The sequence below is a fragment of the Citrobacter sp. Cf087 genome, assembly GCF_030334285.1.
Lineage (GTDB): Bacteria > Pseudomonadota > Gammaproteobacteria > Enterobacterales > Enterobacteriaceae > Citrobacter > Citrobacter freundii.
Genome location: NZ_JAOWED010000027.1, coordinates 57672 through 115342, shown reverse-complemented (window position 1 = coordinate 115342; position 57671 = coordinate 57672). Strand labels below are relative to the sequence as shown.

At 49.9% G+C, this 57671-nt stretch carries 46 protein-coding genes (2 of these 46 cut by a window edge); 30 read left to right on the top strand and 16 right to left on the bottom strand.

All coding sequences use genetic code 11. The annotated features are described in order from the left end of the window. Positions 1 to 57, top strand: partial view of a LysR substrate-binding domain-containing protein gene (locus OGV57_RS08235; protein ID WP_003037204.1) — the final stretch only. It extends 834 nt beyond the left edge of the window; 57 of the gene's 891 nt are visible here — the last part of the coding sequence; its start codon lies off the left edge, out of view; it ends in the stop codon at positions 55 to 57. 70 nt (positions 58 to 127) lie between these two features. Here OGV57_RS08235 and OGV57_RS08230 read toward each other — a convergent pair whose 3' ends face one another. From OGV57_RS08230 to OGV57_RS08220, 3 genes are read right to left on the bottom strand one after another with little or no spacing between them, the layout of a single operon-like run. Beyond that, the gene (locus tag OGV57_RS08230; RefSeq protein WP_003826025.1) at positions 128 to 1642 is read right to left on the bottom strand and encodes a tripartite tricarboxylate transporter permease; all 1515 of its coding nucleotides are present in this window, start codon (positions 1640 to 1642) and stop codon (positions 128 to 130) included. A 10-nt stretch (positions 1643 to 1652) separates the two neighbouring features. Then, the gene (locus OGV57_RS08225) at positions 1653 to 2087 is read right to left on the bottom strand and encodes a tripartite tricarboxylate transporter TctB family protein (RefSeq protein WP_008321484.1); all 435 of its coding nucleotides are present in this window, start codon (positions 2085 to 2087) and stop codon (positions 1653 to 1655) included. A 14-nt stretch (positions 2088 to 2101) separates the two neighbouring features. Next, positions 2102 to 3079, bottom strand: coding sequence for a Bug family tripartite tricarboxylate transporter substrate binding protein (locus OGV57_RS08220; protein ID WP_003839716.1), 978 nt, complete (start codon positions 3077 to 3079; stop codon positions 2102 to 2104). A 153-nt stretch (positions 3080 to 3232) separates the two neighbouring features. On the opposite strand from OGV57_RS08220, the gene tctD reads away from it, so the two are divergent. Both tctD and OGV57_RS08210 read left to right on the top strand, forming a co-directional pair. Then, entirely contained in the window at positions 3233 to 3907 is a 675-nt protein-coding gene (tctD, locus tag OGV57_RS08215) for a transcriptional regulator TctD (RefSeq protein WP_054528715.1), read from the top strand. Beyond that, on the top strand, positions 3894 to 5345 hold the full coding sequence (locus tag OGV57_RS08210; protein ID WP_003839719.1) for a sensor histidine kinase: 1452 nt from the start codon (positions 3894 to 3896) through the stop codon (positions 5343 to 5345). Before tctD ends, OGV57_RS08210 begins: the two co-directional genes overlap by 14 nt. On the opposite strand, the gene OGV57_RS08205 is transcribed toward OGV57_RS08210, so the two are convergent. The 4 genes from OGV57_RS08205 to OGV57_RS08190 are packed head-to-tail and all read right to left on the bottom strand — an operon-like array spanning position 5338 to position 10307. Then, positions 5338 to 6420: a fimbrial protein gene (locus tag OGV57_RS08205; RefSeq protein ID WP_048232650.1), complete on the bottom strand. Its 1083-nt coding sequence runs from the start codon at positions 6418 to 6420 to the stop codon at positions 5338 to 5340. The two genes, OGV57_RS08210 and OGV57_RS08205, sit on opposite strands and share 8 nt — an antisense overlap. Before the next feature lie 10 nt (positions 6421 to 6430). After that, the gene (locus OGV57_RS08200) at positions 6431 to 8989 is read right to left on the bottom strand and encodes a fimbria/pilus outer membrane usher protein (protein ID WP_054528714.1); all 2559 of its coding nucleotides are present in this window, start codon (positions 8987 to 8989) and stop codon (positions 6431 to 6433) included. A 13-nt stretch (positions 8990 to 9002) separates the two neighbouring features. Beyond that, a complete protein-coding gene (locus OGV57_RS08195; RefSeq protein ID WP_054528713.1) occupies positions 9003 to 9674 on the bottom strand; it encodes a fimbrial biogenesis chaperone in 672 nt (223 codons plus the stop codon). 54 nt (positions 9675 to 9728) lie between these two features. After that, positions 9729 to 10307, bottom strand: coding sequence for a fimbrial protein (locus OGV57_RS08190; RefSeq protein WP_003037185.1), 579 nt, complete (start codon positions 10305 to 10307; stop codon positions 9729 to 9731). Positions 10308 to 11347: 1040 nt separating this feature from the next. On the opposite strand from OGV57_RS08190, the gene OGV57_RS08185 reads away from it, so the two are divergent. Genes OGV57_RS08185 through OGV57_RS08135 form a run of 11 tightly spaced genes read left to right on the top strand, consistent with a single transcriptional unit; the run spans position 11348 to position 24471 of the window. After that, positions 11348 to 12763 (top strand): undecaprenyl-phosphate glucose phosphotransferase, encoded by a 1416-nt coding sequence (locus OGV57_RS08185; protein WP_003839727.1) that lies wholly within the window; start codon positions 11348 to 11350, stop codon positions 12761 to 12763. Then, a complete protein-coding gene (locus tag OGV57_RS08180; RefSeq protein WP_003839728.1) occupies positions 12753 to 14039 on the top strand; it encodes an outer membrane beta-barrel protein in 1287 nt (428 codons plus the stop codon). The genes OGV57_RS08185 and OGV57_RS08180 overlap by 11 nt, the downstream gene beginning before the upstream one ends. Before the next feature lies 1 nt (position 14040). Beyond that, positions 14041 to 14598 carry a polysaccharide biosynthesis/export family protein gene (locus OGV57_RS08175; RefSeq protein WP_003037180.1) on the top strand — a complete coding sequence of 186 codons (558 nt, stop codon included), beginning with the start codon at positions 14041 to 14043 and terminating at the stop codon, positions 14596 to 14598. Positions 14599 to 14600: 2 nt separating this feature from the next. Further along, positions 14601 to 16730 (top strand): GumC family protein, encoded by a 2130-nt coding sequence (locus OGV57_RS08170; RefSeq protein WP_054528712.1) that lies wholly within the window; start codon positions 14601 to 14603, stop codon positions 16728 to 16730. Next, complete coding sequence (locus OGV57_RS08165; RefSeq protein ID WP_032938083.1) at positions 16727 to 17938, top strand: lipopolysaccharide biosynthesis protein; 1212 nt, start codon at positions 16727 to 16729, stop codon at positions 17936 to 17938. Before OGV57_RS08170 ends, OGV57_RS08165 begins: the two co-directional genes overlap by 4 nt. Further along, a complete protein-coding gene (locus OGV57_RS08160) occupies positions 17935 to 19305 on the top strand; it encodes a hypothetical protein (RefSeq protein ID WP_016150849.1) in 1371 nt (456 codons plus the stop codon). The genes OGV57_RS08165 and OGV57_RS08160 overlap by 4 nt, the downstream gene beginning before the upstream one ends. Before the next feature lie 4 nt (positions 19306 to 19309). Beyond that, positions 19310 to 20299, top strand: a complete 990-nt coding sequence (locus OGV57_RS08155) for a glycosyltransferase family 2 protein (RefSeq protein WP_054528711.1) — start codon at positions 19310 to 19312, stop codon at positions 20297 to 20299. A 14-nt stretch (positions 20300 to 20313) separates the two neighbouring features. After that, positions 20314 to 21525 carry a glycosyltransferase family 4 protein gene (locus OGV57_RS08150; protein ID WP_054528710.1) on the top strand — a complete coding sequence of 404 codons (1212 nt, stop codon included), beginning with the start codon at positions 20314 to 20316 and terminating at the stop codon, positions 21523 to 21525. 1 nt (position 21526) lies between these two features. Beyond that, a complete protein-coding gene (locus OGV57_RS08145) occupies positions 21527 to 22639 on the top strand; it encodes a glycosyltransferase family 4 protein (RefSeq protein ID WP_054528709.1) in 1113 nt (370 codons plus the stop codon). Between the two features lie 2 nt (positions 22640 to 22641). Then, positions 22642 to 23049, top strand: coding sequence for a hypothetical protein (locus tag OGV57_RS08140; protein WP_046670407.1), 408 nt, complete (start codon positions 22642 to 22644; stop codon positions 23047 to 23049). Between the two features lie 30 nt (positions 23050 to 23079). Further along, complete coding sequence (locus OGV57_RS08135; protein WP_046670408.1) at positions 23080 to 24471, top strand: DUF4832 domain-containing protein; 1392 nt, start codon at positions 23080 to 23082, stop codon at positions 24469 to 24471. Positions 24472 to 24517: 46 nt separating this feature from the next. Here the strand turns inward: OGV57_RS08135 and galE are convergent, their stop codons facing one another. The 3 genes from galE to OGV57_RS08120 all read right to left on the bottom strand — a co-directional run bounded on the left by galE (position 24518) and on the right by OGV57_RS08120 (position 27391). Continuing rightward, positions 24518 to 25534: a UDP-glucose 4-epimerase GalE gene (gene galE / locus OGV57_RS08130; protein WP_054528708.1), complete on the bottom strand. Its 1017-nt coding sequence runs from the start codon at positions 25532 to 25534 to the stop codon at positions 24518 to 24520. A gap of 67 nt (positions 25535 to 25601) precedes the next feature. Further along, positions 25602 to 26540 carry a glucosamine inositolphosphorylceramide transferase family protein gene (locus tag OGV57_RS08125; protein WP_044713272.1) on the bottom strand — a complete coding sequence of 313 codons (939 nt, stop codon included), beginning with the start codon at positions 26538 to 26540 and terminating at the stop codon, positions 25602 to 25604. Positions 26541 to 26755: 215 nt separating this feature from the next. Then, positions 26756 to 27391 (bottom strand): carbonic anhydrase, encoded by a 636-nt coding sequence (locus OGV57_RS08120; protein WP_003037157.1) that lies wholly within the window; start codon positions 27389 to 27391, stop codon positions 26756 to 26758. Between the two features lie 258 nt (positions 27392 to 27649). On the opposite strand from OGV57_RS08120, the gene OGV57_RS08115 reads away from it, so the two are divergent. Then, positions 27650 to 28141 (top strand): anti-virulence regulator CigR family protein, encoded by a 492-nt coding sequence (locus OGV57_RS08115; protein WP_003037154.1) that lies wholly within the window; start codon positions 27650 to 27652, stop codon positions 28139 to 28141. A gap of 78 nt (positions 28142 to 28219) precedes the next feature. Here OGV57_RS08115 and OGV57_RS08110 read toward each other — a convergent pair whose 3' ends face one another. After that, the gene (locus OGV57_RS08110; RefSeq protein WP_046670411.1) at positions 28220 to 29968 is read right to left on the bottom strand and encodes a sigma-54 interaction domain-containing protein; all 1749 of its coding nucleotides are present in this window, start codon (positions 29966 to 29968) and stop codon (positions 28220 to 28222) included. 381 nt (positions 29969 to 30349) lie between these two features. On the opposite strand from OGV57_RS08110, the gene dpaL reads away from it, so the two are divergent. The 6 genes from dpaL (at position 30350) to OGV57_RS08080 (ending at position 40138) form a co-directional block, all read left to right on the top strand. Further along, positions 30350 to 31564: a diaminopropionate ammonia-lyase gene (dpaL, locus tag OGV57_RS08105; RefSeq protein ID WP_044699678.1), complete on the top strand. Its 1215-nt coding sequence runs from the start codon at positions 30350 to 30352 to the stop codon at positions 31562 to 31564. A gap of 32 nt (positions 31565 to 31596) precedes the next feature. Continuing rightward, complete coding sequence (locus OGV57_RS08100) at positions 31597 to 32781, top strand: YgeY family selenium metabolism-linked hydrolase (RefSeq protein WP_003845983.1); 1185 nt, start codon at positions 31597 to 31599, stop codon at positions 32779 to 32781. Between the two features lie 67 nt (positions 32782 to 32848). Beyond that, the gene (locus OGV57_RS08095; protein WP_046670412.1) at positions 32849 to 34441 is read left to right on the top strand and encodes an N-acyl-D-amino-acid deacylase family protein; all 1593 of its coding nucleotides are present in this window, start codon (positions 32849 to 32851) and stop codon (positions 34439 to 34441) included. A gap of 78 nt (positions 34442 to 34519) precedes the next feature. Beyond that, positions 34520 to 35806, top strand: a complete 1287-nt coding sequence (locus OGV57_RS08090) for an MFS transporter (protein WP_003839760.1) — start codon at positions 34520 to 34522, stop codon at positions 35804 to 35806. Between the two features lie 470 nt (positions 35807 to 36276). After that, on the top strand, positions 36277 to 36891 hold the full coding sequence (gene evgA / locus OGV57_RS08085; RefSeq protein WP_003839762.1) for an acid-sensing system DNA-binding response regulator EvgA: 615 nt from the start codon (positions 36277 to 36279) through the stop codon (positions 36889 to 36891). A 4-nt stretch (positions 36892 to 36895) separates the two neighbouring features. After that, on the top strand, positions 36896 to 40138 hold the full coding sequence (locus OGV57_RS08080; RefSeq protein WP_054528707.1) for an ATP-binding protein: 3243 nt from the start codon (positions 36896 to 36898) through the stop codon (positions 40136 to 40138). A 74-nt stretch (positions 40139 to 40212) separates the two neighbouring features. On the opposite strand, the gene OGV57_RS08075 is transcribed toward OGV57_RS08080, so the two are convergent. Then, the gene (locus OGV57_RS08075; RefSeq protein WP_008321509.1) at positions 40213 to 40845 is read right to left on the bottom strand and encodes a YfdX family protein; all 633 of its coding nucleotides are present in this window, start codon (positions 40843 to 40845) and stop codon (positions 40213 to 40215) included. Between the two features lie 281 nt (positions 40846 to 41126). On the opposite strand from OGV57_RS08075, the gene OGV57_RS08070 reads away from it, so the two are divergent. Together OGV57_RS08070 and OGV57_RS08065 are read left to right on the top strand one after the other, a co-directional pair. Then, positions 41127 to 41723 carry a DUF308 domain-containing protein gene (locus tag OGV57_RS08070; RefSeq protein ID WP_032949861.1) on the top strand — a complete coding sequence of 199 codons (597 nt, stop codon included), beginning with the start codon at positions 41127 to 41129 and terminating at the stop codon, positions 41721 to 41723. After that, positions 41723 to 42070, top strand: a complete 348-nt coding sequence (locus OGV57_RS08065) for an HdeA/HdeB family chaperone (protein WP_008321512.1) — start codon at positions 41723 to 41725, stop codon at positions 42068 to 42070. Before OGV57_RS08070 ends, OGV57_RS08065 begins: the two co-directional genes overlap by 1 nt. A 208-nt stretch (positions 42071 to 42278) precedes the next feature. Here OGV57_RS08065 and OGV57_RS08060 read toward each other — a convergent pair whose 3' ends face one another. The 4 genes from OGV57_RS08060 to OGV57_RS08045 form a co-directional block, all read right to left on the bottom strand. Then, a complete protein-coding gene (locus OGV57_RS08060; RefSeq protein WP_054528706.1) occupies positions 42279 to 45395 on the bottom strand; it encodes an efflux RND transporter permease subunit in 3117 nt (1038 codons plus the stop codon). Positions 45396 to 45423: 28 nt separating this feature from the next. Next, positions 45424 to 46578 carry an efflux RND transporter periplasmic adaptor subunit gene (locus tag OGV57_RS08055; protein ID WP_054528705.1) on the bottom strand — a complete coding sequence of 385 codons (1155 nt, stop codon included), beginning with the start codon at positions 46576 to 46578 and terminating at the stop codon, positions 45424 to 45426. Between the two features lie 280 nt (positions 46579 to 46858). Further along, positions 46859 to 47425, bottom strand: a complete 567-nt coding sequence (locus OGV57_RS08050; protein ID WP_003839775.1) for a Slp family lipoprotein — start codon at positions 47423 to 47425, stop codon at positions 46859 to 46861. Between the two features lie 244 nt (positions 47426 to 47669). Then, positions 47670 to 48524: a MurR/RpiR family transcriptional regulator gene (locus tag OGV57_RS08045; protein WP_286530952.1), complete on the bottom strand. Its 855-nt coding sequence runs from the start codon at positions 48522 to 48524 to the stop codon at positions 47670 to 47672. A 293-nt stretch (positions 48525 to 48817) separates the two neighbouring features. Here OGV57_RS08045 and OGV57_RS08040 point away from each other — a divergent pair, with 293 nt between their 5' ends. From OGV57_RS08040 to OGV57_RS08010, 7 genes are all read left to right on the top strand, one after another. Next, positions 48818 to 50323, top strand: a complete 1506-nt coding sequence (locus OGV57_RS08040; RefSeq protein WP_046670418.1) for a CoA-acylating methylmalonate-semialdehyde dehydrogenase — start codon at positions 48818 to 48820, stop codon at positions 50321 to 50323. 11 nt (positions 50324 to 50334) lie between these two features. Beyond that, entirely contained in the window at positions 50335 to 52260 is a 1926-nt protein-coding gene (gene iolD / locus OGV57_RS08035) for a 3D-(3,5/4)-trihydroxycyclohexane-1,2-dione acylhydrolase (decyclizing) (protein ID WP_054528704.1), read from the top strand. A gap of 344 nt (positions 52261 to 52604) precedes the next feature. Next, positions 52605 to 53591 carry an inositol 2-dehydrogenase gene (iolG, locus tag OGV57_RS08030; RefSeq protein ID WP_003845960.1) on the top strand — a complete coding sequence of 329 codons (987 nt, stop codon included), beginning with the start codon at positions 52605 to 52607 and terminating at the stop codon, positions 53589 to 53591. Positions 53592 to 53629: 38 nt separating this feature from the next. After that, positions 53630 to 54559, top strand: a complete 930-nt coding sequence (locus tag OGV57_RS08025; protein ID WP_032949851.1) for a sugar ABC transporter substrate-binding protein — start codon at positions 53630 to 53632, stop codon at positions 54557 to 54559. A gap of 51 nt (positions 54560 to 54610) precedes the next feature. Continuing rightward, positions 54611 to 56158, top strand: a complete 1548-nt coding sequence (locus OGV57_RS08020; RefSeq protein ID WP_003839789.1) for a sugar ABC transporter ATP-binding protein — start codon at positions 54611 to 54613, stop codon at positions 56156 to 56158. Between the two features lie 11 nt (positions 56159 to 56169). Next, entirely contained in the window at positions 56170 to 57198 is a 1029-nt protein-coding gene (locus OGV57_RS08015) for an ABC transporter permease (protein WP_003839791.1), read from the top strand. Between the two features lie 8 nt (positions 57199 to 57206). Beyond that, positions 57207 to 57671, top strand: the 5' portion of a protein-coding gene (locus OGV57_RS08010; protein ID WP_008321518.1) for a Gfo/Idh/MocA family protein. 669 nt of this gene lie beyond the right edge of the window; only the first 465 of its 1134 coding nucleotides appear in the window; its start codon is at positions 57207 to 57209; its stop codon lies beyond the right edge, outside the window.

Genomic DNA, 57671 nt, shown 5'->3' with positions numbered 1-57671 from the left:
CCCAAGCTGACACGGTTTGTTGAGCACGTTCTTAGTGCAGTTCAGGAATTAAGATGAAAATGCCGGATGGCGCTGCGCTTATCCGGCCTACAGTGGCGATTAATCGTAGGCCGGACAAGGCGCGTTACTAACCGATATCCACCTGCGGTTTGCTGTTGCGTTTACGGATCATGCGCAGCACTGGTGGGACCACGATAACCAGTACCGCCATCACCAGCAGCACTTTCGCCACGCCGCTGGCCCACAGAATATCCATACTCCCGTTACTGATAGACAACGCCCGGCGCAGGTTCTGCTCCAGCATTTCCCCGAGAACGAAGCCCAGAATCAATGGCGACATTGGGAAGTGCATTTTACGCAAAATGTAGCCCAGCACGCCGAGGGCGACCATCAACACCAAATCGAAGGTAGTGCTGTGGACAGCGTACACACCTACCGCGGAGACTGCCGCAATAGCGGGTACCAAAAACCACAGCGGAATGGTCAGCATGCGGGTAAACAGACCGATCAGTGGAATGTTCATCACCAGCAGCATTACGTTAGCGATCAGCAGCGCCGCAATCAGCCCCCAGACGATATCCGGCTGTTCAGTGAACATCGCCGGCCCTGGGGTGATGTTGTACAGCGTCAGCGCGCCCATCATCACCGCCGTGGTACCGGAGCCCGGCACGCCGAGCGTCAGCATCGGGATGAAAGAGCCGCAGGCCGAGGCGTTGTTGGCGGCTTCTGGTGCTGCTACGCCACGAATATCCCCCTTGCCAAAGCTGTCGCTGTTGCCGCTGAGCTTTTTCTCGGTCATGTAGGTGATGGCACTGGCAATGGTGGCGCCAGCGCCAGGCAGAACGCCGACGAAAAAGCCAATCACTGATGAACGCAGGGTGGCCCCTACGCACTGAGCGCCTTCTTTGGCGTTGAACAACATGCGGCCCGTTTTACGCACCAGCGTCTGGCCACTGCTGGTATGTTCCAGCATTAACAGTATTTCAGAGACAGAGAACAGCCCAATCACCACTACGATAAACTGCACACCGTCGGAGAGATGGACACTGTCAAAAGTAAAGCGATAAACCCCGGTGTTGGCGTCTACGCCGACGGTCGCAAGTCCGAGACCGATAAGCGCTGCCAGAAATGATTTCAGCGGATTTTGCGCCATCATGCTGCCGAGACAGGCAATGGCGAAAACCATTAAGGCAAAGTATTCTGCCGGACCGAAGGCCAGCGACCATTGGGCTAACGCCGGGGCAAACAGAATGATGCCGCCGATGGCGATAAGCGAACCAAAGAAAGAGCTGACCGCCGAGATAGAGAGCGCCACGCCGCCGCGTCCTTGCTGCGCCATCGGGTAACCATCCAGCGCGGTCATAATCGCCGCCGCATCGCCGGGAACATTCAGCAGGATGGAGGAGATGCGCCCGCCATATTCACAGCCAATGTAGACCGTAGCCAGCAGGATCAGCGCGGATTCTGCGGGCAGATGCAAAGCAAAGGCCAGCGGCAGCAGGATCGCCACGCCGTTGATTGGCCCAAGGCCAGGCAGCAAACCCACAATGGTGCCCACAAAACAGCCTATCAAGGCGATGACCAGGTTTTCCGGCGTCATTGCCACCGCGAAACCCTGAGAAAGATAAATCCAGGTATCCATCGTTTCTCCGTTAACCCAGCCAGGCGCCGAGTGGTAAGGTGACGTCAAGCAGTCGGTCAAAGGCATACCACAGCAGAATGCCGAGCACCGCGCCGGAAATACCCGCAGCCGGGATGGTTGCGCCGAACAGCATGCCAATCACCACGGTGAGAATGGCGGTGGCGATGGGAAAACCGAGCCACTCAAAACCCCAGGCGTACATCAACAGAACAATTACCATCGTCAGCAGCTTTTGCAGCACGTGGCGACGGGGCCAACTGATGGTATCCGGATGGCGCAACAGCAGCGCCACGGCGCATACCAACATCAGACTGATAATGCCCAGCGGGAAGGGACGCGGCCCTACGGGTTCATAGCTGTATTCGCTGCTGATTTGCCAGGCCACGAACAGCCCGGCTATGCAGAGCAACAGCCAGATACCTGCAAAAATACGATCGCTCATCATCTTTGCCTCTGCGTTTACTTCGCCAGACCGAAGGCTTTCGCCTGCTCACGATAATCCGTAACCTGTTTTTTCACGTAGTCGTCGAGCTGTTTGCCGCTCATGTTGAACTCAAACAGACCGCGCAGATCGCGTTGTTTTTTAAACTCATCGGTCTGCTGGAGTTTGTTAAAGGCATCAACCCACCACTGATACTCGGCGTCGCTGACTTTTGGCCCAACGTAGAAGCCACGAATGATAGGCCACACGAGGTCATAACCCTGCTCTTTGGCGGTTGGCACGTTGGCTAACTGGCCCGGTAGGCGTTCATCAGAGAACACCGCGAGCACGCGGATTTTGTCGCCGCTGAGGTAGGGCACCATCTCACTGAGATCGCCGGAAACTACCTGCACGTGATTTCCCATCAATGCGGTAACCGGTTCGCCACCGCCTTCAAAAGCCACATAGCGCATCTTGTGCGGATCGACATTGGCTTTTTGCGCCAGTAGCGCCGATTTCATCCAGTCCTGGCTACCGATAGAAGCTCCTGCGCCAATGACCACGCTGTTAGGGTCTTTCTCCATTGCCGTAAGCAGATCTTTCAGCGTCTTCCATGGCGCATCCTGACGTACGGCAATCATGCCGTAGTCGGTGCCGACACTTGCCAGCCAGCGGACATCATCCACACCGTAGCGACCAAACTTGCCCTGTGACAGGTTCAGCAGGGAGCCGCCGGAGAAGGCCACCACGGTTCCCGCTTCAGCCGGGCGTTGAGCGACGATCGCGTTATAGGCCACGGCACCAACGCCGCCAGGCATGTAGGTCACGCGCATCGGTTTTTCGATAGCACCGGTTTCCATCATGCTCACCTGAATCAACTTACAGGTGAGATCGAAACCACCGCCGGGTTTAGCAGGGGCGATACATTCAGTGCGCGATGGCGCTTGTTCGGCCAGTACAGAGGTGCTCATCAGTAAAATGCTTGCAGTAAGGGTACGAAGTAACTGTTTTTTCATTGTTTATCCTCACGCCGGAAAACCGGATTTTCGGGTACGGAAGAAGATTTTTGTGATTATGTGAGCCGATGTGTAGCAGTTCGGTTGCGTGATTGTTAAAACATTAACCTTTCAATTCCCTTTCAATGCGGCAGAAACTTTACAGGATGTGATATGCGTCTCTTATTAGCGGAAGATAACCGTGAGTTAGCTCACTGGCTGGAGAAAGCGCTGGTGCAAAACGGTTTTGCCGTTGACTGCGCTTTTGATGGACTGGCGGCCGATCACCTTTTACATAGTGAAACATACGCGTTGGCGGTGCTGGATATCAATATGCCGGGGCTGGATGGCCTGGAAGTCGTTAAGCGGCTGCGCAAACGCGGGCAGACGCTTCCTGTCCTGCTGCTGACGGCGCGTAGCGCGGTGGCCGATAGGGTGAAAGGGTTGAACGTCGGAGCCGATGACTATCTGGCAAAACCGTTTGAGATCGAGGAGCTGGATGCCCGGCTGCGGGCCTTGCTACGGCGCAGCGCGGGGCAGGTACAAGGCATCCAGCAACTGGGGGAACTGGCGTTTCACGATGAAGGCTATTTTCTCTTGCAGGGGCAGCCGTTGGCGCTCACGCCGCGCGAACAGGCGCTGTTGACGGTGCTGATGTACCGTCGGTTGCGACCGGTTTCACGCCAGCAGTTGTTTGAGCAGGTCTTCAGCCTGAGTGATGAGGTCAGTCCTGAAAGCATTGAGCTGTATATCCATCGTTTGCGCAAAAAGCTACAGGGAAGTGATGTGCGCATCGCCACGTTGCGTGGTCTGGGCTATGTGCTGGAGCGTAGCGATGAAGTGGGTTAAACCCCAATCGTTATACCTGCAACTGCTGATGTTTTTGGGCCTGCCGCTAATGTTGCTGTGGGGCCTGTCAGCATTTAACAGCTATGTCAGTGCGCTACAGGCGGCGACCCAGGCGTATGACCGCACGCTGCTTTCATCCGCCAGGACCGTCTCCGAGCGGCTGGTGGTGCGCAATAAACAGTTAGAAGTGAATGTGCCATGGGTGGTGCTGGACAGCTTTGAATTGAATATGAACGACCGACTGTATTACAAAGTGGTTGATCCGGCGGGGAAGGTTATCTCTGGTTATGACGATTTACCGGCGATGCCGCCTGCTACCTCGCGCACGCGGCTTTATCCGGCGCTGGCATGGTTTTATCACACTGAATATCGCGGTGAGGCAATCCGTGTGGCGCGTCTGCTGCAGCCTGTCAACGAAGGTGGCATTGTTGGCATGGCGGAGATTTATGTTGCCGAAACGCTGCAATCGCGGCGTTATCTGGCGCGACAGCTGTTGTTTTCCTCGTGGGTCTCGCAAGGGCTGTTGGTACTACTGACTCTGGTGCTGGTTGGCTGGCTGCTGCGCCGGGTGCTGCGCCCGATGCGCCAGCTGTCATCGCTGATGGTGCGTCGTGAGCCGGGGCTACTGACGCCGCTGCCGGAGTTGCTGCCGTGGTCGGAAACCCGTCTACTGATTGTGGCGTTTAACCGCTATCTGGACCGACTTCGCGGCCTGATTTCTCGCCAGGAGCGCTTCAGCGCGGATGCTTCCCATCAGCTTAAAACGCCGTTGGCAGTGCTGAAAACTCAGGCGGCGGTGGCTCTCGCCAGTCAGCAGCCGCAGCAGTGGTACGAGAGTCTGCAAGCCATGAGTACCACGCTGGATAACACCATTCAACTGACTGAAAGGCTGTTGCAGTTGTCTGCGGTGAAGCGCAAAGAGCAAGGGGAAAGGCATTTCTCGCCGGTTAATCTGTATGAGGTGGTGCAAACCAGCTGTTTTACCCGACTGGCGCAAGCGCGTAGTAAAGGGATCGATCTGGGCTATGAAGGGGATCAGGACGCGGTGTGGGTTGAGGGCGACGAAGTCTTGCTCGGGGAACTGTGCGGGAATCTGCTGGATAACGCACTGAAATACACGCCGCCGTATGGTGTGGTGACTGCCCGACTGCGGCGAGAAGGAGAGGCCGTGGTGCTGGTAGTCGAAGATAGCGGGCCGGGCATTGATGAACAAATGGTGCATCAGGCGCTGCTCCCGTTTCATCGTCTGGATAACGTCGGCAATATTCCTGGGGCAGGAATCGGTCTGGCGCTGGTCAACGACATTGCTCGCCTGCATCGTACGCACCCACAGCTATCCCGGAGTGAAGCATTAGGCGGGTTAAGCGTACGGATGCGGTTTTTATGTCTGGAGCGAGAAGGGCAGGACGATCGGTGTCGTCCTGCGCCCGTTATTTAAAGGTCACTGTCGCATTGACCGGGATACTAAATGCGCCTGGTTGAGGAGGGTTCTTCAGCCAGAACAGGGTCGCCATGAACTCTTTGCGCCGACTGTCGCTCTGGTTGTTAAACGCGCCGCTGGTAAAATCGATGCGGTTGCCGCTGATAATATCCCCGGCGCCGGGCCGTGCAGCATCCTGAAGTGTAACGCCGATATCCGGCGTACCCTGACCGGTAAAAACCGTGCCGCTGTTGTGCGTGGTGCCGGTAAAGGTTATCGCGTAATTGATGCCGCGACATTCATGCTTCCCGGCAGCTTCTGCAGCGATAACGGCAAACTGTTTGCTGTGGCTGTTATCCTTGCCCGCTTTGGCTTCGGTAATGCTGATCCTGCCAAACTCGACGGTATCCGTTCCCTTATCAGAGGCGATCAAGACGATCGGTTCGCAGTTGATATAACTGATGTTATTCAGGCCGGTCAGCGCGGGGCCAAAGTTTTTTGCCGGATTGCTGGCGGAACAATGCGTACTGCAAGAGTTAATGCTGCCAATACCGTCGACGACGAAAACTTTGTTGATGGTGCGACCCGCCAGTGCGGGCAAAGGATCCGGGAGCTTTCCGGTGGCGACCAGACTGAGGTTAAAGGTGAAAGAGAAAGTTTGCGGAAGTGCCAGGCAGGCACTGGTATTTCTGTGGCTGTTACTATTGCAGTAGCCGTTTGAACCTGTTCGGGGCAGCGTTGCCTGATATTGCGTGGTGACGGCCTGCGCGCTCTGATCGTAAGAACGACCATCGATGCTCACCACCAGTTTCATATTGGTTCCCTGCAAAAAATGCGCAAACTCATGGTCGGGATCGATGTAGATTCTGGCCGCTTCGCCCTGGGGCATATGGTCCGTGTCGCTGCAGGTGACGCTAACGGTTTGTGAATTGGACACCCAGACGGTGTCTCCGGCGGCGGTGCTGCGGCTAATTTTAATCGGATCAACGTGTACAGAGACGCTGTTTGCTGTACAGGTAACCGCATAGCTTGTACTACTGAAGATCGGCAAACAAAACAGCACCACGAGTTTAACTATTTTTAACGGATTCATTGATTGCACCTTACGAACCGACGCACTGGGCAGTAATTTGTGTATATCCGATTTTCTTCACCGGCTGGTGATGGTTATCCGGCATTTGAATAAAGCAGTGTTCATTGGTATGTGAGCCCCAGCGCACTTCCAGGCGCGAATTATCTTCCACGCCGCTGGCATACAGAGCGCCATGCAAACCGACCAGGCCGTGATTGCGGCCTTTGGCATCCCGAACGATCGCACCAACCGGCGGGGCTATGTTGCCAGGTATGACGGCATTCACCAGATAGTTGCGCCCGCTGAAGGTTTCAAACACGACTTTGCCGATGGCTTTCTCTGTCGGGACAATTTTTTTCTGTGCCTGGGGAATATCCAGACCGGCGCCAATATCGGCGGTATTCAGACTCACCACGTTGTAATGCCAGGCATCTGCCGCAGTCAGGACCGCATAGCCGTTACCGTCTATCGCCACGCCGTTTTGTTGCTGGATATGGACGCCGTCGGCATTTTGAGCCTCGACCAACACCATGGTGTCACCCGGAGAGTGCATAAGCGTAACGCCGCCTGCGTGCAGCATCGCCCCGCCGCTGATGCCCATATTCATATTCTGGTAGTTGCGCCCGGCGCTATAGCCTCCCTGAACGTTCATCTTGTCGCCTTGCCAGGCGGCGTTAACGCCGGCAGCGGAATCTTGTCGATCGGTGGTACTGCCTTGAACGCCCCAGCTCAGACGATCGTCAAATGCGGTGTTGCTGTAGCTGGTGGAGTAGCTGTCGCCATTCTGCTGGCTATGCATCACGTTGGCAGAGACAAAGCCGTGGCTGTCCATGAAATCAAATGGGATGGATAACGTCAGGTTGATACTGCGGTCCTGGTAGTCGTACTGGTTGCGGGTGTCCTGCACGTATACGCTCCAGTTGATTTTCCCCAGCGTATCGTTGTAACCCAGCTGTATCGTGCGGTCGTGACTCCCGTTGTGCCAGTAGTTTTGCTGGCTGGCGCTGACGTAAAGCGAGGCGTTATCCCACAAACGCTGATTAACAGAAACCTCAAAACGTTGGCGGCGATTATTGTAGTTACTGGTGTAGTAATGCTTTTTGTTGTGCTGCTCGCCAGGGTAACGCAACTGCTGATTGGGGTCGTCATAGGCGATGTCGTAATAACCCGAGGACCAGCTGTTATGCTCGTTAATGGTGTCGCTAAAGCTGTAATAGCCGGATGTATTGTAGCGGTAGCCAACCAGACGAAAATCCGTGCCGTACTGGTTCAGCGATTTAGAATACAGGAAACGGTAACTTTGCCCCGTGGACGCTTCTCCGCTGGCAAGCTGTGCTCGGGCGGTGGTGATATCAAAGGAGATCGCGCCGAACTGATGCAGATCCTGAGCGACCCCAGTGGCAATCGCGTTGTAACTTTCCGCCGTCAGTAAACCGCCGTACAGCGTGGTTCCAGAGCTGAGGCCATAGCTCAACGTTCCCTGGACAAAACGGGGCCGCCAGCCGCCACTGTAACCGTCACGGTATTCCCCGGCCGTAAACTGAAAACGGCTGTTACCTGCGCGCAGCATGTTCGGTACCGCCGAATAAGGCACGCTGAAATTGCGACGGCTGCCATCGGCTTCAATAACGCTAACATCCAGATCGCCGCTCTGGTTGCTGGGATTAATATCGTCGATGTCAAACGCGCCCGGCGCGACGTTTTTACTGTAGATCAGGTAGCCATTTTGCCGGATTTCGATTGTGGCATTGCTGTTGGCGACGCCGCGAACGACCGGGGCAAAATCGCGTTGGCTATCAGGCAACATATTTTCATCGCTGGTGAGCTGCGCCCCGGTAAACTGGATGCTGTCGAACACATTGTCATCCGTGTAGGTTTGCCCGATGCGCAAGCGGCTACGTAGCGCAACAATATTGCGCTCCACCCACGTAGAAACCGCCTGCCACTGGCGGCCTGAACCGCTGGCGTAGCTGAACGTGGACTGGTTACGGAAATGCCATCCCGCCAGGTTGATGCCGTTGGCAAAACTGGCAAAAACGGAGTCATGATCCTGACCCTGTTCGGCCAGGCGGGTGGTATTGACGTTGTAGCCGACAAAAGCGGCATTAACCCCATCGTCATAGGCAGACTCCGGGACTGCATCGTGTGTGGTCGAGAGCAGAAAAGCTTCCGGCACTGAAATATCAATACGCTGGTAGTTTGCATCTGCCGTCAGGCGGCTGTTTGCTATCAGCGCTGTGAGCTCAATGCAGGTATCGCTGCGGTCATCCGGGATTTTAATCCCGTATCTGCGCAGATCGTCAGCGCTTAGGCAGGGTTGTGGCTTGCCTTCTGGCTGACGTCTTTTGAAGGCAACATTGCGCGTCTCAACGAAGCTATGATCAATATAAATATCGTATTCAAACGTCCCTTCGCTAAGCCCATCATTACGGGCGATTTGCACCACGGAGGTAATATTTTGCGCACCGTGCACAAAACGGGTATTAAATTGTGGCGCACTGTTGGCGTAAGCAGGCATACACAGGACCAACGTTGACAGCGTAAAGACCTTTTCCTTAAACCGTTGCGGTTGCTTATTTTTTATCATCATTGCAACCCCTGACTTAATAACACGATATCGGGACGTTATTGACCGCGTTAGTGCCGCCGTAATCATCTACCCAGTTAAAATCTATGTGGCTAACTTTTTGCTGCGACAGCGTAAACGTGCGTTCGCCATGAGGATTCACCATATCGGCTTCAACGTTTTGGCCGTTAATATGCAATTGCGTCAGAGAAATATGTAACGGTGTCGGATTAACGGCACGCAGAGTATTTCCGTGACATTGCCACTGTAATTTCTCGACCGCTTCAGGTAGCGTCATATTCAACCCCGTAGGGCGATAAAAGAGTTTGATGCGAATTCGTTGCGCCAGTTGTAAGGTATTTTCCTCGTTTTCAATGGTGGGGATTTCCTGCACGTTAATCCACAATACCGATTCAACATCATGGGGAAGCCCGTTGCCCTGGTAAATAGCCCGTAGCACGGCGGATTTATGGCCGTCGAGTTTCAGGATCGGCGGGGTAATTATCATTGGCAGATTGGCCGGCGTCTCATCTGGATTACCCTTATCCAGCCATGTCTGTACCATATATGGCTTGTCTGTATTATTGTTGACGTCAAACATCGCTGCTTTATCGTTCTCATTATAAATAACGCGTGTTTGACCCAAATTAATCGCGCTGTGTGCGGTGCTAACCACGCATAGCAACAGATAAAAGAAGACTTTATTCATCAGGTGCACTTTCCAGATTCAGGGAACAGTGCCATCCATAGCAATCAACGTCCGTTATTTATAAATGACGGTGTAATTCATATCCGCAGTAATTGTGCCTGCCGCAGGCAGCGTTGCGCCTATTTGCTGATATTTGGCGACCAAATCAATATGTGCATCGCCGTTTTGGTCCGGTGTCAATGACACTTCATTCTGACCCGCGGAGAAATCGAGGGCGCTACCGGCATGATCCACTTCGATGCCGACATCGGTGGCAGCAACTGTTGTACGAAACGCTTCCAGAAGTTTTGTGTTACTGCCAGGGGTTTTATCAGTAAATACCACCACATAGCCGCTTCCTCCTGTAGCCCCACTGCAGTTGGTGAATTGCAACGTAAACTGAGTATCGCCGGTGGTAGAGCCTGCGCCGCCAAATAACTGGTTGGTGACTTGCGGTAATACGACGTTTGTATTTGTTGGATTGGCGGTGTTCACTACGCAGGTGCTGGCAACAATTTCACCGGTAAAATGGACCGTCGCGGTGGCTTTAGAACCTGCTCCCGCGGTGGTGGCGTAATTAGTACTTCCTGCCGCGCCAACATTAGCCGCAAACAAAGCAACCAGCGCGGTGCAGGTGAGTGTAATTTTCTTCATCATAACTCCGTTAAATTTATTATTTACCCAGAAGAGTACTTGTCAGAGGCGCAGATTCAGCCGGAGTACATCAATGTCAAAAAATGATGCAGGACTTCATTTAAAAGAAACGATTAACGTTTGTAAATTGCTCAACAAGTCATCCGCTGCGGATATTATTTATTTGCGAAAAATAAGTAAACATAATTTTTTATGTGTGATGAAAGGGTGTTTCAGTAATCTTTTCAGGTTTTTTAACACGGTGTATACATGATTGTAAATAACGTATGGGATTATCGTTGTGGTACATTTAACAAAATATCAATGTTGTCATTTATTCTTTTTGGGTGTTTTGAATGAGCGGGTTGATCTGTGTTGAAATTACTGTTGTTAGATGTATAAGTTCGCAGAATGTTGATATTAGCGAGATGTGATATTCATTTTGGGGTTGAACAGTTACAGTGTGTTTTTTATACCTGTAAAGTCATGTTGGTCATCTTCAGTCATCGAAGTTGCTACAATTATTTAAACTAAATTTTTTGTGCTGAATTTGATTGTTCTTCATTTTTGTACATCAGAATGACGATAATTCTAAGATCCAATCAGTAAGCATCACGCTCACAATAAGCTTGCTAATCATTTTCTTGTTAATATATTCCCGTGTTATTTTTCTAAAGGATATTATATACGCTTATATATGCTACGGATTTCTCGTTGTGGGAAGGCGGCAAGTGAGAGGCTCCCGATGAGCCTACCCCAGTAAGTGACCCGGGTATTCATCATACAATTGCACTTGCTATTAGTTCATGAACTGTTATCTGTCAATGCGATTTTTGTTGCAGGTAATTATATTTTCTAATGTGGAAAATAAATCGAGCTTGATTTTAATAGTCAATAAAATCATATTGATGCTGATATCTTGTGAGGTGCTTGTCACAACTTATCATCTTTCTTTTTACATTTGCTGACAATCTACCCTTGTGTTTTTTAAGCTTGTGATATAATTAGCAACATGAAATGAGAAAAAAACAATTAAAGATCAATAAATAATGGGCTGAGATATGCTTAAAAAATCGCTAAAGATTAGCAGCCAAGGATATCCAGTCTTTTTAAAACTGGTCGATTTCATTGTTATCAATGTGGTGTTAATTTTTAGCGCCCATCTGCTGGGTTTGGTGCCCTTTAACACCATTGCGATTTTGAGTCTTCTCTTCTCGATCTTTTTCTTACTGTTTGCTGAATACATTAAAATGTACCAGCAAAAGATTAAGACGATCGGTTTGCGTAATCAAAAACGCTTGGTTTTTTGTACGCTGCTGGCGATTTTTTTTAACGAACTGGTCAGTATGACGGTGGCTGAGCCTGAATCACTCGGCTACTTAGACAGACTGCCTTCACCGTTTTATTCAGCCATTATTTACTGGTACTTCATTCCATTACCTTTTCTATACTATATCCGCTTTTTTCTTTTCAAATACACCGCCAGGAAAAATATTCGCGTTGCTGTGATTGGGCTTACTGAGAACGGTCTGGCGGCGGAAAACGCATTGACCACTGAATATGCCAATATCAAATTAGACCTGGCATTTTATGATGAGCGCAGTCCATCCCGTTGCGGCGATGTGGTGGAGAAAATAAAAAGTCCCTTTCGCGGCTCGGTGAGCAATTTAGTTGAGGAAGCCAGGCAGGGAAATATAGACGAAATCTACATCGCTTTACCGATGGTTGCTTTACACCGAATTCGTCATTTTTTAGCGATGATGTCTGACACCACCGTAGATACCTATATTGTCCCTGACTTTTATACCTATAGTAACAACATGTCCAAGTTACGCTCCATCCACAACCTGCAAACTATCGGTATCTTCAGTTCACCGTTTGAAGGGGCGGGGTCGTTTATTAAGCGGGCGGAAGATCTGGTTCTTGGCAGCATCATTATGGTGATGATTTCCTCGCTGATGCTGGCTATTGCCATTGGTATCAAACTCACGTCCCGCGGTCCGGTGTTTTTCAAACAGGACCGCTATGGTCTTAGCGGGCAAAAAATTAAGGTCTGGAAGTTTCGTTCTATGCGCGTCATGGAGAATTCCGATACGGTTATTCAGGCCACGAAAAACGATCCGCGGGTAACCAAATTCGGGAGCTTTTTACGCCGCACTTCGCTGGATGAACTTCCGCAATTTATTAACGTTTTGCAGGGAAGTATGTCGATTGTCGGTCCCAGACCTCATGCGGTAACGCATAATGAGCAGTACCGCAAACAGGTCGAAAATTACATGATCCGCCATAAAGTGAAGCCTGGGATCACTGGACTTGCACAGATCAACGGTTTCCGCGGGGAAATCGATGCGCTTTATAAGATGGAAAAACGGGTTCAGTACGATATTGAGTACATTCAAAACTGGTCGTTATGGCTGGATATAAAAATCATCATTAAAACTATTTTCAAAGGATTTGTCGGTAAGAATGCATACTAAATTGATAGTGATTACCGGAATCGTGATATCGCAGCCTGCATGGGCTGATTTAACCCCGAAATCACACATTGGCTTTGCGGGAATCGACTTCCAGGGCAAGGTCGCTGTGGATTATGGTTATAATGATAACGTTTCTTATCAGCCACATAGCAGCGATGCTATTGGTTCCTCGTTTCAGAGCGCAGCGCCTGTACTGAGTATGATCGGAGAGCGCGGTCAGGATAAGTATTTACTGATGTATTCCGGAGATTATCGTAACTACTCCAGTGATTCCGCTGATAACTATAACGATCATTTTTTCCGTTTTAACGGTGCCTGGCGGTACGGGCTCAAGCATGGTCTAACCCTCAATCTGGAGGATACGCTTGGGCATGAATCCCGTGGTCGCGGTATTACCGAGGGTTTTCTCCCTGGCCAATTCGAGCAGTATGGGATTACATCTCCACTGACGACGAATTTTATCAACAGTGAATTGCGTTACAGTTACGGCGCACCTGATGGGCGTGGGAAAGCGGAACTGGCGTTGTTGTATAAAAAACTCACTTTCGGCAACACGTCTGATGTACGGGACAGCAGTGAAGACTTCTACAATTATATTCAGGAACAGGAATGGCACGAAAATAGCTTGGTGGCAGAAATTTTTGACCAGTACACATCCAGAACGCGCTTTCGCTATAGTTTTATTACTAACCAGCGTCGCTATGATAACAACTCAGAAAAAGACACTAATGAGTACTATTTGCTGTATGGCCTGAAGTCGCAGTTGACGGGGAAAACCAATGTCGACATGAATATTTCATGGCTGTATAAAACATTTGAAAACAACGCAAACTCGCATGATTTTAATGGTCTAAACTGGGACATAAAAGCGGAGTGGAAGCCATTACAACAATCAGTTTTCACGGCCCACTCTGCGCAAAGCATTAAAGACCCATCGGAAGTTGGGGGATATATTTTAGTGACCCAGTATGGCCTTTCTTACCAGCATTTCTGGTTAGGCACTCGTTTTTCTACTTTATTGGACTACTCATTCACTTCGGAAGACTATAAAAAACAGAACAAGGATCGACATGATAAAGATGGTGTGTTTAGCGTAACCATGAGCTATGACTATACGCCGTCGGTTAATTTTGAGATTAAATATCAGATAGATACATTAAATTCGAATAGGGATACTGACTCGTTTTATATCGGTCCCAACGACAATCAGGAAGTTATTAGAACGTTGGGTTATGATAATTCTATGATTATGCTTAAAGCTAAGGTTCAGATCTAAAATGAAAATAATAGAACTGTGCGCGGTTTTGCTTTTCAGTATCCTGTTGGTCGGATGCACAACGTCCAGCCCGCGATTAATGGACGATCCTGCTACTGTTCAGCAGGATTACCGACTTGGGGCGGGGGATACGGTCAATATCGCTGTTCATGGTCAACCCGATATGACGATGCGGTTTATTTTGGATAAGAGTGGGGAAATTAATTTCCCGTTTGTTGGTGCTCTTAAATTACAAGATAAAACCGTTGATCAAGTGACAAAAGAATTAACTCAACGCCTGACCGGAGATTATTTTACCACTCCGATGGTGACGGTGAGCATTGCCGAGTTCCGCAAATACTATGTTTCAGGCGAGGTGAAAAGTCCAAATGGCTTCGCCTATGAGCCAGGGCTTACCGTCGAGAAATCTATTGCGCAGGCGGGTGGGTTTACAGACCGTGCGGACCGTCAAGATATCAACATTCGTCTGTCGGGTAGCAATCAGCTGCTTGAGAATGTCGATTTAACGCACTCTGTTCATCCAGGGGATGTCGTGATTATTGGCATGGGGTTCTTCTAACGATGAAACTATCTATAGTGGAAAACGGCAAAAAACGAGAAAGCAGTGTCGAATTCTCCCGCTTTGCCAAAGAGTTGAAAAAGAACGCCTGGAAAATCGCACTGGCCGGTATCGTTGCCGGGGTCGTCGCGTATCCATTAATCAGCATGATGTCCTCAAAGTATGTTTCAACGGCGACGGTGCTGATTAAGGCGCAAGCTGATAACGTTTCTCCGTTTCCACAGGTTGATGGTTTCGATTCAACGCGTAGTGGTTACTACGAAACACAATATGCGTTGATGCATTCACGTATTGTGCTGGAGAAAGCCATACGTGATATGAAGCTGGATGAAAACCCGGAGTTTACCGGGGAAAAAGCCGGTGCTCGGGGGGCTGATAGCAATGAAAGTCGGCAACTGAGAATGGAACAAGCGCTGAAAACGCTGGCGAAAAATCTGAATGTCATTGGTATTCGTACGACGAACCTGGCGTCTATTACCTATGAATCAACGTCCCCACAGGTTGCGGCTGACATTGCGAATGGCGTCGCGCAGGCTTTCATCAACTACACGGTGGAGCAGAAGCGTCTGAAGGTGGAGAAAGCTCGCGAACTGAATTTTGAAAAAATGGAAGAGATTCAGAAATCGATAGCTAAGCAAAAAGACGAGATGGACAACTATCTGAAAAATGCCGGGCTGCTGACCTTCCGTGGAATCGATGGTTTTGAAACCGAGCAGTTAAGTATCGTAACCAATCGCCTGGCCGATGCAACTCAGCGTCGGGTTGCCGCTGAATCCGTCTATAACGAGGTGAACGGGGGAGGTAAGTCCATTGAGAGCGTTATCTCGCTGCCTTCGGTCTCTAATCATGCTCAGATCCAGGATTTGCGCATTGCGTTGATTCAGGCGCAACGAACGTTGTCCGAACAGCGTAAAGTCTACGGGCCAAAAAATCCCGCCATTTTAAAAGCGGAGGCCGATGTTCAGTCGATCCAAAACCAGACTGGACGAGTGTTGGGTGAGCTGAAAGTCGGTTTACGCCAGCAATATCTGGCGGCGCTGGCGGACGAAAAAAACTATCAACAGCAGGTGACTGAGCAGAAAGAGATCTTCCAGAAAATGGCGTCAAAACGGGATGCCTGGAACAGTCAAAAGCTGTCGTTAGATAAAATGGAAGACCTGTATAAATCGCTTTATCAACGTACTCAAGAGCTGTCTCTGTCCGGCGTGAATGCTGATGCGGTGTTATACGACCCTGCGGTACCCGCCTTAAAACCGGCGAAACCGAATAAATCTTTGCTGTTGCTGATGGTGGTCATGCTGGTGGTGGTGTTCAGTATCATGTATTTCATTGTTAAAGCGGCAATGGATAACTCAATCGGTACCCTCAGTCGCATGAAAAAACGGCTCAATGTTGCTCCGCTGGGTGAAATCCGTCGTTTTAGCGGAACCTCAGGGCGCGCGCAGGTGCGGGACATGATCATGAAGAACCCGCTGAATGCCGATATTGTGCACGGTATCCGTACCCGGATTATGCTGGATAATCGACCTTTACAGACGCTTGCGGTGGCGTCGACGGAGCACGGCGATGGGCGTTCTTTGTTGGCGAATCTGTTAGCTAACTCTTTTAGTTTCGACCAGAAAACACTGCTTATTGATGCGGATTTCTTTAACACTGATGGGCTCTCTTCTGAACTGTCGTCGGCAACATCCGCAGGTTTGGCGGAACTGTTGCGCGGGGAGGTTCAGCTTGAAAAGGCGCGGATTACGCTCAGTGATCATCTCGATTTTATTCCGCACGGCAAGACAACCATCTCTTCTTTACTGATGCTGTCGTCGGGGCACGTTGAGCCCTTAATGCGTGAACTGAAATCGCACTATCAGCGCATTATTATTGATGTCGCTGCTGTGAATCAGAGTCAGGATGTTCAACTGATTAAACGCGCCGTTGATGGGGTGATTTTCATCGTGAAAGCGGGGACGGGGTCCGCCGGGCAAATCGCCAACGCGCTGGATAAGCTGGAAGAAAATAACGGCGTGGTAATTGGCGCGGTACTCAATGCGGTTGAAGAAAAAGATCTTGAGACGCAAGAAGGTCTGCGTTCACTGAACTTCAGTACCGATCAACTGATGACCACGCCAGGCCGCGTATGAGTCTACTGAAGAGCGCTTCCACAATAGCCGGTTCATCAGTCATCTCGCAGTTGATTGGTGCACTGTCTATTTGGTTGATTTCACACAAGTACGATATGGCTGAGGTGGGGCTTTATGCACTCAACTACAGCATCGCCGTGGTGGGCGCTCAGGTGTGTACCTTTGCATCACAGCTGTTAATTCCTAAACAGCAGGATGACGAACTGGTACAGAATGTTGTGTTTTGCCTGATCCAAAGCACGATCATTGCCTTACCTTACGCCGTGCTCACCGCGTGGCTGTTTCACCAGAACATCCTGTTTCTCTATTTGCTGACGTTGGCAACGGCGTGGGTTTTGATCTCGGAAAACCTGTCGCTACGCACGGCCAACTTTCGTTTTCTGATTTTCCAGCGTATTTCTGTTTCAGTGGTGGTATTACTTTCGGTTCTGATTACGCATTATGTACAGCTGTTTTATTGGTCGTGGGCCTGCGCGACGATGGCGCTGACCATAAGCTGTATTTTGCATTCGTTTGATATTCGTTCGGTGGCAGCCAGACATCTGCGACCCGCCAGTAATTGGCATTTTTTCAAACAGAATATTCATCACATTACCAAAGTGGGCAGTGCGGAAGTGCTGGCGATGGCCAGCAGCAATTTGCCGATTATGCTGATTAACTTTTGGTTCTCGGCGCTGACGGCGGGTTATTTTTCCGTGGTTAGCCGCTTTTGCCTGGCACCGGTGGTGATCATCGGCAACGCGGTACGCAATACTATTTTCTCCAAGTGGTCTATCGACTTCAGAAATAATACCTTTAACTATCAGGAATATACCAGGGTACGTATGCTATTGCTGGTACTAGGGGTTATCTGTACCCTTGGGGTTTTTATTTTCTATCCGATTGTGATGCGCCTCGGTTTTAGCGAAGACTGGATTAACTCCATTGAGACGTCGCGCTACATGTTGCCCTATTTATTCCCTGCGCTGGCGATAAGCCCTCTGACGGTGATAGAACTTATTTTTGGTTCCCATCGCTATTTTCTGCGTATCCAACTGGAACAGCTGGCGATTGTACTATTCGCTTTTGTCGTGACGCCCTATTTTTATAAAGATTATGCAACGTCGGTCATCTTGTTTTCTTCACTGACATTTATTCGCTACGCCTTCATTTATCTGAAAATGAATAAGCGAGCCAATCTCCTGAAAGACAAGCCGGTGATAATATGACACTGAATACCGGATACTATTTACAGGTTTATACTTTTGTCACGCTGATCCTGTGTGGCTTGGTGCAATACTTTACCGGTATGCAGTCAGTGCTGTGGATACCTTTTTTCCTCACCTTATTGATGGTGGGATTATTGGTGATGCAGACGCGTGATGGCTCGCTGCAACTGGATGCGCAGGAGACGATTGTTCTGGCGTTGTATTTCTCGTTCCTGGTACTGGCTGGGACATCGACGTTGATTCAGGGCGGGATCACCGTCGCGATTGTGGCATTTAAAAACGAAATTGCATTGTCGCTGGTGATGATCTGTTTGCTGCTAGGGTTTTGCCGGGAGTCGCAGATTTATCGTGTAACACGCTATCTGTACTGGATTTTTTACGCGCAGATCCCGGTAATGATTTATCAGGTTTTACTGGTCGTTCCTCAGCGCGTTGCGGTGCGCGGCGAAGATGAGAAATGGGACTCCGTGGTTGGCACGTTTGGCGGTGACCCCATGGGGGGCGGGAATACTGCCGCAATGGGGCTGTTTTGCCTGTTAATTATGTTGTTAAAAGTCTCCGAATATAAGCATGGGCTCACCACGTTCAAATCCATGGCGCTGCATATTGTTCTCGGTATCGGGTTATGCATAATTGGTGAAGTGAAGTTTGTCATCCTGCTATCGCCAATATTCCTGGCGTGGGTGTGGCTCTCACCGAGCTACGTCAAAGACGTTAGTAAGGTTAATCTGAAGACGTTATTGGTTATTGTGGCGGGAATGCTGTTGCTCATTAGCCTGTCGATTGTGATCCTCGCGTACTATTATTCTACGGCGTTCGGTGGCGATCCATCGAAAAGCTCGTTAAGTATTTTTATCGACTCCTTAAGCTATATCTTTGATCCAAACTACATTATGTCTACCGGTGAATTAGGGCGCTTTACGACGTTCCTGTTCTGGTTGAAAAATAACGATCTGTGGGGGCTTTCAGGAACGTTATTTGGCTACGGACTCAACGCCACTAACAGTGGTAGTACGGTGTCGCCGGGATTTTTGAATATTATCTACAACTTAATTCTCGACTCGACTTCCCTGAGTATGCTGCTGTGGGAAGTGGGGGCGATTGGTACATTACTCTTTGTTAGCTTATTCATTTATATCCTGAAAGTTTGTCAGCCAAAGCCATTACTGAGACTTGAACAACTGGACCAGCAGGATCTCCAGTTGCTGAGTTTTGCACCGGCGTTTAACGCTTTTGCTATCAGTTGCTTAATTAGCTTACCTTACAGCCAGATACTGATGATTACACCGATGTTACAATTCCTGTTCTATTTATCACTAGGGGCAAGTTTAGTGATTCGTCGAACCGTCCTTCGCTGCGTAGGGTAATTGTATGGACCAAAAACCGTTTATTTCAGTGAGCATTAAAACACTCAATGAATCTAAATGTATTGAGAAGACGATTGACAGCATCCGTAAGCAGCTTATTGACTATCCACATAAAATTATTGTGGCAGATAGTCTCTCAACGGATAACACCCAACAGCTTGCGATCGATAAAGGGGTGACCGTAGTGTCCTTAACTGACCCTGGCGATCGCTGTTGTGGCGTCGGGCACCAGTTAGGTTATCTGTATAGTGAAGGGGAATATCTGTTGTTGATGGACGGCGACATGGAGCTGGAAGAAGGATTTGTGGATCAGGCAGTCGCCTTTTTGCAGGCTGAACCAGAATATGCAGGCGTTGCGGGAACCGTTGAAATGGATGATGCCGTTAACTATGAATTTAAGTCTCGTAAGCAACGCATTAATAAAATCTATCCGCTCGGGGATAGCGACCATTTAGGCGGTGGTGGATTATATCGTCGCTCTGCGATTGAGAAAGTTGGTTATCTGACTAATCGTAATTTGCACGCGTATGAAGAGGCTGAGCTGGGTCTGCGTTTAATCGAAGCGGGCTATAAACTGCGGCGTCTGGATATTCCTTATTTTATTCATACTTCGCATACCATGCCGACCTTTCAGATGCTCAAGCACCGTTGGAAAAGCGGATACTATCAGGCCCCTGGCGAGCTTTTACGTTGTGCCTGGGGAAAACCTTATTTCGGCAAAGCGTTAAAAATGGTCAGGAACGAGGCGATTTTTTCTGTTTACTTGATTGGCTTGTTCATTGCGGCGGTGACCTTCAATCTTGAACTTTTCGACATTGCATTTCTGCCCTTACTTGCATTTATTGCCCTGAAAACCGTACAGAATCGATCGTTATTAAACGGCCTGCAAAGCGTAATGAACCTGGCCGTGCTTTCTGCCGGGCTGGTTAAAGGGTTGACTAAACCAGTACGCGATCCGTTGACTCCACCCAACAGTAAAATCATTCATGAATAACCGGGGCAGGCGCCATGAAAGTATTATTAGTTAACAAGTTTTTTTTCATTAAAGGCGGCGCGGAAACGGTTTATTTTCAAGAGCGCGATATGCTGAAACAGGCCGGAGTGCAGGTTATTGATTTCTCTATGCATCATGATAATAATCTCCCCTCGGACTATGCGGATTATTTCGTCAGCAATGTGGACTACCACAAAGAGAGCAATCTGCTGGGCGGTATCAAAACGGCGGTTAACTTTATTCATAATTCGCAGGCCTGCAAAAAAATGCTGGCGCTATTAGAAAAAGAGCGCCCGGATATTGTCCACTTTCACAACATCTACCATCAGTTAACACCGGCGTTGATTAAAGTTGCGCGTAATTTTGGCTGCAAAACGGTGCTGACTGCGCATGACTATAAGATTGTGTGCCCCTCGTATTCCATGCTGCGCGACGGCAAAGTGTGCGATTCCTGTATTACCGGGACGGTTTTCAATGCCTTCAGGTATCGTTGCCAGGAAGGTTCAGCCTCAAAAAGCTTACTGCTCTCCCTGGAGGCAACCTGGCAGTATATTGCACAAAACTATCAGGCGCTGGATGTGATTATTTCACCGAGTGTTTTTTTACGAGGTATCCTGCTGCGTACGCTGCCAAATTCGCGCATTGATGTCATCGTTAATGGCGTTGATGACAGTCGGCCCCTGGCCGAAGTAAGCGATGAGGGCTATATGCTGTACTTTGGCCGTCTGAGCCGTGAAAAGGGCGTGGCAACGTTGTTGGAAGCGCATAAAAAAATGCAGAACAGCGCGCCGCTGAAAGTTGTGGGGCACGGTCCGTTGCATGATGAATTAGCCGCCAAATACCCTGATGTTGAATTTTTAGGTTATGTGCAACAAGGAGAAGCCCTCGACAAGCTTATTAAGCATGCGCGAGCGGTGATCCTTCCTTCTGAATGCTATGAAAACTGTTCTATGGCGATATTGGAAGCGATGTCTTTAGGCAAGCCGGTTATTGGGTCGCGCATTGGCGGCATCCCGGAACAAATTCGTGACGGTATCGAAGGGATTTTATTCGAACCAGGCAATGCGCAGGAGTTGGCAAATGCGATGGACGTCCTGGCAGGCTCGCAAGAGAAGGCGCGGAATATGGGCTTACATGGCCGTGCGCGGTTGAGTGAAAAATATGCGCTGAGTAAACATATGGATACCTTACAGGCGCTGTATAAAGAACTGCTGAGCAGGCCATAGAATGAGTAAAAAAATAACGGTGTTTGGAACGCGTGGTATTCCCGATGTATTGGGCGGTGTGGAGACACACTGTCAGAATCTTTATCCTGCCATTAAGCAGCAGTTCGATGCGGATATTTGCGTGATTGCTCGCTCGCCATATGTAAATTACAAACGATCGGTCTATAAAAAAGTCGAAACCTACGCGCTGTGGGCACCCAAAAAGCGCTCGCTGGAAGCTATTGCCCATTCCGTTTTAGCGGCGTTTAGGACACGTATCGACCATTCGGATATTGTGCATGTCCATGCTATCGGCCCTGGCCTTGTGATCCCACTCTTACGCGTGATGGGTAAGAAGGTGGTTTTCACCCACCACGGACCTGATTACGATCGTCAGAAATGGGGTTTCGTTGCAAAAAAAATATTGCTGCTGGGCGAACGTTGGGCGGTGAGATATGCCAACGAGGTGATTGTGATTTCTGAAGTTATTAATCAACTGATCCAGAAAAAACATGGTCGCTATGATGCGCATTTAATTCACAATGGCGTAAACGAGCCGCGGTTGTTATCAGAGCTCACCATCGACAATACGCTCTCCCGCTTTGGGCTGCAGCCGAAAAATTATCTCGTTGTGGTTGGGCGGTTTGTGGAAGAAAAAGGGATGCATGATGCCATTGCCGCCTATCAACACAGTGGTTTGACCATGCCGTTAGTGTTAATTGGTGATGCGGATCATCCAACCGAATACAGCATTCGCCTCAAAAAGCTTGCCGCCGACACGCCTGGTGTCGTGATGACCGGTTTCTTACGTGGTGATGAGCTGCAGGCGGTGTTTTCGCAGGCCAGGCTATTTGTGATGCCTTCATACCATGAAGGATTGCCCATTGCGCTGCTGGAGGCAATGTCATTTTCTCTTCCGGCCGTCGTCAGTGATATTCCTGCTAACCTTGAAGTTCAACTGCCTGCCGAGACCTATTTTAAGGTGGGAGATGTAACCGGTCTGGCCGAAAAATTAGGCCAAGGGGTAACAGCAAATAGCGTGGACTATCGTGTATATTTGCAAAACTACAATTGGCATGAAATCGCCAAAAAGACGGTTAACGTCTATCACTCAATTGATAAAGATATAGGTTAATTTTGACCAGTCCTCAAAATCGTCCCCCCGTCATCGAACGATTTTATACTCATCTTGATGAGACGATTGCGCAGGGGTTGACCCCTGAACAAAAAGAAGGGGTGGAAAATGCGATCCTGGCCTCGACGCTGGCTTCGCGGCATCAGATCGATATTCGCAGAAGCTTTCCCTTTTTCAGTAAGCGTTATTATCTGGTTTTTTTGTTTGGCAGAGATTTACGCCGCCAGCACCGCCAGGAATCGACCCTGTCGAGAATGTTGCTCACTTTTTTGCTGCTGATTGCCGTGCTGTTCGTCACCAGCTGCGTATTGTTGACGCTGTATATGATCAAATCCGCGTTAGGTATTGATGTGTTCCAAAATTTTCACGTAGGTATCTGGGATTGGTGGTTAAGTCTGAAAAACCACTAGCGTTAACAAACCTGTGGAGGCATTACTGCGATGAAGTGTAAATGGGTTTCTGCGCTGTTGTTAATGTCCTTTCCGTTAACGGTCATCTCCGCATTAACGACCGTAACCCCCAAAGCATTAACTGGCCCGCTGACCAATCCGGGGATTGGCGTGGCAAGTTTTCATCAGGGATACGGTGAAACGCTGGGGCTGGCGGACTATCCCAATACCGGATTTGAATACGACCGTTTTTACTGGCGGGACCTGGAGCCAGTCGAAGGCCAGTACAATTTTGCGTTGGTGGATGATGCCTTCAAATACGCGGCGGCACATCGTCCAGCGATGAATGTCGGGCTACGATTTATGGTACTGGCAGAGCCGGAAAGCGGCTCGCAAATTCCTGACTGGCTGATTAAAAAAGGCGTGAAAGGTACCTGGACGCCGGATAAAAAGACATTTGCCCCGGATTTAGACGATCCTCTGTTTATTCAATACAGCCAGCGTCTGTTGAACGCATTTGGTAAGCGCTACGATGGTAATGAGAATCTCGCGTTTGTTGATATTGGCATGGTGGGATCATGGGGAGAATGGCATAACAGCAACTTCCCGAACCTGAAGCCATTACTGGAGCGATACACCACGGCGCAACTGGATCGCTACGTCGCGATGCACTTTTCTGCTTTTCCGGTGACGCCAAAAACCATGCTGATAAGCGGCGGACAAAGTCTGGCGAATGCGGTGGAGCGTGGGGCAGGATGGCGTGCGGACTGTTGGGGGGACCTGCGCGTATTTTCGGACTCCTGGAACCATATGACTGATGATTACCCGCAGCGATTGCTGGCTGCGCAGCAGAGTTATTCAGGGTTCAACGACGCCTGGAAACGTGCGCCGGTCAGTCTGGAAATCTGTTCATATATGGAAGACTGGAAGAATACTTTTCATTATACGCGTGCCGAAGTGCAGGGTATTTTTGACTGGGCGGTCAAACAGCACGCCAGTACCATTAACCTGAAATCGAGAGCGATACCCAGCGACTATCGACCGATTGTCGACGATGCGCTGACCAAATTAGGCTATCGATTTCGCCTGGCGTCCCTGAGCCATGAGTCCGTGTGGGACAGCGGACAAACGCTGACATTGGACAGTACCTGGTACAATGAGGGTATCGCTCCGATTTATATGCCTTATATGTTGGCATTCCGTGTTGTGGACAATGCTAATAAGGTGGTGGCTCAGGGGAATTCCGCGGAGGATATTCGCCGCTGGCTCCCCGGTAAGTATCAGGTCAGTTATGCGTTATCTATGCCAGGTCGACTGGCAAAAGGGCAGTACGCGATTGAGGTTGCGATGTTGGATAAGTCGGGTGCGGCGAGAATTAACTTTGCCAACGAAGGGAAGCAGAGCAGTGGCTGGTATCGCGTATCAACGATTACTGCACGCTAGCCCCTTACGGCAACGAGCCTGACCGTCAGGCTCGTTACAGGGCATATCAGATGTTATAACCATTCGGGTTATTTTTTTGCCAGTTCCAGGTGTCACGCATCATTTCATCAAGATTGTAGACCGCCTTCCAACCGAGCTCTTTGTATGCCAGTGACGGGTCAGACCAACATTCGGCAATGTCTCCGGGTCTTCTGGCGACAAACTGATAATGAATTTTGGTCTGCGCCGCTTTCTCAAACGCCTTAATCAAATTAATCACGGAATAACCGACCCCGGTACCGAGATTAATCACCTTGTAGGCAGCGCCTTTGTTCTGGCAATCAAGCGCGGCTAAATGACCAGTCGCCAGATCCATGACGTGAATATAATCACGCACGCCGGTTCCGTCAGGGGTTGGATAGTCATTACCATACACCGATACGGTTTTAAGCTTACCAATCGCGACCTGGGAGATGTATGGCACCAGGTTGTTTGGGATACCGTTAGGATCTTCACCAATGCGACCCGATGGATGGGCGCCGACCGGGTTGAAATAGCGCAGGCAGGTAATGCGGAAATCAGGTTGCGCACGTGAGAAATCGGCCAGAATCTGTTCGACCATTAATTTAGAGGTGCCGTAGGGATTGGTGGTACCGCCCGTACGTGATTGCTCGCTCAACGGCACGCTTTCCGGATTACCGTATACCGTAGCTGATGAGCTAAAAATGAATCGGTTAACGCCTGCGGCCAGCATCTCATCCAGTAAAACCAGCGTTCCGGTGACGTTGTTTTCATAGTAGGCAAGAGGTTCTTTTATCGACTCGGAAACCGATTTGAGCCCTGCAAAATGAATGACATCGGTGATGTGATGGTTGGTAAAAATGTTTTTTAAGGCCTGTCTGTCGAGAACATCGGCGATATAGACAATGGGTTCCTTTCCGGTAAGTTCCGCGACCCTGTCCAGCGATATCCGACTCGCATTTGCCAGATTATCGATGACAACGACATCATCGCCTCTTTCCAGTAGTGATAAAACAGTATGTGAACCAATATAACCTGCACCACCTGTGACAAGAATTGCCATACAGACTCCAGAAAAATGCTAGAAACCCGAACAATTTTCTACCAATGTCACCTGAGAATCCAGTGAATCAGTTGTGTTGCCGGGAAAGGTAGATGTTTCTGTATTTTACCATAAATTTATATGATAGTTTTTTTAAGATAGCCAACAGACTGAACTTATTGATTTTTGTATCATAAGCAATGTAATTATTTGAGAAATTCAGCGTATGAACACCGTCACTGTGGTTGATCGATGAATTGATTTGTTCGATCAGATTCTCATCAAAGTTAATATCGTTAAGTGTAACTAGTTCTTTGATATAGATAGATTTTCCATAAGTTTCGGGCGTGCATTCCTGGGTGAGGAAGTACATTTTATTATCGACAAGATAAGGGGTACCAGCTCCTCGATGATGATGATTACTCACCTTTAATGTAGGGGTGATCCGCTGCCACTGACCGTGAAGATGCTCTGCGGAATGAATAATTATTTTATTATCCATGGTGGTCGACAAAAGATAGCAAGTCTCATTTATTGAAAGAAAAATGTTATCTGTGACTTCGGTGTCAGAGAGTAGAACTTTAATTTTCTTCCAGCGCGCAGGAAACTCTACCGACTGGAACAGGAGCACTTCTTTTCTTTCTGATGATTCCGGGATCATGAAGAGTTGATTGTTGATATTAATCAGAAAAGGAAATGACAAATGACACCTCAGGTCGTCAAATCCTTCAAGTTTCACATCATCAATTTCAGTTAGTTCACGATCAAGAATGCGGCAGCGGAGCGTGCCTTTCGAGTTGCGGAAGCTAAAAGCTTCATAAAAAACATACAGTTTGTCGTCTTTTTCAATAAGAAAAGGATCGGCCTGAAACGTATATTTCTTTTTTAACTGCTGCGCAGCAGATTTATTCAATATTTCCAGCGTGTTATCAGGAAATAAGTGTGTACCATGATCCTTAATAATCATGATATCCCACGACTCATGATAGAATAACATGTTTATTATTCTTTTTATTTTCGCTTGCATTCGTACCTGCTCCTTTTTATCGCTTGCACCATGTATGAACAGCTACTTGCGGGGCAGCTCATGAGACTTGTCGCAATGTAGCAATGTTGTATGAATGTGCGAAAACCGCGTGGTAACACCTGCGGTTATTTTAATGTTAGTGACAAGGATGTTTTTTGTCCATAGCACCAAAGTAGGTAAAAATTATCCAGAGCATCCTTGCTCCAGTGGAAGAATTACTCGAAATGCACCTGCGGGTTTTCAGCAAGGGAAACGTAGGTTTTGCTGTTTTTATCCAGGGTACGGATTTCACCGCTTTCGATGTCATATACCCAGCCGTGCAGACGAAGAGCATTATTTCTCAGTCCAACCGCGACACAAGGATGCGTTTTAATGTTGTTGAGCTGCGCGATAACGTTCTCTTCCACCATGGCGTTAACTTTATCGATTGGGTTAGCCCAGGTTTTTTTCTCGACCACGGCTTTCGCGGCATCGGCATAGTGCAGCCAGTGAGCCACAGCAGGCATCGGATCCAGAGGCTGGCTATCGGCGATGGCTTTCATCGCGCCGCAGTTGGAGTGTCCGCAGATGACGATATCCGTCACTCCAAGTGCCACAACCGCGTATTCGATGGTTGCGGATACGCCACCCGGTTCCGGGCCGAAAGAGGGGACGATATTACCGGCGTTGCGGATAACGAAAAGCTGTCCGGGATCTTGCTGAGTAACGAGTTCTGGCACCAGGCGGCTATCGGAACAGGAGATGAAAAGCGCTTTAGGATTTTGGCTGGATGCCAGGCTGCGAAAGAGTTCCTTGCGTTGAGGGAAAATCTCTTTTTGGAAGTTGAGGAAGCCCTCAATGATATGTTGCATAGCAGTGTCTCTTTTCTCTGTTTAAGCAGGTTATGATGAAGATCACACTTTCCAGTTTAACACCAGCCGACAGAAGAGAAAGACTTTATAGCAGTTCTGCAACATCTTTGGCTAACTTTTCTCCACCGCGGCGAGGCGAATAGCGTGATGTGTGCTATGTGCTTTCCCTTTTTTGCCAATAAATCGGAGTTGTAGCGATAGCCAGCATTCACGCGATACCGTACATTTTTATATGTATCCACATTTTAAGGAATCATCATGTCCAGACTTCGTGCTTTAGCAACAGCTTTAGTCGCCGTTGCCGCGATGACGATGTGCGCCACCCCAGTATTGGCCAACCCCGGTAATGGCAACGGCAATGGTAATAGTGGCAACCATGGAAATAGTAGCAATCATGGTAATAGCGGGAATAAGGGCAATAGCCAGAAAGGCAATTCGCAGGCAGAACAACGTAAAAATTATGGTAAGCCGGACCATGTTGATAGTGACATCAGCTATAACGTGGCCAGACAGTATGCCGTCAGATATGGTTTGACGGGCTATAAGTCACTGCCTCCGGGTATCGCCAAAAATCTGGCGCGAGGAAAGCCGCTTCCTCCGGGGATCGCTAAGAAAAGTGTTCCATCCTCTATGCTGAACCAATTGCCGTATTATCCAGGTTATGAATGGCAGGTTGTGGGCGACAATCTGGTGTTGATTGCACTGAGTACGGCGATTGTCACCGCGGTAATTAATGGTGTGTTTGATTAAGTATTTTCGGGCTTAATTTGCTCTGTTCTACCGATGAGAAGCCCGCGTTGTGCGGGCTTCTCAGTTAATAAGGAAAACTTACAGTCCGTACAGTTTTATTTTTCTATAGAGCGTGGCAATGCTGATCCCCAGTTCTGTCGCGGCTTGCTTTTTTCCCTCAACGCTTGAGCCGAATCGCTGGATGACGTTTTCGATAGCCTCCCTTTCCGCCTGTTTTCCTTTGTTGGCAAGCTGTCGGGGTTGCGCGGTCATCGTCGTTTTTCTACCGTCAGCGGCGGTAAGCAGGTAAGGGGGAAGATGGCTGGCGTTGATCCCAGCGGCTTCTCCGCGCATCACAAAAATGTATTCGATCACGTTGCGTAATTCACGAATGTTGCCCGGCCAGTGCCAGGCATAAAGGCGATTAATAACGTCATCAGGCAGTTTTTGCGGTGGTCGCTGGTAACTGACCGAAAACTCATCGGCAAAATACTGTGCGAGGACCGCAATATCAGCCCGGCGTTCACGCAGGGAAGGAAGTACCAGAGGGACCACGTTCAGGCGATAGAAAAGATCTTCACGAAACTGATTATTTTCCACCATCGCGTTAATGTTTTTGTTAGTTGCGGCAATAATGCGCACATCAATATTGATGGTGTTATTAGAGCCAACGCGGGTGATAGCCTTTTCCTGCAATACCCTGAGCAGTTTGGCCTGCAGGTGCAGTGGCATATCGCCAATCTCATCCAGAAACAGGCTGCCGCCGTTGGCCAGTTCAAATTTCCCCATTCGCCCTTTAGGATCAGCCCCGCTGAATGCGCCGCGAACATAACCAAACAGTTCGCTTTCCAGCAGTTGTTCTGGGATAGCCGCGCAGTTGATTGTTACGAAAGGCGCGGCTTTACGGGGACTGCTCTGGTGAATGGCAAATGCCACGACCTCTTTCCCCGAGCCACTTTCCCCGGTGATGAGCACGCTGGCGTAACTGTTGGCGATTTTACCTATGGTACTTCTGAGCTGTTCCATTGAGGGAGAGTGACCAATTAGTCGTACCTGTATGTCGGACTCATAAGGGGATGGAGTAAGGTTACTCAGGTAGTCGTGTGCATCACGAAAGATAACCATGGTTAAGCGATCGTTATCCTGTGAGGAGAGCGAAATTTGTTTGCACAGTACATGATGTTTCTGACCTTCAAGCGTCAGCCACGCTTCTTCATCGCCATACAGGCTGTCCCCGGTTGTTTCAATGGTCAGAGGTAATCCCTGAACCTCACGGTTGAGGATGCGATCGGCTGAATGATTGGCATGCCAGATAAGACCCTTGCCATCAATCGCTACCACGCCGCGGTCCATGGCATCGATCAGACGCCGAAATGCGCCAAGCGTTTCCTGTGCGCGTAAACGTTCCAGGCATTCAAAGACCTTACTGGAGATCATTACGGCGATTTGCTCAATAAAGGTGACAAATTTATCAATCTGGCTCAGTAACGTGTCACGCTGTGCCTGGGTTGAGCAAATAATCCCGATCACGCCAATCACGCGATTATTGAGAAAAATAGGTGCGTTCAAATCCAGCATTTCAGAACAGTAGTGGTGTTTTTCACATAACTGACACAGCGGATGCTCGCCGGGGTTTTTGATCAGTACTGTTTCTCGCACCTGCAATACGTGATGATAAATGTAGCCATTTTTGGCCACGTTCTCATTGAGCATATGCCGGTATTTCCCGGTACCCGCGATGCGCATTAAAGATTCATCAATGATTTCAACGTCCGTGCCCGTTATGCCAGAAATAGCGTCGGCGTAATTGCATATATCATCCTGAATATTGCTGAGTACTGAAATCATGGTACTTCTCCGGCGGTGTGTCACATTTCTCAAGGAAAATGATAAATAGGCGAAACAATGCAAAAATGATTTGCGAAAAATCAATCTACCACGCTGTTTTTGAATGTTTTTCTTATTTTATCTTCCGCGATCACACTATTTATCAATGATGAGAATTTATCAAAACGAGGCGATAAACTGATGCATTGATATTTTTGGTTGTCAATTTTAAATTTCATTTAATTTATTGAAATTAAAGCCTTTATTAAAATATTTATAAGAATTTACTCAATTCATAAAAAGCTGGTAAGTATTTTGCTCTATTGCCAATACCGATAACGGAAATATCTCTGTATTGCACCGATTACAGGGAATGAAATACCAGGACAATGAGGTTTTATGATGCAGGAAAACTTATCATTTTTTATCAACCAGACTCCGTTTACCGAACATCCGAACGCGCCGCTGGCACCGTTTAGCCGCCAGGAACTGGTAAAAGCGTTGAATTTTCATCGGTCTATTCCGGGCTACGCGCCGACGCCGCTATATACGCTACCGGCGCTTGCACAAAAACTGGGCGTAAAAAATATCTACCTCAAAGATGAATCTCAGCGTTTTGGCCTGAAAGCCTTCAAAGCGCTGGGTGGCTCCTATGCGATGGCGTGCCATATCGCTGAATTAGTTGGTAAGGATATCAGTGAACTGCCGTTTGAGGTGATGACCAGCGAAGAGGTACGCCACGATCTGCAAACTGTCACGTTTGCTACCACCACTGATGGCAACCACGGTCGCGGCGTGGCATGGATGGCGCGCCAACTGAAGCAAAACGCCGTGGTTTATATGCCGAAGGGCTCTTCGCAGCAACGTCTGACTTCTATCCGTAACGAAGGTGCTACCGCTGAGATCGTCGATATGAACTATGACGATGCGGTTCGTATGACCGCGGAGCAGGCCGAAAAGTATGGCTGGATTGTCGTGCAGGATACCGCCTGGGAAGGATACGAAAAGATCCCGCAGTGGATTATGCAGGGCTACGGCACGCTGATGCTCGAGGCGATAGATCAGCTGCATCAGGTTGCGCCGACTCACATTTTTGTGCAGGCAGGCGTCGGCTCGTTTGCCGGCATGGTTCAGGGAATGGTGACGGCAGCCTGGGGTGAGAATCGCCCGAAAGTGATCGTCGCCGAAGCGTTAATTGCAGATTGCCTCTACCGCTCAGCCCGTTCGAAAGAGGGGGATGCCATTGCGGTGGGCGGTGATTTACAAACCGTGATGGCCGGTCTCGCCTGCGGTGAGGCGAACAGTATCGGCTGGAAACTGCTGCGCGACTATGCCAACGCATTTGCTTCCTGCCCTGATGAAGTTGCAGCGTTAGGCATGCGCATGTTGGGCAACCCGCTGGCAGGCGATCCACAGATTATTTCGGGTGAGTCAGGTGCGGTTACTACCGGTCTGCTGGCGCTGTTGATGACCTCACCTGAACTGGCGCAAACGCGTGAGCAACTGGGGCTGGATGCGCACTCTCGCGTGCTGTTAGTCAGCACCGAAGGGGATACCGACCCGCAACAATATCTGGATATTGTCTGGGGCGGACAGTACCCGGGCATCAACAAATAATTCCCTGATTAAGAGATATAACGGAGAAACCCATGTTATCTGCAAACCGCATTGAAGAAGTCATTAAAAACTGTCAGGCGCTGATCCAACAAAAAAGTTATTCCGGTCAGGAAGGTGAAGTGGTTAATGCCATAAAAACAATGATGCAGCATTACCAATTCGATGACATCCACGTTGATAAGTACGGCAACATTGTTGGCGGTATTGTCGGCAACCAGCCAGGGAAAACGTTGGTTCTCGATGGTCATATCGATACCGTGCCGGTGAACGAAGAGAAGTGGTCCCGCAACCCATACGGCGGCGATATTGAAGATGGCAAAATTTATGGTCGCGGCACAACTGACATGAAAGGTGCCGTGGCGGCGATGATCTCCGCCGTGGGCTTTTTCGGTCAGGACAATCAGCGAAATTTTGCCGGGAAAATCTACGTTGCGTGCATCGTGCATGAAGAGTGTTTTGAAGGTATTGCCGCTCGCCTGGTCAGCGAGCGCTATAAGCCAGACTACGTGATCATCGGTGAAGCTTCCGAGTTAAACCTGAAAATTGGTCAACGTGGCCGCGCTGAAATTGTGGTCGAAACATTTGGTAAACCCGCGCACTCCGCTAACCCGCAGGCGGGGATTAACGCGGTGTACAAAATGGCGCAATTGATCGACAAAATTCGCACGATCACGCCGCCAACGCATCCGGTTCTGGGGCCTGGCATTCTGGAACTGACCGACATTAAATCTTCGCCGTACCCGGGGGCCTCGGTGGTACCGGATTACTGTCGCGCAACCTACGATCGCCGTTTGCTGGTGGGTGAAACCAAAGAAAGCGTGATTGCTCCGCTAGAAAATGCGCTTGCGGAACTTATTGCTCAGGATCCGCAGTTTAAGGCCCGAGTGTCCTACGCGGTGGGTCAGGAGTCTTGCTATACCGGCGCCACGATTGAGGGAGAGCGTTTTTTCCCAGGCTGGGTGTTCGACGAGTCCGACGAATTCGTGCAGGCAGCGTTGGCGGGCGTTCGCGAGGCTGGCTTTAATCCAACCATTACGCAGTACTCATTTTGTACCAACGGCAGCCACTATGCGGGCGAAGCGGGAATCAAAACCATCGGCTTTGGTCCTTCACGAGAAAACCTGGCACACACCATTGATGAGTATATCGAGATCGAGCAATTAACCGGCTCGGCCAGCGGCTATTACAGCATTATCCAGACACTCTATCGCCAATAAAAATAAAGATAACCACCTCTTACCTTACAGGCGGTGTAGCTCAGCAGCACCGCCATGGAGAATAACGATGAAAACCATTTTCAAAAACGGAAATGTAATCGATGGGACGGGCAGTGAAGGCAGAATTGCCGATGTGATGGTTGATGAAGGACGTATTGTCGAAATCGGCCAAATTGAGGTTGGCGTCAATGAGCAGGTTATTGATGCAACCGGAAAAATAATTTGCCCTGGCTTTATTGATACCCATACGCACTCTGACCTGTCAGCCATTATTAACCCCGCGCTGTCGGCAAAAATTCGTCAGGGTATCACCACCGAACTGTTGGGCCAGGATGGCGTCGCCTTAGCGCCGCTACCAGAAGAATATATTCCAGCCTGGCGTAAAAATATCGCCGGACTGGACGGTGACACCGACAAAATTGACTGGAAATATAAAAATACAGACGGTTATCTCAATCTGCTGGCATCGCGTCATCCGGCGACAAACCTCGCGTATTTAGTTCCTCATGGCAACGTGCGCATGGAAGCGATGGGCCTGGATGGGCGTCCTTCGACCCGTGAAGACGTAGCGAAGATGTGTGAGGTCCTTGAGCGGGAGTTAAAAGCCGGGGCATTTGGACTTTCCACTGGTCTTATCTATATGCCTTGCGCCTTTGGTGATACTGCCGAAATGATTGAACTGTGTAAGGTCACGGCGAAATATGACGGGATTTTTGTGGTGCATCAGCGCAGTGAAGCTGACGATATTATCAACTCAACCCAGGAACTGATTGATATCGCCACAGCCACCGGCGTCTGGCTGCATATTTCGCATATGAAGGTTTGCGGCAAGAAAAACTGGGGGCTGATCGACCAAATGCTGGGCATGCTGGAACAGGCGCAGAAAGAGGGGATTCGTATCTCTTTCGACCAGTATCCGTATGTGGCGGGCAGCACGATGCTCGGCGTGATCCTGCCGCCCTGGGTTCACTCCGGCGGTACGGACAAATTACTTGAGCGTCTCGCCTCGCCCGAACTGCGCGCCAAAATGATTGACGATATTCAGCAGGGTATTCCTGGCTGGGATAACTTTATCGATTTTGCCGGTTTGGACCAGATTTTTGTCACCAGCGTGAAAACGGCAAAAAATCAGGATGCTGTCGGTTTGAACCTCGTCCAGTTGGGCGAGCTGCGTGGAAAAGATCCTTACAACGCCACCTTCGATCTGCTCTTTGAAGAGGAAAACGCCGTGGGGATGGTCGACTTCTACGGTACCGAAGAGCACGTGATTAAGTTTCTCTGTCGACCTGAACAAAACGTCTGTACCGATGGCTTGATGGGGGCTGGCAAACCGCACCCGCGCGTGTTTGGCGCATTCCCTCGCGTGCTCGGTAAATATGTCCGTGAAGAGGGATGTTTGAGCTGGGAAGCGGCAATCCGCAAGATGACGGGGAAACCTGCTGAAGTATTGGGTTTGCAGGATCGCGGACTGCTGAAGGTCGGTTATGCAGCGGATATCGTGATGTTCGATCCGAACACCATTGCGGATAAAGGCACTTTTGTTGAACCCAATCAGTACCCGGAAGGGATTGAAATTGTCATGGTTAATGGGCGCATTGCCTTAATCAATGGCACGGAAAGTTATGCCTGTAGCGGTACGGTTATTAGAAAACAATATTAATAAATAACGCTAAACACGCATGGATCTATCGCGACTATTTATGGCCGCGGTAGATCACTACACCCTAAGGACATCACAATGAACCTACAAACGTCTTTACCTTCAGGTAAACCCAAGACCTGGAAAGCAAGATATACCGTCCTGACACTGATCTGGCTGGCGTGGCTGCTCTCTTTTCTCGACAGAATGGTGATGAGCGTTTCACTCCCTTATATTGGCAAAGATTTAAATCTTGATACGACTCAACAAGGTTTAATTATTAGCGCCTTTTTTATTGGTTATGCCGCGTTTCAAATTCCCGGTGGATTACTGGCGGATAAGTTTGGCTCGCGAAAAATCATGGCCATTGGTATTGCATGGTGGTCTGTGTTCACCAGCTTAACCGGCGCTGTGCTGACGCTGCCGCTGATGTTAGCAGTACGTTTCTTCTTTGGTATCGGTGAGGGATGTTTCCCGTCGGCCTCATGGAAGATGATATCAACCTATTTCCCATCGAAAGAGCGTGGCCGCGCCACGGCGATTCAGTCAACGGTAAACACCTTAGGCCCAGCGCTGGCGGTAGTCGTGGCGGCAAGCATCATCGGGGCATTTGGCTGGCACATGGTTTTTATCGTGCTGGGTATTCCCGGTCTGTTTATCGCCGCAGGTATCTACTTATTTACGCGTGACAACCCGAAAGATCACCCTGCCATTACGCAACAAGACCTGGCGGAGCTGGCTGCTGACGACCAGGGGAGCCTGCAAAACACCAGTGCTATCGCGTTTAAAGACGTACTCAAAATGCCGGTGCTCTGGCAAATGGCCAGTATCTGGTTTTTGTTTGATATCACCTTCTGGGGTTTTTCAACCTGGCTGCCAAGCTACCTGATTACCGTACGAGAGTTTTCTCTGGCAAAGACCGGTGTCATGGCGGCCATTCCCTTCCTGTTCGGGGCTGGCGGAACATTATTAGGTGGTTATTGCTCAGACAAATTCAAACCCCAGCGTAAAACGCTGTATGTCGTAACCTCTGTTATTGCCGCGGGTTTCCTGTATCTGACCTTCAGCGTGAGCAGTGCAGATATGGCGGTGGTTTATCAGTGTATTTCAGCCTTGTTCATGTTTTTCGCTATGGCAACGTTCTGGGGTATTCTGATGGATACCATTCCCAGCAACATCATGGGGCGGGCATCCGGTATTGTTAACTTTGGCGGCCAGATGGCAGGGGTTGTATCAGCGCCCATCATCGGCTGGTTGATCCAAAGTAGCGGCGGAAGCTATAACAGCGCCTTTATCTTTATGATTGCCGCACTGTTGTGTTCTGCCGTCGTTACACTGACAGTCAAAAGCTCGCATGCAGTAGGGGCATTGCCCAGTAAAGCCTGATTAATCGCTGCCTCCCTGTGGCACTGCTGCTCCAGAGCTGCGGGGAGTTTCTCTCTAAATTCAGCAGGTTTGTACTCTTGTTCTCCATATTTGACCTGGTATGAAATTTATTTTTAGATAGCTATTCGCATATCCCCCCTCGTAGTTCTGATGAACAATATGCCGGTTATATGTCCTAAATTATTAAGAATAAATCATAATAAATGAGAGATTTGTCCTACGCGCGTAGGAATATTCCTTTTATGTTGTGTTAATGGTTTGATATTTAGATAGGCGCAAGGTTTAAAATTTGTAAATTACAGTGTTGCGTTTATACCTTGTTCTGCATTTTTTATAAAAAATGAATAAAATATACGCGTGATTATGTTAGGATTTACCTGATAAAGCCTTATTTTCAGAAATTATAATGTTGAAGGCTCGCCTGCTCTATAGCCATCGCCTCTCTTTATTTATCGGGATTCTTATACGCAATGAACGCGATAATCGTTGACGATCACCCATTGGCACGCATTGCCATCCGCAACTTACTCGATACTAATGGTATCGCTGTGACCACCGAACTCGACAGCGGAGATCAAGTGGTTCAAACCGTTGAAAAAACTAAGCCGGAGCTGTTGATTATCGATGTAGATATTCCCGGTATCAGTGGCATCGAAGTGCTGGAGCAACTGAGAAAGCGGCACTATGCTGGTGTAATCATTATCATTTCAGCCAAAAATGAATTTTTTTACGGCAAACGTAGCGCCGAATACGGTGCCAACGGATTTGTGAGTAAAAAAGAAGGTATGAATAATATTCTTGCCGCAATCGAAGCAGCAAAAAATGGCTATAGCTATTTTCCTTTTTCCCTTGAGCATTTTACTGGTTCATCCGTCAGCGAGCAGGATAAGCTTGATACGTTGTCGAATCAGGAAATGAGAGTATTGCGTTATATCCTTAATGGCATGGATTACAGCTCAATTGCCAGCAAAATGAATATCAGTAATAAAACGGTGAGTACCTATAAAAGCCGGTTGATGGAAAAATTAGATTGTTCATCATTAATGGAAATTTATGATTATGCGCAGAGAAATAAAATAGGATAGAGTAATGCTGGAACGCTTGTTTATTTTTTTGATGGTCATATTTACCATCGGGTTGTCTACGGGTGTAAGCTCAGCTCGGCAAGTTGAGCTAAAAAGTAACTATAATACTTCAGTACAAAATATCAGCTTGAACAGGGAAGAAACAAACTGGTTAGCGCATAAAAAAACCTTGGTTGTTGGTACCTGGTTACCTGAAGTTTCCCCCATTGTTTATCAAAATAGCGGCGAATATTATCGGGGAGTCAACGCAGATTACCTTGCGTTAATGCAAAAGAACCTCAATCTAAAAATTATTATAAAGCAGTATGATAATGAGCAAGAGGCGCTGGCCGCGCTCGCCAGTAACGATGTTGATACGCTGATAACCCAACTGTCCCGACGCCAGGATGTTGGCGGAAATTTGTTGCGTACTTCGGTATTGCTGACGACGTGGCCGACGCTTGTAACATCGCTAAAAAACACTATGCTGCCGCTGACCACGAACCATCAGGTTAGCGTCGCGTGTGTGCGGGATTGCCCTTTTCTCGATGTTATCCAGGGGGCCTTTCCTGAGGCTAAAGTCTCATTTTATGATGACGAGTATCAGGCCATGGCCTCGGTAGTGAATGGTGATAACCAATATTATATTGGTAACAATATCACCAGCAGCCATTGCATCTCTCGATACTTCTCACAATCACTGGTTATTACGCACTACTTTGATAAGCAAGAACAATATAATTATTTTGTCGTTAACGAAGATCAGCCGGTATTAAGAAATATTCTTGATGGTTTCATTACGTCAATCAGTAATGAAATTCATATGCAAGTCATGCAGAACTGGCTTAACCGCGGCAACCTTGCTTATCTGAATGCACCTATACCTTTCACCGCTCAGGAAAAAGCGTGGTTGAAGAAAAAGCATGTCATCCGCATTTTAATCAACCCAGATTACCCGCCCTATACGCTGGTCGATCGCAGCGGTGAATTACGCGGTATTCTTGGCGATTTACTGAATATTATTCATCTGCAAACGGGGCTCGATTTTGAACCCATTTTAGCTAACTCTAAAAGTGAGCAGACAAAGCAAATAAGCGGCGAACAGTGGGATATGTATCCCACTATCACGCTCACTCATCAAAACCCGTACAATTCGACCTTTAGCGATCCTCTGATGAATGTGGCATTTGTGATGATCACTTCCCGTGAGGAAACCGCCGACTCGCTACTGGAGAAGCCGATTCGTATTGCGCTACCTGCCGGGCATGTACTGGAAAGCGAGCTGAAGCAACGCTATCCGCAGGCCACCTGGGTTAATGCTGATACTGGCAGTGTTGCGATGGTCATGGTCAAGGAGGGCAGCGCTGATGCGGCAATTGCTACCGAATTGTCAGCAAGGTTTATGGTCGATCATTACTATCAGAAAAATATGCACTTTTTTAGGCTTCCAGATATGCCTGGTGCCTCTGTAAGTTTTGCGATTTCTTCTCACGAGCCTATGTTGAAGTCTGTTATGGATAAAGCGCTACAGGCCATACCGCCACGTGAGATTTTGCAGATGACGGAGAAGTGGTCGAAAATTTCCAATACGCAGGTTGATTTATGGAGTCGATATAGCAAACAGTTCTATCAACTGGGGGTATTCGCCCTGCTGCTGATAGCGATCAGCCTGATCTGGGGGATCTCACTCTCCCGTGAGGTAAAAAAAAGGAAACTATCTCAGCGGCTACTGGAAGAGCAGCTTCATCTCAAAGAGGCATTATCTCAAGAACTGGAAAACGAAAAGAATAAAGCGATTGAAGCAACCAAGGCCAAAAGTCGCTTTCTGGCGAGTATGAGCCATGAATTACGTACCCCGGTAAGTTCGATTGTTGGCTTTGTGGAATTACTGTCGAGTTCAGAACTCAGCCCGGCACAGCGAAAAGAGGCGATTGCCCTTACCGGGGCGACAGCCCAGTCATTGCTTGGGCTGATCGGTAAGATTCTGGATCTGGATAAGATTGAGTCTGGTAAATACCAGGTTGTTCCTCAATGGACGGATCTCTCGCAGCTCATTGAATTGCAGTGCCACTCTTTCGATGCTTTAGCCAGACAGAAAGGAATTACGCTGGCTTGCGTTAGCCAGTTGCCGGCAAACGAACGGGTATTTGTCGATCAGCAGGCTTTGCGGCAAATTCTCACCAACCTGGTAGGTAATGCGTTGAAGTTTACCGAGCAGGGCAGTATTCATGTGACGGCCCGTTTGACGCCTGACGGGGAGAATCACGGTACCCTGACCATTGCCATTAGCGACACCGGTTGCGGGATTAGTGAAGAGGAGCAGGCGGGGCTGTTTCATCGTTACGCTCAGGGGCGTTGCGGGCGTCAACAAACCGGTTCCGGTCTGGGGTTATTTATCTGTAAAGAACTGGTGACGCTGATGGGTGGGACGCTGGAGTTGATGAGCGTCCCGTTGCAAGGAACCACGTTTACCATAACGCTGCCGGTTGAAACGGCTCGACAGTCGATTGTACCGGATGGCGATGCGCCTGGTACTCTGTTACCGCTTCCGTGTCTGTCTATTTTGATTGCAGACGATAACCCAACCAATCGCCTGCTGCTCAAGCGACAGTTGAATGCCATTGGCTACAACGTGGATGAAGCGTGTGATGGGGAGGAGGCAGAAGCCAAACTGGCGAAAAAATCGTACGATCTGCTGATAACCGATGTAAATATGCCGAAAAAAGACGGGTTTGATCTCGCGGCTTCGCTACGTCGTCAACAGCCGAATTTACAAATATGGGGACTGACGGCCAGCGCACTTCCACAGTCACGCGATCGATGCCTGCAAAATGGTATGAATTTGTGCCTGTTCAAGCCTGTGTCGATTCAGACACTGACACATGAGTTGAGTAAAATCGAAACCGGTTATTCGTCTCCTTGTTCAATCCGGCATTTGAAATTCAATGTGTTGACGGAGAATACCGGCGGCGATCGCGCACTTATGAACGAGATTCTCGAGACATTTCGCGAGGCAACGCTGAATGATATACAAGCGGCTGAGAAAGCTGTTCTGCAAGATGAACCTCAGCTGTTTTTGCGCGCTCTTCACCGGTTGCATGGCTCGGCGCAAATTCTGGGCATCACTGCGCTACAAAACCTGTGCGAACCTTTCGAATCCAGACGGCATGACGATCTTCCTCTGGCAGTACGCCAGGAGGCATTGCAGAAGATTATTGCTGTTATGCGGGAAATTGAGATTGAGATAGACAGTCTGATTAGCCATTAATCCCCCTGATCGGGTGGCCGTAGCTGCCCGATCAGGAGAGAAAGTCCTGGTTCAACACTCCGTAGTGCTGAGTATTACTGGCCTGCGCCGATCATCTCACTATCGATCACAATACCTTCTTCAGCACCTTTTAACACAAGGTTTGCTTCATAATATTTACCGGAAGACAGCAGTTTTTGCGCGCTGGCAACGGCTTTACGAGTCTGATTTAGGGGCATCAGGTATTGGGTCTGAAGCACGCTGATACCAGCCAGTTGCAGGGTATCCACTGCACCTTTCCAGTCGCCTTTGGCCATTTTGCCATTCGCTGTTTTGATAGCGGATTCTTTGGCTGGAGTGGCAATATAGTCTTCTGACAGCGCGATCGTAGCGTTAATAACCACGTACTGATCGTCAATCATCTTGGCTTTAGGCGCAGTTTTTACAAATTTCGCCCAATCTTTGCTGTCGCCTGCCAGCAGGGAAGCGGCGTCATCGGTTAGTTTTTTAGCGCTGTCAGGCTGTCCATGAAACAGGGCCAAACGAGCAAGCTGAATATCACGCATCGCATTTGCGCCTTGCACTGCGACCTGCATAATATCGGCAGCTTCTTTTTGTACATTTGCGGTAGTAGCTTGCGCCGGAGTAGTTGTGGTAGCAGTAGCAGCCATCACTGGTGCTGAACCCATCATGGTTGCAAGCACACCCGCAAGAATAATCTTTTTCATTACTTTCTCCTGAATAAATTTGGTATATGTCACCAAACGCAATAAGCATATTAAATAATGTTAAAGAGCGAAATCAGAACCACGATAGAATAATGACCGTTTAATCTTACAAATGTCAGATGTCTGACATGTGTAGGAATATACGCATAGCGACATTCTCTTGTTCTTATATACGCTTCCTTAGCGGAAGTCTTATCATTCCATTGTAAGTAACATATGTTGAGTGAGTTATAATTCTTGTGTCAACAGGTTACATTGCGTTTATGTATAACGGAGGATGTATGTTTGTTTTTAATCAGCGTAGCCTGAGAGCGTTTAATGAAAAAACACTCGTTCATTATAAAAAGCATGCGACGATTATGGCAGTGTTGATGTTGATTTGTGGCATCTGCTGCTTGATTTATCCGATTGCTGCAGGTGTTTATTTAAGCTATGCAACTGGCTTTATGTTCCTGGTATGTGGTTTCTATTCTATTTATAGCCTGTTTAGCTCAAGTAAAAAGCAATTGAAAGCCAAATTTACCTATGCCTTTTTTGCTATCGCGTGGTTACTGCTGGGTTACTGTTTCCTGGTGAATCCTGTGATAGGTATGAATTCATTGGCAATGGTATTTTGCTGCCTGTTTATTCTGGGGGGTATTTTTCGTATCGCATCTGGGGTCAAACTGTTCCACAGTCCGGGTTATGGATGGAACATTTTTATTGGTATTTTTGACCTGCTTATTGCCGGCGTCTGGCTGAATATGGATCCCGACAGATCGTATGTATTTACCTCAATTTTTATTGGTGTCGAGATGATCTTTAGTTCTTTAGCTTTTATCAGTCTGCGTAGAAATGCGACGCTGGTAAAAACTGATAAGCTCGCCGATAAAAAATAATGCTACCTCTGGAGCGCATAGTGAATATTAAAATGATGGTTTCTGCAGCTATTCTTGTGACCTCTGTTATGGCGCCAATGACCCGTGCTTTTGCTACTCAGGCAACGGAAGCGGCGCCACAAGATATGACCTGTAAAGAATTCGTTGATATGAGTCAGCAATACAAGACGGCAATTGCCTTTGTGATTGTGAATAAAAACTCGGACTTTAAAGGCGATGATTATGTTCCCCTGCATGAGGTGGAAACGGAAGCTGTACCGAAAATGGTTAAAATGTGTCATCAGCATCCGAATACAAAACTGGGTGAACTGGCTGTAAATCTGAAAGGTTCCGGTCTGCACTATTGATTAACCGTTTTGATAGCCTGGCTTTAGTTAGAATTGACAACCTCTGTACCTGCCCCAGTTGTTCCCCTACAAGAAAAGTCCGCGTAATGCTTACCCTGCTATCCACGAGAAACTCGCTGGATAGCCGTGCCCACTAATAACTGTAGACCTGACAAATGAAGTCCCATCCCTGGATTTAATAATCTAAACCCAGGGATAGGGCAGGGGATCAACGTCGGGCTTTAAATCGCGCTAACGTATTTTCAACGAGTACAAAGAATACTGGAACAAAATAGATCGCCAGTACCGTCGCGGCCAGCATCCCACCGATAACCCCCGTACCGACGGCATTTTGCGCGCCAGAGCCCGCGCCGTTGCTTATTGCTAGTGGAATTACCCCCAGGATGAAGGCCAGTGAGGTCATCAGAATAGGACGTAAGCGCATTTGCGCGGCTTCCACCGCGGCTTCAAGCGGCGTTTTCCCTTCTTTCTGCATAATCTCGACGGCAAACTCGACGATCAAAATAGCATTTTTAGCCGATAGCCCCATCGTGGTGAGTAGGCCGACCTGGAAATAAACATCATTGCTCAGGCCGCGCAGATCGGTGGCCAGCAACGCGCCGACCACCCCGATTGGCACAACCAGCATCACCGAGAAAGGGATCGACCAGCTTTCATACAGCGCCGCCAGCGCCAGAAATACGACGATCAGCGAAATGCCGTACAGCATTGGTGCCTGGTTTGTGGATAGCGCCTCCTGATAAGACAGACCGGTCCAGGCATAACCGACGCCTGCGGGCAGTTTATTAATCAGTGATGCCATAAATTTCATCGCATCACCGCTGCTTTTCCCTTCTACCGGCTGGCCCAGAATTTCCATTGCTGGCTGACCATTATAGCGTTCAAGGCGTGGAGAGCCGTAGGTCCACTCGGTTGATGAGTAGGCGGAAAGCGGGGTCATCGCGCCAGAGGCATTACGTACATACCAGTGATTGATATTGTCCGGCAACATACGGAACGGCGTATCGGCCTGGACATACACTTTTTTTACGCGCCCCTGGTTCAGGAAATCATTGACATAACGACTACCGAACGCGGTGGAGATGGTCTGATTAATATCCGATAACGCAACGCCCATAGCTTCAGCCTTTTTGGCGTCGACGTGAATGCGGAACATCGGCGTATCTTCCAGGCCGTTTGGGCGCACCCCGTCGACCTCACCTGAGGACTGATTGGCCAGAGCCAAAAGCTCGTTTCGGGCCTGCATCATTTTTTCATGCCCAAGATTACCGTTATCCAGCAACTCCATATCAAACCCTGATGCGGTGCCCAATTCCGCGACCGCGGGTAAATTGAACGGATAAACGACGGCATTATTGATGGTACTTAAGGCCATCATTGCCCGTCGAATAATGGCGGTAACCGAGTTTTCTTCGCCAACGCGTTCTGACCACGGCTTCAGGCTGATAAACGCCAGGCCATTGTTTTGTCCCTGACCGCTGAAACCAAATCCGCCGACGGTGAAAACAGAAGCAACGTTTTTCTGTTCTTTCGTCAGGTAGTAGTCCGTTATTTCCCCGAGCACTTTGCTGGTGTTCACCATCGTTGAACCTGAGGGCAATTGCGCCGTGGTCATGAATACCCCCTGGTCTTCTTCAGGCAAAAAGGAGGTCGGCGTACGTAAAAACAGCACCATCATGCCCGCGCCAATGACTAAGTAAACGACCATGTAACGGCCCGTGCAACGTAACAGTTTTCGGGTGCTGTCCGTGTAGTGCTGAGTGCATTTCTCCATGAAATGATTGAATCGGGTAAACAGAAAATGCGTATTTGCCTGCTCGTCATCGTGTGCTTTTAACAGCATGGCGCAGAGTGCTGGCGTCAGGCTCATCGCCACAAACACCGACAGCAGCATAGAGGAGATCAAGGTGATGGAAAACTGACGGAAAATTTCTCCTGTTGCGCCGCTCATAAATGCCATCGGCATAAATACGGCGGATAACACGACGGCAATACCAACCAGCGCCCTCTGGAGCTGACCCATTGCTTTATGCGTTGCCGCTTTTGGAGACAAGTGCTCTTCAGCAATAATACGTTCTACGTTCTCAACCACCACGATAGCATCATCGACTAACAACCCTATCGCCAGCACCATGCCAAACATCGTGAGCGTATTAATCGAAAAACCGGCGACGTCGAGAATGGCAAAGGTGCCGAGGATAACCACCGGAACGGCGATAGTGGGGATAAGCGTCGCACGAAAACTTTGCAAAAACAGGTACATGACGAGGAATACCAGAATGATTGCCTCGATCAAAGTATGAAAAACACCCTGAATCGAAATTTCGATAAACGGCGTGGTGTCATAGGGATAAACGGTTTTCATGCTGGCCGGAAACCAGGCTGATAATCTGTTCAGCTCTTGTTTAACAGCCTGGGACGTTTCAAGGGCATTGGCGCCTGCGGCAAGTTTAATCGCGATCCCAGCGGCGGGTTTGCCGTTGTAACGTGCAACCGTGGCATAATTTTCCGCACCCAGCTCAATGCGTGCGACATCGCGCAGCAGAACCTGAGAACCATCTTGCTGAACTTTAAGGAAGATCTTGCCAAATTCATCGGTCGTTTGCAGACGTGTCTGGACGATTATCGACGCATTTAATTGCTGATCGGCTGACTGAGGCATGCCCCCCAGTTGCCCGCCAGATATCTGATTATTCTGTACTTTGAGCTGGGTAATGATGTCCTCGGGAGTGAGGTTATACTTGTCGAGCTTTTGCGGATCCAACCAGATGCGCATGGCGTATTGCGAACCGAATAACTGCACGCTCCCCACCCCGGCAGTGCGGCTTAGCGGATCTTTAATGTTCGAGGCCACATAGTCGGCAATATCATATTGGCTCAGGCTGTTATTATCAGAGATAAAACCGGCGACCATTAAGATATTGCTGCTGGATTTATCAACGCTGATCCCTTGCTGTTGTACTTCCTGTGGCAAGGAAGGCATCGCCAGCTGCAGTTTATTCTGTACCTGAACCTGCGCAATATCGGGTGACGTACCCGTTTTGAAGGTCAGGATAATCGAGGCATTACCTGCCGCATCACTGGTGGATGACATATACATCAGGCCGTCAAGACCATTCATATTCTGTTCAATCACCTGGGTGACGGAGTCTTCAACGGTCTTTGCATCTGCCCCGGGGTAGGCCGCGCTGATGGTAATGGTTGGGGGCGCAATTTGTGGATATTGGGCGACTGGCAGGTTCATTATCGCGATACCGCCCGTAAACATCATGATAATAGCGAGCACCCAGGCGAAAACTGGGCGCTCAATAAAAAAGTTGGCCATAAAGAAAGTGTCCTTAATACCTGAAATATTACTGTTCAGCTACCGTGTCAGGTGTGTTCAGTTTTGAAGGGAGGACCCGGGCTTTGCTTCCCGGACGAATTCTTTGTAATCCGGACACAATGACCCGATCGCCGGGGCGTAATCCCGCGGTCACTAACCATTGATTACCAACGGCCTTCACTGCGTTTATTTCACGCAGTTGCACTACGTTTTCCTGGTCAAGGATCAGCGCGGTGGCTTTTCCTTGTTCGTTGTGCGTAATTCCTTGCTGGGGGACCATCAACACGTTTTGTTGACTGCCTTCGTCCAGCAACGCAGTGACATACATGCCGGGTAAAATTTCACCTTCAGGATTGGGAAATATGGCGCGCAGGGTTACCGAACCGGTGGTCTCATCAACAGCGGGATCGGAAAACTGAAGCGTACCGGTATGGCGATAGGGTTTGCCGTTTTCCAGCATCAGCTCAACCGGAATTTTGCCTTGTTGCTGGGCAATTTTGCCGTTGGCTTTCTCTTCTTTCAGGCGTAAGAAGTCCTGTACTGACTGCGTTAAATCAACATAGATAGGATCTAATCTCTGAACGGTGACCAGCGAGTTTTCCTGATTGGCAGTAACCAGGGCACCCACGGTCACGGAAGATTTGCCGCTAATGCCATCAATGGGCGAGGTAACATTGGCATATCGAAGATTAATGGTGGCTTGTTCAAGATCCGCTTTAGCGACGGCAACATTGGCTTGCGCTTCATTAAGCTGTGAACGCGTGGTGTCATAGTCCTGGCGGCTGACGTAATTAGATTTTATTAATGCTGACTGCCGATTTAGTGTCAGACGAACATTATTGGCGGTAGCCTGTGCCTTTGCCAACGCGCCTTTGGCTGAGTCCAGTCGTGCCTGCAGTGGGGCTGGATCAATTTGATACAGTGATTCTCCTTTGCTGACTTTATCACCTTCAACAAAGTTGCGTTTTATGATGATCCCACCAACCTGAGGGCGGATTTCGGCGATCTCGAACGCAAGCGCGCGACCCGGAAGTTCACTTTTAATATTTACTGAGGAGGGGACTAAGGTAACAACGCCGACTTCGGGCTCAATGGTGGTTTTTACTGCAGGTTTATTATCGCAGGCAGTGATGATGACGCTACTAAAGAATAATGGTATCAACAGTAAGCATTTTCTGTTCATAGTAATCCCTGAATAATGTGTAAACACAAATGTTCTTTTATTGCATGCAGGGTGGGGGAGTTGTCGGTAAATAACAAAAGATGGTCAGGCATGAGAAGGGTAAAGCCCATTTCTTCGCTAAAGAATTAGCGGTTAAAAATTATATGTAACAGGAAGAATGCATGTTAAGCGAAGGATCTCCTGAAGCAGGATGGCGCAATAAGATAAACGCGGGGTAATGAGAAGGGTTGTTTGCCAACACCTGACTCCGGAATATAGTCGCGCCATCTTACCTCTGGGATTATTTCACTAGCTCCGGGGTTACCTGAGTTACTGTATTAGCGTAGTAAGGCGCTCCCCACATCGGCTCTGGCCAGAACGCACCGTAACCATAATCCCACATATTATAAGTGGTGTTGACAGACTCAGTTAAATGCCAAACCTGGATACCTTGTAAATCAACTTTAACAAAGTTGTACGGGACTTTGTTGATGAAACCTGACTCATCTCCTTGAATTGTTCCCAAAATAGTCACGAAATGGTTTCTGTAGTTTACCGGATCGAGGAAACCTTTCTGCTGGGCAAGAATACGTCCCTGATAGCTCGCGTCAATTTGTGGCTTAGCAGAGTCGTTCAGTGGCAAAACGGCGATTTCCAGCAACGTATCTTTTTTGGTGTTAATCACATTGATGACTTTACCGCCAAAGCGGGCCTGCTGACCGGTATATAAACCAGGCTGGTTATGCACGGAGATAAAGTTTTTTTGGATATCGGGTTGATTATTACCTTTGATATTCTCAGGAATGGCGGCACATGATGCCAGGGTGAAAGCAAGGGCAATAATCATCAACCCTTTTGTATTTTTCATTTTACTTTCCTGCTTAAAAAAGACAGGGCTATAGTAAACCTTTGCGTATTATTGTCAGCACACGCATTGTTGATTATCTAAAATTAATATAATTGTAGCTCATGGTAATAACGGATTGTATTTTATCTGGCCGCTGAATGATGGCGATATTTTCAACGACCATAAAAGTAACTGCAGACATCACGATTTCACGTCACGCTGGCGGGAATGTAATAAAGCGGATCATCAATTTTCGCGGCGCTCGTCAACCGACAGAATGATCGCGTTCATTACTCCCGTCACCTAGCCGGTAAGCCAGCGCCACGACCAGTGACTGTACCAGGCACAGCGTCGCTGACTGGGAACGAAACGCGTCGACCTGCGCCTCTTTCACCACAAAGCAGAGATCGCTGAATGTTGCCAGCGGGCTTATCTGGCTGTCGGTAATCACGATCTGGCGCGCGCCGGCATTGGCCGCAGTTTCGCTGACCATCACCGTTTCTTCCGCATAAGGCGAGAAGCTTATCGACACCACGATATCGCGCGCTTTAATGCGGTTAATTTGCTCGCGCAGCATTCCGCCCATTCCGTCGAGCAAAATAGGGCGACACTCAAGATGGCTCAGGGCGTAGGTGAGATAGGCGGCGACGCTAAACGAACGACGTAGACCGGCGATGTAAATGGTGTCGGCTTCTGCCAGCAATTGTACGGCGCGTTCCAGCATTTCAGGTTCGGCACGGGCTGCCAGCTGCTGGAGCGCTTGAGTATTCGAACGGGCGAACTCCTGCAGGATATCGAGCGGGGTTTCCGGCACGGCTTCGCTTTCCATCTCACGGAACATGCGCGCGCGGTCGCTGTAGCTGGCGGTTTCCTCCACCAGGTTCATACGAAACAGCTGTTTCATTTCGTTGAAGCCGGTGAAGTCAAAGGCATTGGCGAAGCGGATCAGCGTTGAGGGTGGCACTCCGGCACGTTCAGCAATGACGGCAACCGTATCAAAGGCCACGCTATTGGTATTATCCAGCACATAGCGGGACACCTGCTGCAGCCGCTTACTCAGGCTATCGTAGCGATCGCGGATTTGCTGCTGCAGCTCGTTCAGGCTGGTTGCTGTTGTCATTTTACCTCCTGGTACATAGTTTTATGATTCTAAACGCAAAACCGCGTCTTTGAAATGTCACTCATTCATCTGGCTGTAAAAACGAAACAAAAGCTTCAGGTTTGCCGTTCGCTGAAACGTTCTGCCAGTGCACGCTAATCATGCGATTCCGCTTGTTAACATAAAAACCCATCCTTGATCACATTAATCATTATTTATTTTATTTCAACTTAAAATGGAATGTTTGTTTCATATATAGTACACAGATAACAGTGTTCAGGTAACAGTCACGTATCAACAGCGAGAGGTTAAGGATGGAGACAGTAGCGAATTTTATCCACGGCGAATGTGTCACCGGTTCAGGCCAGCGCGTTCAGGCAATCTTCAACCCGGCCACCGGCGAGCAGATCCGCCAGGTGGTGATGAGTACGACACAGGAAACTGAGCAGGCCATTGCGGCAGCGCACGACGCATTCCCCGGGTGGGCGCGCCATTCTCCGTTAAAACGTGCGCGAGTGATGTTCCGCTTTAAGGCGCTGTTGGAAGAAAACATGGAGAGGCTGGCTCGCATCATCAGCGAAGAGCATGGCAAGGTGTTCTCTGACGCAGTTGGTGAGCTGACCCGTGGCCTGGAAGTGGTGGAGTTTGCCTGCGGCATCCCACATCTGCAAAAGGGTGAACACTCAGCCAACGTAGGCACCGGCGTCGATAGCCATTCGTTGATGCAACCTCTCGGGGTTTGCGTCGGGATCACGCCGTTTAACTTTCCGGCAATGGTACCAATGTGGATGTTCCCCATCGCGCTGGCAACCGGGAATACCTTTGTGCTGAAACCCTCGGAAAAAGATCCTTCTCTCGCCCTGGCTCTGGCGAGACTGCTGCAAGAGGCGGGCCTGCCGGACGGCGTGTTCAACGTCGTACAGGGAGATAAAGAGTCCGTCGACGTGCTGCTGACTGACCCGCGCGTGCAAGCCGTGAGCTTTGTCGGCTCTACGCCGATTGCGGAATACATTTATCAGACAGCGTCAGCCCACGGTAAGCGTTGCCAGGCGTTAGGTGGTGCTAAAAATCACTGCATTTTAATGCCGGATGCCGACATGGATATGGCGACCAACGCCATTATGGGTGCCGCTTACGGCGCGGCGGGTGAACGCTGCATGGCGCTTTCTGTCGTGCTGGCGGTGGGTGATAAAACGGCAGATGAGCTGTGCTCGAGACTGGAAAAACAGATTGCGGCGCTGCGTGTCGGGCCGGGGCTTGATCAGACACCGGAAAACGAAATGGGACCGCTTATCTCCTCGGTGCATCGGAATAAAGTGCTCGGGTATATCGACAGTGGGGAATCTCAAGGAGCCAGTCTGCGCGTGGATGGTCGACGTTTTAGCGTTAAAGGCCATGAGCAGGGTTATTTTGTTGGGCCGACCCTGTTTGATAACGTCACGCCGGAGATGACCATTTATAAAGAAGAGATTTTTGGACCGGTGCTTTCTGTGGTGCGCGTAGCAGATTACAGCAGCGCGGTGGAACTGATTAATCGTCATGAATATGGTAACGGCACGGCAATTTTCACACGTGATGGCGGCTGTGCGCGTCGTTTCTGCGAAGAGGTGCAGGCGGGCATGGTGGGCGTTAACGTGCCTATTCCGGTGCCGATGGCGTTCCACAGTTTTGGCGGCTGGAAGCGGTCCATTTTTGGTGCGCTCAATGTTCACGGCAATGATGGCGTGCGCTTCTATACCCGGATGAAAACCGTCACCGCACGCTGGCCGGAGATGCTGCAGGACACAGGGGCAGCGTTCTCCATGCCAACGCTGGGCTGACAGGAGGGTTTATGCAAACCGAACGTATGACCATGGCTCAGGCGCTGGTCAAATTCCTTAATCAACAATATATCTGTGTCGATGGCGTGGAAACGCCCTTTGTCGAGGGTGTCGCCACCATCTTTGGTCACGGTAATGTGCTTGGCATTGGCCAGGCGCTGGAGCAGGATCCCGGTCATTTGCAGGTGATGCAGGGATGTAATGAGCAGGGAATTGCGCACATGGCGACCGGATTCGCCAAACAGCATCGGCGCCAGCGTATTTTTGCCGTGACGTCATCGGTTGGGCCGGGAGCTGCAAACATGGTGACCGCAGCGGCAACCGCGACGGCGAACCGTATTCCTCTGTTGTTATTGCCAGGCGATGTCTATGCCAGTCGTCAACCGGACCCGGTATTGCAGCAAATTGAGCAATACCATGACCTTGGCATCAGCACCAACGACTGCTTCCGCCCGGTCTCGCGTTACTGGGACCGGATTAACCGCCCGGAGCAGTTAATGAGTGCGATGCTAAACGCGATGCGAACGCTTACTGACCCCGCAGATACTGGTGCCGTGACCATCTGCCTGCCACAGGATGTACAGGGAGAAGCCTGGGACTATCCCCAGAGTTTCTTTGCGCGCCGCGTTCATCTGATTGAACGTCGACCGCCTGACCCACAGCGTCTGGCGATGGCGCGGGCGCTGATTGCCCGCAAACGCCGTCCGCTGGTGGTATGCGGCGGCGGGGTACGATATTCCGGCGCGCATGAGGCGTTTCGTACGTTTGTTGAAACGCTGCAACTGCCGTTTGCCGAAACTCAGGCCGGAAAAGGCGCACTGGTTAGTGACCACCCACTTAACCTCGGAGGCATTGGGGTAACTGGAGGGATGGCAGCGAATCAGCTCGCACCGCAAACCGATCTGGTGATCGGCATCGGTACGCGCCTCACCGACTTTACCACCGGTTCGAAAGCGCTGTTTTCTCATCCGGAGGTTGAGTTCCTGCTGCTGAATGTGGCGGAGTTTGACGCGCTGAAGCTTGATGCCACCGCGCTTATCGCCGACGCCCGTACCGGGCTGACGGCGTTAACTGAAACGCTAAAAGACTACCGCAGCGGTTGGGGGGATGAGGTAGCGCAGGCGCAGGCGGCCTGGCGCAATGAGTGCCAACGTTTATGGGATCGCGACTGGCGTCCCGACGACGAACCCGAAGTGGCAGGGCATCTTGACGCTCAGTTAGCGGAATATGGCGACACGCTAAACACCCGGTTGACCCAGACGAAGGTGCTGGGACTTATCAATCAGCACATTGAAGATAACGCTATCGTCGTGGGGGCCGCTGGATCGCTGCCTGGCGATTTACAGCGTATCTGGCAGGTCAAAACCCCGGACAGCTATCACCTGGAATACGGCTACTCCTGTATGGGCTATGAAATTGCGGCTGCTATTGGAGCCAGGCTGGCGAAGCCACGGCAGCCGGTTTATGCCATGGTGGGGGATGGCTCATACATGATGCTGCATTCCGAGCTACAAACCGCCGTTCAGGAGGGGATAAAAGTCACTATCCTGTTGTTTGATAACGCCAGCTTCGGGTGCATTAACAACCTGCAGATGGGGCATGGGATGGGGAGTTTCGGTACGGAAAACCGCCACCGCAACCCGCAAACCGGACGGTTAGATGGACCGTTGGTGAAGGTCGATTTTGCCAAAAACGCGGAAAGCTACGGCTGTCGGGCATGGCGCGTACATGACGAGCAAAGTCTGCTGGCGGCGCTGGAAGCCTCCCGTGTGCATTCAGGGCCTGTGCTGCTGGATATCAAAGTTCTGCCGAAAACCATGACCCACGACTATGCCTCCTGGTGGCGTACTGGCGATGCGCAGGTGGCAGACTCTCCGTCGGTGCGAAAAGCGGCTGAGCAGACGTTTGAGCAGGTGAAAAACGCACGTCAGTACTAAAAGCGATTAATGCCGGATGGTGCTGCGCTTATCCGGCCTACAGCGGATTCTACCTCCTGGCCGGATAAGGCGTTAGCGTCGTCATCCGGCAACCTGCGACAACGAAATTTTCATTTCATTTTTCCTTTCTCTTCATCCATCACCTCCTTCCTGAACGGAAGGAGGGCCAATTCCTTCATCTTTCCTGTCTTTATGTTGTGATATTGATAACAAATTTTATCTCGATCATCTCAAAAGTGTTAACTTGCACCCAAAAACATAATTTTCACTATTTATAAAAATGAAATAAATGTTTTATTTAAGGGGTCGTTAGTTCATCGCATTCACCAACACCGGGAGCCGTTATGTTTAACATTGCTTTACTGGGCGCTGGCCGAATTGGCCAGGTACATGCAGCTAACATTGCCAGTCACAGTGCCACTACCCTCTGGTCGGTCGTCGACCCGAATCAGGAATTTGCCACTCGTCTTGCCACACAGTACCAGGCTCGTTTGCAAAGCCTGGATGAGGCGATGACGGACCCTAACGTTCACGCCGTGCTGATTGCCTCCGCGACCGATACCCACGCGGATCTGATTGAAATGGCCGCACGCCACGGCAAAGCCATCTTCTGTGAAAAACCGGTCCACCTGGATCTGGCCCGTGTACGCGACTGCCTGAAAGTGGTCAAAGAGTACGACGTACCGTTGTTTATCGGTTTCAACCGCCGCTTCGATCCGCAATTTCGCCGAGTGAAAACTGACGCACTGGCCGGGCGTATCGGTAAACCGGAATCGCTGCTGATCATCTCCCGCGATCCGTCGCCGCCGCCTGCGGAATATGTGCGCGTATCCGGCGGTATGTTCCGCGATATGACCATCCACGATTTTGATATGGCGCGCTTTATCATGGGCGAAGAGCCGGTTTCGGTGTATGCCCAGGGCAGCAATCTGGTGGATCCGGCGATTGGCGAAGCGGGCGATATCGACACCGCGTTCATCGTACTGAAATATGCCTCCGGCGCGATGGCGACCATCGTCAACAGCCGCCGTTCTTCTTACGGATACGATCAGCGCCTTGAGCTGCACGGCTCTGAAGGGCTGCTGTGCGCGGGCAATATTCTCGAAAACCAGGTGCAGCATTACGGAAAACAGGGCTGCACCAGCGCGTTACCTGAACACTTCTTCCTGCAGCGTTATAAATCGGCCTATGCCGCGGAATGGGAACACTTTGTTGCGGTACTGCGCGGCGAAGCGGTCCCTGATTGCAGCGGGGACGATGGCGAGCGTGCGCTGTATCTGGCGGATAAAGCGCTGGAGTCACTGCATAGCCAGCGTGAAGTTCTCCTCTGATTGTCACCACAACCTACCCTACACAGAGAGACATAATAATGAAAAAATTGATCTTAGCTGTCCTCATCGCCATGACATCCGGGGCAGCCATTGCTGAAAACGAGCAAATTGTTTTCAGTACGCCAAACCTGGCGATGCCATTTGAAGTTCACATGCAGCGCACGGCGGTGAAAGCCGCAAAAGAGATGGGCGTGAATTTACAGGTCCTGGACGGGCAGGGTAGCTCGCCAAAACAGGTCGCTGACCTGGAAAACGCCATAACTCGTGGCGCACAGGGCTTTATTGTTTCGCCGAACGATGTCAACGCGGTATCCAGCGCGGTAGATGAAATTCAGGATGCGAAACTGCCCGTGGTCACGCTCGACCGCTCCGTTGACAGCCAGAAAAAAGTGCCGCACTTCGGCGCGAACAACTACAAAGGCGGCCAGGCGATTGGCGACTTTGTCAAAACCAAATTCCCAGACGGGGCAGACATTATTCTGCTGACCGGCCAGCCAGGCTCTTCCTCCAACATTGAACGTACTAAAGGTATTCGCGACAGCCTGAAGGCGGGTGGTGAAAAGTACAAGATCGTTGCCGATCAGACCGGTAACTGGATGCGTTCTGAAGGGATGCGCATTGTTGAAAGCGTGCTGCCTTCGCTGCCGAAGCGTCCGCAGGTGATCCTCTCCGCTAACGACGATATGGCGCTGGGCGCGATTGAAGCGTTACAGGGGCAAGGACTGAAGCCGGGTGAAGTTCTGGTCACGGGATTCGATGCCGTGCCGGAAGCACTGGCGCGTGTGCGCGACGGTTGGCTGGCAGTGACGGCGGATCAACGTCCTGGCTTTGCGGTGAAAACGGCCATGAGCCAGTTGGTGAATAACGTCCGTGAGAAGACTGCGATCACCGGGGCTGACTACCCGCCAACGCTTATCACTAAAGAAAATTTGCAGCAGGCTGAGCGTATCGGTGAGGCCGGTAACTGATATGTCCGGAGCCGCCGTTACGGCGGCTCCCTCTAAAGGAGGAGCAGACCGATGTCGCAACCCTTACTGAAAGTGACCGACCTGGCGAAAAGCTTTTCCGGCGTTTGGGCGCTGAGCAGCGCACAACTGACTGTCGGAGCAGGCGAAATTCATGCGCTGTTAGGTGAGAACGGTGCCGGAAAATCGACCCTGCTGAAAGCGCTGGCGGGCGCACAGCCGCAAACACGCGGGGATATTTGGTTCAACGGCGAAACATTGCCGGTAGAAGACTCTCCGGTTGAGCGGCAGAACAAGGGCATTATCACGATTTATCAGGAATTTAATCTGCTGCCCAATATGACCGTCGCCGAGAATATGTTCCTCGGACGCGAACCGCGTAAACGCAATCTGATTGTGGACGAAAAGGCGGTAAATCAGGAGGCGCAGGTGATTCTGGATTACCTGCAACTGAACGTTGCGCCAACCACGGCCGTGGCCCGACTGAGCGTGGCGCAGCAGCAAATGGTGGAAATTGCGCGGGCGCTGACGTTGAACGCGAAGCTGATCATCATGGACGAACCTTCCGCCGCGCTGAGCGACAGCGAAGTAGAAAGTCTGCACCGGGTGGTGCGGGAACTTAAAGGGCGTGGCGTGAGCATTATCTACGTCACCCATCGCCTGCATGAAGTTTTTCAACTCTGCGACCAGTTCACCGTTTTTCAGGATGGACGATTCACCGGGAATGGCGCGGTTGCACAGACCACCGTAGAACAGCTGATCCGCCTGATGGTGGGGCGCGATGTGGCCTTTAATCGCCGCCCGGCCAGCGAAACTCACCATGAAGATAAACCTGTGCGTCTGGCGGTGAAGGGGCTTAGCCGCGAAAAACCGCCGCTGGATCCGCATGGCATCGCGCTGCACGACATTAGCTTCCACGTACATGCTGGCGAAGTATTAGGTATTGCCGGACTGGTGGGTGCCGGGCGCACCGAAGTGGCCCGCTGCCTGTTTGGCGCCGACGGTTTTACCTCCGGCAGCTTTGAACTTGATGGCGTGCCGTATCAGCCGCGCGATCCGCTGTTTGCGCTGGATCAGGGGCTGGCGCTGGTACCGGAAGATCGTAAAAAAGAGGGTGCAGTGTTGGGGCTGTCGATCCGCGACAACCTGTCGCTCTCCAGCCTGTCGTCACTGCTGCACTGGCGCTGGTTTGTGAATACCCGCAAAGAAGATGCCCTGATTGAGTCTTACCGCCAGGCGCTGCAGATCAAAATGGTCAACAGTGCGCAGGAGGTGCGCAAGCTCTCCGGCGGAAACCAGCAAAAAGTGATCCTCGCGCGCTGCATGGCGCTTAACCCTCGGGTGTTGATTGTGGATGAACCGACGCGCGGCATCGATGTTGGCACCAAATCAGAAGTCCATCAGGTGCTGTTTGATATGGCGAAAAAGGGCGTGGCGGTGATTGTGATCTCCTCCGATCTGCCGGAAGTCATGGCGGTTTCCGATCGGATCATCACGTTGAGTGAAGGTCGGGTGACTGGCGAGATCCACGGCGATGACGCCAACGAAGAGCGGCTAATGACGATGATGGCCATCAACCATAACGCCCTGAATGCGGCATAACGGAGTGACTCATGACGCAGATTATTTCTAAAACGCAGGTTCCAGCCAAACGCGGTGGACGTCTTGATCCCATTGCCTTTTTTGAGCGCTTTGGGGTGCTGATTTTTATGATCCTGCTGCTGATTTTCTTTCAGTTGCAGAACAGCAATTTTCTTTCTGAACGCAACATTTTCAACATTCTGACCGAAGTCTCCATCTACGGGATCATGGCGGTGGGGATGACGTTTGTCATTCTGACTGCCGGCATCGATCTGTCGGTGGGCTCTATCCTGGCGGTCTGCGCTATGACCGCCGCGTATGTGATCAAGGGCGACAACTTCACCACCGTCGATCCGAACGCCTGGGGCGGCATGAGCTGGCTGATTGGTCTTGGTATCTGTATGGCGATGGGCACCGCGATTGGTTTTCTGCATGGCCTCGGCGTGACCCGCCTGCGTCTGCCGCCGTTTATCGTCACCCTCGGCGGGATGACCATCTGGCGCGGCCTGACGCTGGTGATCAACGACGGCGCGCCGATTGCCGGTTTCGACGCGGGATACCGCTGGTGGGGACGCGGCGAACTGCTCGGCATTTCGATTCCAATCTGGATCTTTGCTCTGGTCGCTATTGGCGGTTACCTGGCACTGCATAAAACCCGCTGGGGGCGCTTCGTATACGCCATCGGCGGCAACCCGGAGGCGGCGCGTCTGGCAGGGGTCAATGTGAAGCGCGTGCTGGTGAGCGTCTACGTACTGATTGGCTGTCTGGCCGGGCTGGCGGGCTTCATCCTCAGTGCGCGTTTAGGCAGTGCGGAAGCGGTCGCCGGGATCTCCTTTGAGCTGCGCGTCATCGCTTCGGTGGTCATTGGCGGCACCTCGCTGATGGGTGGGTACGGGCGTATCGGCGGCACCATTATCGGCTCGATCATCATGGGCATCCTGATTAACGGTCTGGTGCTGATGAACGTCTCGGCTTACTACCAACAAATTATTACCGGCTTAATTATCGTTCTGGCGGTGGCGTTCGATACCTACGCCAAGAGCCGTCGCGGCGCACTGTGAGGATCATGATGAAAGAGGTTCGTATTGGATTGATTGGCACCGGGTATATCGGCAAGGCGCACGCTATCGCCTATGCCCAGGCCCCGACGGTGTTTAACCTGCGCGGCAAACTGGTGCGTGAAATGGTAGCGGAAGTTTCTCCGGAGCTGGCCGCCGAGCGGGCGCAGGCGTTTGGCTTCAATCGCTCAACCGGAGACTGGCGGGCGCTGGTGGCCGACCCGGCCATTGATGTGGTGGATATCTGCTCTCCCAACCATCTGCACAAAGAGATGGCGCTGGAAGCGATTCGCCACGGCAAGCATGTGTACTCGGAAAAGCCGTTGGCGCTGAACGCCCACGACGCGCGTGAAATGGTTGAGGCTGCACAGCGGGCAGGAGTGAAAACCCTGGTGGGGTTCAACTATATGAAGAACCCAACGGCGCAGCTGGCGAAAGAGATCATTGAGCGCGGAGAAATTGGCGAGGTGATCCAT

Coding starts and splice junctions, on each gene's coding strand:
- OGV57_RS08100 (WP_003845983.1), top strand. CDS start 31,597: ATGTTATCTGCAAACCGCATTGAAGAAGTCATTAAAAACTGTCAGGCG.
- OGV57_RS08050 (WP_003839775.1), bottom strand. CDS start 47,425: ATGAAAAATACAAAAGGGTTGATGATTATTGCCCTTGCTTTCACCCTG.
- OGV57_RS08015 (WP_003839791.1), top strand. CDS start 56,170: ATGACGCAGATTATTTCTAAAACGCAGGTTCCAGCCAAACGCGGTGGA.
- OGV57_RS08200 (WP_054528714.1), bottom strand. CDS start 8,989: ATGATGATAAAAAATAAGCAACCGCAACGGTTTAAGGAAAAGGTCTTT.
- iolD (WP_054528704.1), top strand. CDS start 50,335: ATGCAAACCGAACGTATGACCATGGCTCAGGCGCTGGTCAAATTCCTT.
- OGV57_RS08145 (WP_054528709.1), top strand. CDS start 21,527: ATGAGTAAAAAAATAACGGTGTTTGGAACGCGTGGTATTCCCGATGTA.
- OGV57_RS08180 (WP_003839728.1), top strand. CDS start 12,753: ATGCATACTAAATTGATAGTGATTACCGGAATCGTGATATCGCAGCCT.
- OGV57_RS08075 (WP_008321509.1), bottom strand. CDS start 40,845: ATGAAAAAGATTATTCTTGCGGGTGTGCTTGCAACCATGATGGGTTCA.
- OGV57_RS08195 (WP_054528713.1), bottom strand. CDS start 9,674: ATGAATAAAGTCTTCTTTTATCTGTTGCTATGCGTGGTTAGCACCGCA.
- OGV57_RS08045 (WP_286530952.1), bottom strand. CDS start 48,524: ATGACAACAGCAACCAGCCTGAACGAGCTGCAGCAGCAAATCCGCGAT.
- OGV57_RS08055 (WP_054528705.1), bottom strand. CDS start 46,578: ATGAACAGAAAATGCTTACTGTTGATACCATTATTCTTTAGTAGCGTC.
- OGV57_RS08020 (WP_003839789.1), top strand. CDS start 54,611: ATGTCGCAACCCTTACTGAAAGTGACCGACCTGGCGAAAAGCTTTTCC.
- OGV57_RS08025 (WP_032949851.1), top strand. CDS start 53,630: ATGAAAAAATTGATCTTAGCTGTCCTCATCGCCATGACATCCGGGGCA.
- OGV57_RS08125 (WP_044713272.1), bottom strand. CDS start 26,540: ATGCAAGCGAAAATAAAAAGAATAATAAACATGTTATTCTATCATGAG.
- OGV57_RS08210 (WP_003839719.1), top strand. CDS start 3,894: ATGAAGTGGGTTAAACCCCAATCGTTATACCTGCAACTGCTGATGTTT.
- OGV57_RS08150 (WP_054528710.1), top strand. CDS start 20,314: ATGAAAGTATTATTAGTTAACAAGTTTTTTTTCATTAAAGGCGGCGCG.
- OGV57_RS08060 (WP_054528706.1), bottom strand. CDS start 45,395: ATGGCCAACTTTTTTATTGAGCGCCCAGTTTTCGCCTGGGTGCTCGCT.
- OGV57_RS08185 (WP_003839727.1), top strand. CDS start 11,348: ATGCTTAAAAAATCGCTAAAGATTAGCAGCCAAGGATATCCAGTCTTT.
- OGV57_RS08205 (WP_048232650.1), bottom strand. CDS start 6,420: ATGAATCCGTTAAAAATAGTTAAACTCGTGGTGCTGTTTTGTTTGCCG.
- galE (WP_054528708.1), bottom strand. CDS start 25,534: ATGGCAATTCTTGTCACAGGTGGTGCAGGTTATATTGGTTCACATACT.
- OGV57_RS08070 (WP_032949861.1), top strand. CDS start 41,127: ATGTTTGTTTTTAATCAGCGTAGCCTGAGAGCGTTTAATGAAAAAACA.
- OGV57_RS08155 (WP_054528711.1), top strand. CDS start 19,310: ATGGACCAAAAACCGTTTATTTCAGTGAGCATTAAAACACTCAATGAA.
- OGV57_RS08120 (WP_003037157.1), bottom strand. CDS start 27,391: ATGCAACATATCATTGAGGGCTTCCTCAACTTCCAAAAAGAGATTTTC.
- OGV57_RS08190 (WP_003037185.1), bottom strand. CDS start 10,307: ATGAAGAAAATTACACTCACCTGCACCGCGCTGGTTGCTTTGTTTGCG.
- OGV57_RS08230 (WP_003826025.1), bottom strand. CDS start 1,642: ATGGATACCTGGATTTATCTTTCTCAGGGTTTCGCGGTGGCAATGACG.
- dpaL (WP_044699678.1), top strand. CDS start 30,350: ATGCAGGAAAACTTATCATTTTTTATCAACCAGACTCCGTTTACCGAA.
- OGV57_RS08095 (WP_046670412.1), top strand. CDS start 32,849: ATGAAAACCATTTTCAAAAACGGAAATGTAATCGATGGGACGGGCAGT.
- OGV57_RS08090 (WP_003839760.1), top strand. CDS start 34,520: ATGAACCTACAAACGTCTTTACCTTCAGGTAAACCCAAGACCTGGAAA.
- OGV57_RS08225 (WP_008321484.1), bottom strand. CDS start 2,087: ATGATGAGCGATCGTATTTTTGCAGGTATCTGGCTGTTGCTCTGCATA.
- OGV57_RS08110 (WP_046670411.1), bottom strand. CDS start 29,968: ATGATTTCAGTACTCAGCAATATTCAGGATGATATATGCAATTACGCC.
- evgA (WP_003839762.1), top strand. CDS start 36,277: ATGAACGCGATAATCGTTGACGATCACCCATTGGCACGCATTGCCATC.
- iolG (WP_003845960.1), top strand. CDS start 52,605: ATGTTTAACATTGCTTTACTGGGCGCTGGCCGAATTGGCCAGGTACAT.
- OGV57_RS08160 (WP_016150849.1), top strand. CDS start 17,935: ATGACACTGAATACCGGATACTATTTACAGGTTTATACTTTTGTCACG.
- OGV57_RS08135 (WP_046670408.1), top strand. CDS start 23,080: ATGAAGTGTAAATGGGTTTCTGCGCTGTTGTTAATGTCCTTTCCGTTA.
- OGV57_RS08220 (WP_003839716.1), bottom strand. CDS start 3,079: ATGAAAAAACAGTTACTTCGTACCCTTACTGCAAGCATTTTACTGATG.
- OGV57_RS08175 (WP_003037180.1), top strand. CDS start 14,041: ATGAAAATAATAGAACTGTGCGCGGTTTTGCTTTTCAGTATCCTGTTG.
- OGV57_RS08065 (WP_008321512.1), top strand. CDS start 41,723: ATGCTACCTCTGGAGCGCATAGTGAATATTAAAATGATGGTTTCTGCA.
- OGV57_RS08165 (WP_032938083.1), top strand. CDS start 16,727: ATGAGTCTACTGAAGAGCGCTTCCACAATAGCCGGTTCATCAGTCATC.
- OGV57_RS08080 (WP_054528707.1), top strand. CDS start 36,896: ATGCTGGAACGCTTGTTTATTTTTTTGATGGTCATATTTACCATCGGG.
- tctD (WP_054528715.1), top strand. CDS start 3,233: ATGCGTCTCTTATTAGCGGAAGATAACCGTGAGTTAGCTCACTGGCTG.
- OGV57_RS08115 (WP_003037154.1), top strand. CDS start 27,650: ATGTCCAGACTTCGTGCTTTAGCAACAGCTTTAGTCGCCGTTGCCGCG.
- OGV57_RS08040 (WP_046670418.1), top strand. CDS start 48,818: ATGGAGACAGTAGCGAATTTTATCCACGGCGAATGTGTCACCGGTTCA.
- OGV57_RS08170 (WP_054528712.1), top strand. CDS start 14,601: ATGAAACTATCTATAGTGGAAAACGGCAAAAAACGAGAAAGCAGTGTC.